Genomic DNA, 57,671 nt, shown 5'->3' with positions numbered 1-57,671 from the left:
CATACAAACCCTGTACGTCGGTATCCCCCCATAGAGGGGTTTCCCCTAACAAGGGCTCAAATACAGGGGTGTCGTGACGGTCTAAAAAGGTAACGGCTTGGCAACCGGTTTCCATTAATATGTCACCAATGGTGTCGGCAGTATCTTTTGTGGCGTTAATTTTTAGCTGGATCCAAGGCATTGTCCGCTCCTCTACTAGATTAGGCGGCAAGTTTACTGTGTTAGTTTGCGCTTAGCATCTAAAAATTTTAGTCGCTTGATGGTTAACTATCAATTTGCTGGGCTAAGGCCACGGTTGCGATAGTGTGAGCGTTTTTGAAGAAGCTGTAAGCCACGGAAGCAAGCAGCGCAAGCAATAATCACGGTAGGTAGAGTCATTATTATGCTGAGCAGTAACACCGCACTGGCTAGATACGCAAAAGGAATAAACTCGTAGATCGCTTCAGGTAGTACTTTGTGTTTGGTGACAAAAGACTTCTTGTGTTTGTCGTAGCGGCGATAGTTAGAGCGAAGTACCCAGATTAAAGCGCCTATAGCAAAAAGCAATGCACCGCCTACATGAGCAAGCCAAGGCTCTAACAACAGCATTGAGCCTGTTCCTGCGGTTAAATAACCGCTAGGTAGAAGTTCATATATTGCTCTTGGTAGCATAAGCTTCTTCCTTTAATCTGTATGCACTGCTTTACCATAGAGGTAAATCATAGCCTGGTCAATTTTATAACAACTAATTAACTTTTCACATGCGTGCTTTTCGTTTGACAGCGCTTGCTGGTTTCACGTGTTGCCAAGCTTGTTGGCGATAACGATGACGTAGGTACAAGAGTGAGGCGCCGCGATAAAGACATATTAACGCCACCGCAAAACCCAATATATTCTGTTGGTTAGAGAGTAAGGTTATCGCCACCGCGATAAAAAAGAATGGAATAAACTCGTATAAGGATTCAGGGATAGTAAAGCGTTTGGCTGGCGCGTGGGCTTGATCTTGGCGCCTAAAGTTAGAGCGCATCACCCAAACAATGGCGCCTAAGCAAAACAGCAAACCACCCCCTGCAATACCCAAGGTTGAGTTTGTCCATAAAACCGAGCTTGAACCCGCAGCAATATACATGCTGGGTAATAACTCATATATAGGCTTAACTATCATATTATCTAGGTAATCCAACTCTTCAATATTAACTAAATTATCGTTTCCCAAAGCATAACTTTGCTCTAACTAAAGTCTTATAAGTGTAATTCAAATGCTCAAAAATGCATCAGTAAAGCTATGCCGAAGCAAGGCCTACTGTAACGTAGTTGTTACATTTTTGGTGCAAAGAGAGTGTCTAAACGTACAAACAGGAGCGGCTTTAGCCGTTTTTGAGGCGTTAAAGGTGATGGTGATTAAAGCCGTTAATGTCAGGTAAGTGAGTGACTTTAAAGCCAAAAAAAAGCCTTAGTATCACGACTAAGGCTTTATATTTTTCAGACTAACTACAGACCTAATTTCTTCTCTAAATAGTGGATGTTAGCGCCACCAAATTGGAAGTTTTCGTCTTGCATAATTTTTTGCTGTAAAGGCACGTTGGTTTTAATGCCATCGATAACCAGTTCAGACAGGGCATTTTTCATGCGAGCGATAGCAATATCACGATTCTCACCATAGGTAATCAGCTTACCAATCATTGAGTCGTAGTATGGCGGTACTGAGTAGCCAGCATAGACGTGCGAATCCCAGCGAATCCCCATGCCACCTGGTGGGTGGAAGCGATTTATCCGACCTGGCGATGGAATGAAGGTGTCTGGGTCTTCGGCGTTGATTCTACATTCAATAGCATGACCAGTTAGCTTCACCTGATCTTGGCTAAATGATAGCGGTTGACCAGCAGCAATACGCAGTTGCTCTTTGATTAAGTCGATGCCTGTTACCATTTCGGTTACCGGGTGCTCAACTTGAATACGGGTGTTCATTTCAATGAAGTAGAACTCGCCGTTTTCATATAAAAATTCAAAGGTACCGGCACCGCGATAATTAATTTCGATACAGGCACGAGTACAACGCTCACCAATATTACGGCGCATGTCTTCGGTAATACCCGGTGCTGGTGCTTCTTCAACCACTTTTTGGTGGCGACGCTGCATAGAACAGTCACGTTCACCTAAGTGAATCGCGCCACCTTGGCCGTCGGATAATACTTGAACCTCAACATGGCGAGGGTTTTCTAAGTATTTCTCCATGTAGACCATGTCGTTACCAAAGAATGAACCGGCTTCAGAGCGGGTTAAGTCGATAGAGGTTTCTAGCTCGTCTTCGTTGTAAACGACGCGCATACCACGACCACCACCGCCGCCAGCAGCTTTGATGATTATCGGGTAACCGATACGTTTGGCTACCGCTGCATTTTGTTTCTTGTCGTTGCCTAGAGGCCCATCTGAACCTGGTACACAAGGTACGCCGGCTTTCTTCATGGCCTTAATGGCTTGAACTTTATCACCCATCATGCGAATGGTTTCAGCTTTAGGGCCAATAAAAATAAAGCCGCTTTTCTCTACAATTTCAGAGAACTCTGCGTTTTCAGATAAGAAACCATAACCCGGGTGAATTGCCACAGCATCGGTCACTTCAGCAGCAGCAATAATACGCGGAATATCTAAATAGCTTTCCGAGGCTGCAGGCTTACCAATACAAATGGATTCATCGGCTAACAATACGTGTTTTAAGTCACGATCGGCAGTAGAGTGCACTGCCACCGTTTTAATGCCTAATTCTTTACAGGCGCGCAATATCCGTAGGGCAATTTCACCACGGTTTGCAATAACTACTTTATCTAGCATAAAAATGCCTCTTTATTCGATGATGAATAGCGGTTCATCAAACTCAACGGCGTCACCGTCGTCAACCAATATGGCTTTTACTACGCCAGCTTTGTCGGCATCGATTTGGTTCATCATCTTCATGGCTTCAATAATACAAAGCGTATCACCTACATTAACTTGCTGGCCTTCTTTAACAAAAGGTTGCGCTTCAGGCGATGAAGAACGGTAGAAGGTGCCTACCATTGGTGATAATAGTTGGTGGCCAGTTGCTGCTGGAGCGGCTTCAACGGCTGCTGGAGCGCCGGCTACTGGCGCAGCTGCTGGTGCGGCAACAGGCGCAGGAGAATAAACCGTGGCAGCGCCAGTAAAGTTGCGGCTAATGCGGACTGACTCTTCACCTTCGGTGATTTCTAATTCAGCAACACCTGATTCTTCTACTAATTCGATTAATTTTTTAATCTTGCGAATATCCATAAGGGCTCTCTTTATCGTATTAGGTTAATTAAATAACTATTGCTGCAGCTTGGTAAGCGCCGCAGTTAAAGCAAATTGATATCCTTGACTTCCTAAACCACAAATAACTCCTTCGGCTTTATCAGCGAGAAACGAGTGGTGGCGGAAGGATTCACGTGCATGCACGTTAGATAGGTGAATTTCTATAAATGGAATGCTCACACCGAGCAGGGCATCACGAAGCGCCACACTGGTATGAGTAAAAGCCGCAGGATTGATAAGAATAAAATCAATCTCTCCCATGGCTTGGTGAATTCGATTAATCAGCTCGCCTTCTACATTTGATTGGAAGTCGTAGAGGGTGGCTCCCATCTCGGAGGCTTGGCCGCGCAGCTGTTCAATAATATCGTCTAAGCTTTGCTTACCATAAACTTCTGGCTCACGTTTGCCCAGTAAGTTTAGGTTTGGACCATTGAGTAACAAAATTGAGAATTTATTAGTCATCTTCGTTGAAAAACCAGCTTAAATTATAGAACTTGTTATCTTGAGAAGATTAGCACATTAATTCAGCATTAGTGTGCTAACTACTCGACATTTTCGATAATTATAGTGTTTTCGCAGAAAATGGCAGCATTTTTCTGGTCTAATCAGTTAGTTTCGGCAAGTGGCTCTATTGTTAGGTTACGTAGCCACTTTTTCTGATTCATCCGCCAAAAACACAATATAGCCTTAAATACTTCTTCGCTAAGCGCAATGCAAAAAGCGGTAATTAAACTTACATCAAACACAAAAATGGCGATAGACGTTAGCATTAAGCCTACGCCCCACTGGCAGAAAGTATCCGACATTAAGCAGAAGCTATTATCACCACCACTGCGCAAGATGCCGTTGATGAGTACCATGTTAAAAATACGCAACCACGTTGATGCTGCCAATATCAACACCAGTTGTTGGGCTAATGCTAAGGTCTCGGCCTGCAATGCACCAAATAAATTGAGTAAGGGGTAGCTCAGTAACCAAAGTGCTACACCTATCGCAATGGCGGCTATTGGGCTTACCAATAGCGCTAAACGCGCATCAACCCATGCTTGTTTAAACTGATTGGCGCCCAGTTTATTGCCTACCATGATAGAGCAAGCACTGGAGAAGCCCATAAAACACGAGATAGCGATCCCCTCAATAGGGCTAATTAAGCTCATTGCGGCTAAGGCGTTTGTCCCTAGCTGACCATATAAGGTAGCAAATACAAATACGCCACTCGACCAAATACTAAAGTTAATCACTAAAGGCACTGCAAGTTTAGCGTATTTAACTATCTCTGCTCGGCTAAACTGCCAAAAACCGATGAAACATACTCTGAGTAGTGGATGTGATTGCCACTTTAAGCAAGCCCATAAAATCACTAACTGCAATAAACGCGCAATCACCGTAGCAACACCTGCGCCCACAATGCCCATTGCCGGAATCGGCCCCATACCAAAAATCAGTATTTGGTTGAGTACGATGTTAGCCACCACCGCAAACACACTAATGTATAAAGGTAGTTTGGTATTGCCCGAGGCACGTAAGGCTGATTCAAATAAGATCACGGGCAAAGTGAATAGCACCATTAATGCGGTGGCACGAATATATTCGCTACCAATGGCGATAAGGTGGGCGTCATTACTGCCCCATTGCATAATGGTGGTTGGGCTAAACACCATAAAAGCCAAGGTGGCGAGGGTAAACAATAAACCGGCATAGAACGATATCGCCACGGTGCGGCCAATGGCGGTCCAGTTTTTAGTACCCCAGTGTTGGGCACTTAAAATAGCGCAGGCGGTCGAAAAGCCATTGAGGATCACTATCGCTACAAAAAAGGCTCTGCCGGCATAACCCACAGCGGCTACTTCAGCATCACCTATGGTAGCCACCATCAGCACGTCCACTAAACCTAATAGGCTTAGCAGTACTGCTTGCAATGATATTGGCCAAGCCAGTTTCCAGAACTGCTCTAGCCATGAGCGATTCAATGAAATAGGTAATGTGTGCATAACAACCTCAGAAAAATGTGACTTACATCTAGTTGTGACTATCCAAGTAAACTGGTTAGTCGGTATATATTGGAGCGATCCTATCTTATAGCTTGGTTATGGCACATAATTGAAGCTATCTAAAACATGTTCAAAACTATCATTTATGAGCGAGCGTTACTGGCAAGACAAGTTTGATATCGGCCCCGGCTGTGTAGAGCGCTTTTTAACCACCGAGCGATTCTCTGAATTAACTAAGTTACAAATCAGCTTGGCTGGCGTCTCTTATTTGCGTGGCGAGTATTTAGTGAGCCGGCGTGCCCCTGAGGAGCATCTATTAGTTATCTCAATGGCCGGCTTAGGAAACTTACATACACCGCAGGGACAGCAGCGTATCGGCCCTAATGAGTTACTGATTTTGCCTGGCGGGAGCCATTACGCGATTAGTTTGGCGAGCCACTTTTGGCGGCATAATTGGTTTTTGTTTTCGGCTGATATCAGCTGGTACCGCTTCCCAAAACAAGCGCAAGTGCTAAAAATTAACTCAAGCCATCATATCGATCAGTGCTTAAAGCTGCTGCTTGATGAAGAGGGGAAGCATAAAGCGGATCCGCTAATTGAATCGGCCTTAATACAGTTGTTAAAGCGTTATTTGTTACAAGTGTTAAGCCCGTTAAAGCATCTTGAGCCCAGCCCGCTACAAAATTTAGAGCAGCAGTTGCGGGCTTCGTTACATTACCCTTGGTCGGTGGCCGAAATGGCGCAGCGTTTGTCGGTATCGGAAGCGCATTGCTACCGCTTATTTCAGCAAGAGTTTAAAGCCAGCCCCAAACAGTATTTAACTCGCTTGCGCTTAGAACACGCAAGTTATTTATTGAGAGAGAGCCGTTGGTCGATAGAGGTGATTGCCAGCCAGTTGGGTTATCAAGATGGTTTTGCTTTTGCTCACCGATTTAAGAAGAGTTTTGGGGTGTCTCCGGGGCGTTATCGACGCCAAAACCAAAGCAATTTATTATCACCCTAAGTGCTCGGTGGCAGACACTCGCGGGTAAAGGTGGCGATGGCGAGTTCTGCGACTTGCTCTAGTTGTTGGCGGGTGGCCCCATTGGTGGAATGTACGTTTAAACCTTGTAAAATAGTGGCAAGGTAGTGAGCCAGGGCTTCGGGATTAGCCGCAGCTGACAAATCGTTTTCTTGCTGCGCACGTTCAAAGCGCTGTTGCAAAGCAAGGCTTGCTTGAGCGCGGCGTTCTTGTAACGCGTGTTTAATGGTGCTGGCGTTTTCACTACACGACAAAGCCCCTTGTACAATGACACAGCCCTGCGGTTGCTTAGGATCACACAGATTTTCTATTACCCCATTGAGCATGTATTTTACCACTTGATAGATAGTTGGCTGCTCTAGGGCCGGAAAAAAAAATGCCTGAGGGCGTTTTTCGTAGAGCTCAATCGCTTGTAAAAAAAGCTGCTCTTTATTACCAAACGCTGAGTACATACTCGGTTTATTGATACCCATTGCTTGGGTTAAATCGCTAAGCGACGCCCCCTCATAGCCTTTTTGCCAAAATACCTCTAGGGCCATCTCTAGTGCTTTATCAGCATCAAAACTACGTGGGCGACCGATAGGTGAACAGCATTTTGGAGACATAGGTAAACCTCATGGATGTATCTAGCGATCATAACTAAGTGGCTCTGGAGTGTCTACAACATTAAATACCGATAGGTACAAAAATAACTTGATCTTGATCATAATTCCGCACTAACATACCACCCAGTACAAAAAGAAACATCATATCACTATCAATTATTCATCACTTGAGGGATCAGAGATGACTTCAGTTTATGGCTTAGCAAAACTCATCGTAATTAGTGCTTTTAGTCTTTCATTAATCGCTTGTGGAAAGCCCGAAGCCGCCACGACTCAAGCTCCTCCACCACCTAGTGTCGATGTCGCCGAAGTCATCGTTGAGCGGATTACCGAAACCGATCTTTACACCGGGCGCTTACGAGCACCGCAAACCGTGATGGTGGTACCGCGTGTATCCGGTTATATCGACCAAGTTCTATTTGATGAAGGCAGTTTGGTGGAAAAAGGCCAAGTGTTATTTAAGATAGATAATCGAATTTTTGCCGCCGAAGTGGCGCGCTTAGAGGCAGAGCTTGTCAGTGCTAAAAGCAGTTTAGAACTGGCCAAAAAGGGCTATAAACGGGCTCAGTCTTTGAATCAACAAAATGCCATTTCAGATGAAATTTTAGATAATCGCTTTTCGGCGAGAGAGCAAGGTGTCGCCGCGGTGGCGTCAATTAGTGCCGCTTTATCGCGAGCCAGTCTTGATCTTGAGTTTAGCGAAGTGCGCGCCCCGATAAGTGGTCGAGTATCAAATGCCCTGATCACCGAAGGTAACTACGTAAACTTAGGTGCTAGCCAATTAACGCGTATTGTTTCTACTGACCACATGCATGCTTATTTCGATGTCGATGAGCAAAGCTTTTTAAAGTATCAAGAGCTTAGCAATGTATTACCCATGTCTGGTGATCAAGAAATGATCGCCGCCGTACAAATGGCCTTGGCCGACGAGTCTCAGTTTAAGCATTTAGGGCAAATTGATTTCATTGACAATGTAGTGGCTGGCGATACCGGCACTATTCGATTGCGGGCCAGTTTTAGTAATCAAACCGGTGAGCTATTACCGGGTATGTTTGCGCGTTTAAAAATCGCTGGCAGCAGCACTTATCAAGCGATACTGATTGACGATAAGGCAGTGGGAACTGACCTCAACAATAAGTTTGTTTTGGTATTGGATGACAACAATCAAGTGCAGTATCGACCGGTTGTGCTGGGCGAACAAATTAATGGTCTACGCATTGTATTGCAGGGCTTATCTGGCGAAGAAAGAATTGTGGTTAATGGTATTCAGCGAGTGCGCCCACAAATGCAGGTGACTCCGATAGCGACCAATATGGCGAGTGAGCAAGTGCTTGGCCGTTTGCGTCAATCCCAACAGTTGCTAGACCAACAGAATCAGCAGTTAAGCTTAAAGGCTAATGCGCTCGTTCAACAAGGATAAGTTTGCTTATGTTTTCTCAGTTTTTTATTAAGCGGCCAATTTTTGCTGCGGTCATATCGTTGTTGATGTTTATTGGCGGTGCGATAGCTGTATGGCAATTGCCCATTACAGAATACCCAGAAGTGGTGCCGCCTACGGTGGTAGTTACTGCTAACTATCCTGGTGCCAACCCTAAGGTGATTGCTGAAACAGTGGCTTCACCCTTAGAGCAAGAGATTAATGGTGTTGAAGATATGTTGTATATGTCTTCGCAAGCGACCTCTGATGGCCGCATGACTCTCACCGTTACCTTTGCCATTGGTACCGACGTAGACCAAGCGCAAACTCAAGTGCAAAGTCGAGTTGATCGCGCTACGCCCCGTTTGCCTTTGGCGGTGCAGCGTTTAGGCATTGTCACCGAGAAGTCGTCGCCTGATTTAACCATGGTGGTGCATTTAAGCTCTCCTGAAGATCGCTACGACTTACTCTATCTGTCGAACTACGCTGCGCTAAATGTGAAAGATGAATTGGCGCGCATCGAAGGGGTTGGTGCGGTGCGTTTATTTGGGGCGGGTGAATATAGCCTGCGGATATGGCTAGACCCAAACAAAGTGGCGTCTTTAGGGCTTAACCCCAACCAAATTATTAACTCAATTCGTGAGCAAAATCAGCAGGCGGCAGCCGGTAGCTTAGGCGCGCAACCTAGCGGTGAGTCTGACTTTCAGATTTTGATTAACGTTAAAGGCCGTCTAAGTACCATTAGCGAGTTTGAAGACATTATTATTAAAGTTGGCGAGCAAGGCGAAGTGAGCCGCTTAAAAGATGTTGGGCGAGTTGAATTAGGGGCGAATAGCTATGCCTTACGCTCGTTACTGGATAATAAAGACGCGATTGCGATTGGTGTATTTCAAGCGTCTGGCTCTAATGCGATTCAGATCTCTGAAGATGTTCGAGCGCGTATGGCTGAGCTTGCAAAAAGCTTCCCTGAAGGTTTGAGCTACGACACAGTCTACGATCCTACGGTGTTTGTACGCGGCTCAATTGAAGCGGTGGTTAAAACTTTATTTGAAGCGGTATTGCTGGTGGTATTGGTGGTGGTGCTGTTTTTACAAACGTGGCGCGCGTCGATTATTCCATTAGTGGCGGTGCCGGTGTCGCTGGTAGGCACCTTTGCTTTCATGCATTTATTAGGCTTTTCACTGAATGCCTTATCGTTATTTGGCTTGGTATTGGCAATTGGTATCGTCGTAGATGACGCCATTGTAGTGGTTGAAAATGTTGAGCGGAACATTGCCGAGGGCTTAAGCCCTGTCGCCGCAACCCAGCGGGCGATGAAAGAAGTGACCGGCCCGATTGTGGCCACCACCTTAGTATTGGCGGCGGTGTTTATTCCTACTGCCTTTATGTCGGGCTTAACTGGGCAGTTTTATAAGCAGTTTGCCTTAACCATCACCATTTCTACCTTTATCTCGGCGATTAACTCTTTAACCTTGAGTCCGGCTTTGGCGGCTCTGTTGCTGAAAGGGCATGACGAACCTAAAGACCGTTTAACCCGCATGATGGACAGCCTTTTTGGTAAGTTTATCTTTGCGCCGTTTAACCGTGTGTTTAATAAAGGCGCCAATGCCTATGGCCGCGTTATTAAGAAAACCATTCGCTTAGCGGCGGTTGTTGGGATTATTTATGTGGGTTTACTGGGCTTAACGGCTTATCAGTTTGAGACCACTCCGACGGGTTATGTACCGGGACAAGACAAGCAATACTTAGTCGCTTTTGCTCAATTACCTGATGCTGCATCGCTGGAGCGCACCGAAGCCGTTGTTAAGAAAATGTCAGAGATTGCGCTGGCTCAACCTGGGGTTGAGCATGCGGTCGCTTTCCCGGGCTTAAGCATTAACGGCTTCACTAACAGCCCTAACAGCGCCATTTTGTTTACGCCTTTAGCTGATTTTGACCAGCGACAAGATCCCAGTTTGTCAGCGAACGCCATTGCTGGGGCGCTAAATCAACAATTTGCCGGTATTCAAGAGGCCTTTATTGCTATCTTTCCGCCACCGCCGGTACAGGGCTTAGGGACGATTGGTGGCTTTAGATTACAGATCCAAGATAGAGCCAACTTGGGATACGAAGAGCTGGCTAAGGTCACTATGCAGGTGATGCAAAAATCTTGGGCTACGCCAGCGTTAGCTGGAGTGTTTTCTAGTTACCAGGTCAAGGTTCCGCAGTTGGAGTTAGATTTAGATAGAACCAAAGCTATGCAGCAGGGGGTATCGGTTGATGAAGTGTTTGCTACCTTGCAGGCTTATATGGGGTCTACCTATGTGAATGATTTCAATAAATTTGGCCGAACTTATCAAGTGAAGGTGCAAGCCGATGAGTCATTTAGGCAGTCGCCAGAGCAAATCAGTCAGCTTAAAGTACGTAATAATCGTGGCGCTATGATCCCGCTAGGTTCGTTTGTTGATGTCAGCAATACCGCTGGCCCCGATCGCGTGATGCATTACAACGGCTATACCACTGCAGAAATTAATGGTGGGCCAGCTCCAGGCTATAGCTCGGGTGAGGCACAAGCAGCCATAGAGAAAATTTTGGCAGAGACCCTGCCAATAGGGATGACTTACGAGTGGACCGAGTTAACCTATCAACAAAAACTATCGGGTGATACGGCCATGCTGGTTTACCCCTTGGTTATCATTTTGGTGTTTATGGTGTTGGCGGCGCAATATGAAAGCCTACGGTTGCCAATGGCGATAATCTTGATTATTCCTATGACCTTGTTATCGGCGATTAGTGGCGTACTGTTATGGGGAGGTGACAACAACATCTTTACCCAAATTGGCCTGATTGTTTTGGTCGGGTTGGCAACCAAAAATGCCATTCTAATTGTTGAATTTGCCAAAGAGCTACAAGACCAAGGTCGCAGTGTATTAGACGCCGTGCTAGAAGCGTCTCGCTTACGTTTACGGCCTATCTTGATGACCTCTATCGCCTTTATTATGGGGGTGGTACCGATGGTGTTTTCTACCGGAGAGGGGGCTGAAATGCGCCAAGCAATGGGGGTTGCGGTATTTGCTGGAATGATCGGCGTCACCGTGTTTGGTTTGTTGCTGACGCCCTTGTTTTACTACTTACTGGCGAAACGTACACCCAAACTGAGTGAACAACAGCAAGCTCTTGCGGTGGCCGACCCAGCATTAATGGCTAAGTAAGCCTAGTTGGGTGCCAGTTAAGCTGGCTGCTTAAAAAATAAAACTCCGCAGATCGTTATATGATCTGCGGAGTTTTTTAGATCTGGGCGTTTGATAACGAATAGTCTGCGCTAATGGGCTTCGCTATTTAGGTTGTGAGGCCATCATTTCGTTAAGCCCGCCGCCGTTCACTACATGCTGGTAACCCATTGCTTGTAATACCTGTAAAGCATAACCAGAGCGATTTCCAGAGCGGCAATACACCACTATTGCTTGGTTTTTGTCTTTGGTTATTGCCGCAATTTGATCGGCAATCACCGTATGGGGAATGTTATAGGCTTTATCGATATGCCCTTGGGAAAACTCTCCCTCGGACCGCACGTCAATGAGCAGTGCATCTTGTTGCTGTACATTCCGCCAAGCGGTATCCGCGCGTTCAGAGGCATGGCTGGCAGTGATAGTTAAGACACTACATAGCCAAAAACAGCTTAGTAATTTAGTTATCTTCATAGTGTTCCCTTTAATGAAGTTAAATACAGCATTGGTCTAGTTCACCGTAGTCTATCGGCAGATGCAAATAATTATTTTGATCTAAGTAGACTGTTACCACATGTTTAAAACAAAAAAGCCGCTAACAATAGCGGCTTTTCTTACTGATGCTTAATTAAGCGGCATTGGATTTTTCTTGAATTAACCTATCTACTACCGAGGGGTCGGCAAGGGTTGAAGTGTCGCCCAACGAGTCGGTTTCATTGGTGGCAATTTTACGCAGAATACGGCGCATAATTTTACCCGAGCGAGTTTTAGGTAAGGCTTCAGCCCAATGCAAGATATCGGGGGTGGCAATAGGCCCAATCTCTTTACGTACCCAAGCTTTTACTTCTTTATGTAGCTCGGCACTGGCTTCTTCGCCTGCCATTAGGGTGATGTATGCATAGATACCTTGGCCTTTAATCTCATGCGGCACACCTACCACAGCGGCTTCAGAAATCTTAGGGTGAGCCACTAATGCGCTTTCAATTTCAGCGGTTCCCATGCGGTGACCACTGACGTTTAATACGTCATCGACTCGGCCGGTGATCCAGAAATAACCATCTTCATCACGGCGGGCACCATCCCCCGTCACGTAAGTGCCCGGGAAGGTAGAAAAGTAAGTTTGCTCAAAGCGTTCATGGTCACCGTAAACGGTGCGCATTTGGCCTGGCCAACTGTCTTTAATAATTAAATTGCCTTCAGTGGCGCCTTCAAGCTCATTGCCTTCGTTATCCACTAAGGCGGGTTGCACGCCAAAGAAGGGTCGAGTTGCTGAACCCGGTTTAAGGGCGGTTGCCCCAGGCAGAGGCGTAATTAATATGCCGCCGGTTTCGGTTTGCCACCACGTGTCTACAATTGGGCAGCGTTCATCGCCAATAGTACGGTAATACCATTCCCACGCTTCGGGGTTAATCGGTTCGCCTACCGAGCCCATAATGCGCAGGCTGCTACGTTTAGTGCCCTCAATGGCAGCATCACCTTGTGCCATCAATGCACGTATTGCCGTTGGTGCAGTATATAAAATAGTGACTTGGTGTTTGTCGCACACTTCACTCATGCGGGCAGATGTGGGGTAGTTAGGTACACCTTCAAACAAAATAGTGGTTGCGCCGTTGGCTAAGGGGCCATATACCAAGTAGCTGTGACCAGTGATCCAGCCTACATCTGCCGTACACCAGTAGATATCACCAGGATGGTAATCAAACACGTATTTAAAGGTCATGGTGGCATACAGTAAATACCCACCAGTGGTATGCAATACGCCTTTGGGTTTGCCGGTTGAGCCTGAGGTGTACAAGATAAACAGTGGGTCTTCAGCATTCATTGCTTCTGGTGGACAGTCTGCCGGCTGATCGGCGGTAATGTCGTGCCACCACACATCGCGACCTTGGGTCCAGTTAACTTCGCCCCCAGTGCGTTTTAGCACCACTACACTTTTAACAAACTCACACTCAGGGTGTTCTAAAGCTTGGTCTACGTTGGCTTTTAGCGGCACTCCGCGGCCACCTCGTAGGCCTTCATCAGCGGTAATGACATACTTAGAATTAGAATCAATGATGCGCCCAGCTAGGGCCTCTGGCGAGAAACCACCAAATACAATTGAATGCACAGCCCCAATACGGGTACAAGCCAACATGGCTACTGCTGCTTCAGGCACCATTGGCATGTATAAACACACCACTTCGCCTTTTTTAACCCCTTGGGCTTTCAGTGCGTTTGAAAACTTACACACTTGCTCATACAACTCGTTATAGGTGAGTTTACTGTCTTCTGTTGGGCTGTCGCCTTCCCAGATAATGGCGACTTCGTCACCCCGTTCTTTTAAGTGGCGGTCTATGCAGTTGGCGCTCACATTGAGCAAGCCATCTTCAAACCATTTAATACTAACGTGGCCCGGATCGAAGGACGTATTTTTTACTGTTTCAAACGGCTTAATCCAGTCGAGTAACTCACTACCATGTTTACCCCAAAATTGATCAGGTTGCTCAACCGACTGCTGATACATTTCTAAGTACGTTGGGTCGTCTATTAAGCAGTTTTCTGCAATATTAGGTTTCACCGGGTACAGCTTGTGTTCACTCATGTTCCACTCCTTGCTTCCTCGTTAGAGGCGGGATATCGTCAATGACGTCTCGGATTTTGATATAAGACTCGCACTGACACAGGTTGTCGACAATTAGACTTTTGGTTAATTATTTGTGAATAATAGTAAAATGCTTTATTAATCAAAGTGGTGTTTGTTGTTGCACAACAAAACTGAGAGGCGGCTCACGGCCATTTAACGAATAAACGCGGAAGCGGCTCACTGGTCAGATCAGCAAGCCGATAAAACTAACTACTTAGGTACGACGCTTTGCAGATTAATTGGCGCTAAAAAAGGTCACTGTGTCAGCGGAAAATTGCTCTGAAGGAAGAGTGAAAGGCGCTCAATTGCGCCTTTAGCTTGGCGAGGCTATTTCGCCGAGTAATCGATATTCATGCCTTTGGCTGATAAGCTGAGCACTAAGTGTCCATCAACAATTGCCGCGTTATCTGGAGAAAAGGTCACCAGATTAGACTCAAAGCCCCAATCACCTTTACCCCAACGTTTGTCGTTAAATGTATTGAAATCGTCGCGCCAAGCGAGAGAAAAGTCGCCATTATCTTGGTACTCGTAATACTCCATCCAGTCGACCACTTGGTGAAGGGGGAGGCTGGCAGCGTCAAAACGTCCCACCCAGCCTACCGCTTCAGAAATCCAAATATTCATGCGGTAGCTTTGTGGAATATCGCGCATTGCCACCACTTGTTTTGAACGTTCTGCGGTGTCGTGGCGAATGGTTTCACCGTCTACTTGCCAAATGATGTCATCGGGAGTCCAAGTGATGGCGTATTCAACAAATTCTTCAAGCTGAGGGACGTTGTGATTTTTTTCGCTGTGCTTACGTTTGTTAAGTTTTCCGGTGATTAAGTTGGTTTGTAATTGCTGAGGTGTTTTACCGATGGCTTCAAAATCAATTTCGCTCCAAGGAATGCCGTTGCCTTGCCACGATTCATTGTCGTAGGTAAAAAATGACGATACGACGCCTGGCTCCGAGACGAGTTTCATTCTTACCACAAATTTGCCATAAAGCACTTTGTCGTTACTGTAGACTTCTGCGCCAAATAGCGGTGTTTTGCTGCTATTTAGGGCTCCGCTCTTGGCTAAGGTGTCTTGATTTTCTTGGTTGGCTGATAGCGAGGAACAGCAAAGGAGTAATAGTAACGCGGCTTTTTTCATTGGTATTTTCATTTATTCAATCCGATGGCCTAAAGCTATCTAATTACGGGCACTGCTACTAGCGCAGAATGGAGGCAGTTTCTAAACTTGTGATTGAAGGGGATGTTGTGGAATTTACTATGAAACTCATGCTTGTTGATCAGCAATCAATAGATTGAAAGGGGCGGTTATCGGCCATATTGATGGGCCCGGTTAAGGCTCGCTTAACTGCGGTGTTTTGGCGTGGCGCTAGTGGGGCGCGGGCCAAGGTTTAGCCGTAAGTAAATCATAGCGGCGGTAATCGCATCATCGATGGCTTGATGACGTCCTGAAAGGGGAATGTTTAAGCTGCTACAAATGTGTTCAAGGTCGAGATTGGGGCTAATACCCACATGTTCTACATGCACTTTATCTGCAAACATGCGCCCTACATCAATCAGTGGATTGACTAATTTGAAACCATACAAGCTTTGACAGTGGCGGTTAAGAATGCGCTGGTCGTAAGCAATGTTGTAACCCACGATAGGCCGAGCGCCGATAAATTTGAGTAACGCCGGCAAGGCTTCTTCAATACTGCAGCCTTGCATCAGATCACTATGCCTTAAACGGTGAATTTTTATCGAGTCGCCCGCCAGTTTGTCGGTGGCGCGAACTTTGGCATCAAAAGATTGGCTGGCTAATATAGTATTTTTGCTAATGATGACTGCGCCAATTGACACTATATCTGCAAGTTTGGTGTCTAGGCTGGTGGTTTCTAGATCTAGAGCGACACATTCATTACCTTGATACCTTTGGAACAAGTCGGCATAGGGGCTGTGTTTAAATTTTCGTTTATATAGGTAGCGTCGCAGCATGCTTAAGCCTAGTAATCACGAATATTAAAATGTAGCGCTAGCTGCTGTTTAAATTTTTTCACTACATGCAGCCCATGCCTCAGTAAGTCTCGCTGACTATGGTTTAGCTGGTCGACTCTTAGCACATGGTAATCTTGCTGCTCGTCGGCGGGAAATAGTTGCTGAATCCTTAATTTAAAGAAGAGTAGCAAGGCTTCGGTAAGATTGGCGGCTACATCGGCATCAAGTACCTTGAGTTGCGCTAATTGCTCAATTCTCTCAAGGGTATTGGTTGGGCTAATCGATTTTTCTAATGCGAGTGCTCGCACCCCATGAACGATCGGAAAAATACCGCCTTTTTTGATGTCTAAACCGGCTTGTTTTGACTTGATGTTGCCAAATAAGGTGAGCGGGGTATGAAACTTCAGTGCCGGTTGAGCGAAGAATGCCAAAGTGACACTGCGATTGGCCATCTGACTCATTAGGTCTTTGCGCAAGCGGCGAATTAAGCTTTTATTGCCCGCAATGGCATGCGCGTCGAGCACAATGGCTAAATTCATCATGGCCTCGCCGTGCCCGGTTTCTATCCAATCGGCAATGGTGGAACTCCATTGGCTTTGTGTTTGTACCCATTGTGGATTGTTGACCATGATGTTGCCTGGGCATTGCGGGTAACCTAGCTTAAGCAAGTACTCACTAAACTGCGCGAGTTGCTGTTGTTTTTCTGGCCAATCGTAGCCATCTTCGATGACTAAGCCGTTATCTTGGTCTGTTTTTACGATTTGCTCGCCACGCCCTTCACTGCCCATCACCATTAAACAAACGTGGCTATGGTGCTGGCTGTCGACGGACAAATCGAACACCCGGTTAATGATTTGCTCGTTCATGGTGGCAAGCAGTTTCATGATGAATAAAGTACGAATACCGTTGTTACAGAGGTTCTCTACCAGTTTATTGAGAGTAAGGGCGGCTTCTTCTAAATCTTCTATGCTGGATGCGCGGGCTATTCTTAGGGCCAATACATGTGAGTGGGTTGAGAATAAACTGAGAAGATGAGCCATCTCTAAGATACCAATGATTTTTTGGCTATCTTTCACGACCACACGCTCAATGCTATTGCGGGTCATCAGCAGCATGGCGTTAAACAGAAAATCCCCTTTGTTTACGCTAATCAAATTGAAGTTTGCTAACTGGCTGACCGGTGTATCTAAAGACTGGTGAACCAGTACCGCAGCGTGTAATAAATCGGTACCCGTTAACATGCCAAAACAGCCGTCGTGATTCACCAGTAATGATTCTAGCTTTTGTTCGCGCATGATCATGGTGGCTTGCTGCAGTGACGTTTCCCCTTCGATGACTACGGCCGGTTGTACATTGCGCTCATCAATGGTGGTAAGAATAAACTCGGCCAGATTTTTATTACCCTCACGTGATTCAATTAGTTGATGATGAGAGGCTAAATCGCGTTGAAAGTAGTCGCCAAAGTCACTGTTTTCACTGACCAGTTGGCGAAATATCTGACTGGGCAGGGCATAACAAAGGGTTTCTTCTAGGGCCACGTAGTCGTGTTTAGCATAGCCACCAAACTGCGAGCGAACGTCAAACCAATCTTCTACCGTGTAGTGAGCAAATACCTCGTCGTTATTGTCTGCTCGTTCTTCTACTTGGCCTTTAATGACGATAAATAATGAAGATGCTTGCGCGCCAGCGGTCACTATTTTTTGTTGGCTTTGAAAATAGTGTATATCTAGACTGGTTGATACCAGTTGTCGCTGGCTGGGTTCTAGTTGATCAAAAGGTGGGTGTTGGAAGTTAAAATCGGTACTCATGTTCCCGCCTTTAAGGTTGCTAAGTCTACGTATTTATCACAGATAAGCATGTCGTTTTTTGCTAACTTAACCTAGACGACTTTAGTCTAAACGAGAGTTGTAAGCCCTGTACACGCTGTACATTAGGCCCTACTGTGAATCAAAAGGAAGCTGATTCAATATGCAAATGGTGAGTGAAGGTTGGTTGGTGATTCCCCTTTCTTTGGCGTATTTAGGGGTGTTGTTTTTCATTGCCTATTATACCGATAAAATTTCTAGCGCTAGGTTGAGGTGGCAGCCGGCTTTTTATAGCTTTTCAATCGCGGTTTATTGTACCTCGTGGACTTTTTACGGCACGGTAGGCCAAGCCAATCAAAATCTACTGTCTTTTATTCCGGTTTACCTTGGCCCTTTATTGCTGTTTTTGTTTGGCTGGAAGTTACTGGCGCGGATAATTTTAATTGCCAAGCGCGAGCATATCACCACCATTGCAGACTTTATTGCCGCTCGGTACGGCAAGTCGCAAACCCTTGCCGTGGTTATTTCTCTGATCTGTATTGTGGGTGTTTTACCCTATATTGCATTGCAGCTTCGAGCCATTGTGATGGGTTTAGACCTGTTTGGCGGAGATGCTATGCGAGAAGCTGTGGGTAAGGGCAGTAGCTCACAAATCGCCTTGTTTGTGAGTATCGCGTTGGCGATTTTCACCATGCTGTTTGGTACTCGACATATAGATGCAACTGAACACCACCGAGGGGTGATTGTAGCCATTGCATTTGAATCCTTGGTCAAGTTGGTGGCTTTTGTGTGTGTTGGCTTGTTGGCGGTATCAATCTTGTGGGATTTACCCTTAGCTGCGCAGCAAAACGTGAGCCAGTCTTTAGCGCTTAAATGGCAGCAAATCAGTATCGCCGATGTGAGTGATTTGCTGGTGGCCAGCTTATTGGCGATTGCCGCCGTGATATGTTTGCCTAGGCAGTTTCATGTGACCGTGGTTGAGAACAATCAACTGAGTGATTTACATACCGCCCGTTGGCTATTTCCTAGCTACTTATTGTTGTTGGCTATTTTTGTTTTACCGATTGCCTTTGCGGGCGATTATTTGTTACCCGCAGGCACGCCAGCTGATAACTTTGTGATTAGTTTACCCTTGCAAGCGGGGCATGATTTTCTGGGCATGGTAGCCTTTTTGGGGGGCACCTCAGCCGCTAGTGGTATGGTTGTGGTTTCTACCATTGCCTTAGCAATTATGGTGAGTAACGATTTGGTGTTGCCGCTATTGTTAAAAAAAGGAGGGTTGAATCGACGCAACTTTGCCCAGTTTAGTGAGCTATTGCTGAACGTTCGCCGCACCACTATTTTGGTTATTCTGTTGCTCGCTTGGGGCACCTTTTTAATGCTCGGCGAGATAGCTAATCTGGCCGACATTGGATTTTTGTCTTTTGGCGCGATAGCGCAATTAGCTATTCCGCTGTTATTTGGCTTGTACTGGCGAGAGGGTAATCGCACGGGTGTGTATGCAGGCCTTATTGTTGGCATGACCCTTTGGCTACTTAATCTACTGAATATTACGGGCAGTTTACCCTTGTTGTGGCCTAACGTTGCGTTGATGCCTAATGTGGTTGAATGGCTCACCGCACCACAATGGCAAAATGCCCCGCTTATCTCTAATGACAACTGGGGCATAGTGCTCAGTTTATTGGGTAACTTATCGGCTTATATTCTGGTGTCGAAACTTTCTAGTCCAGCGGTGTCTGAGTGGTTACAAGCCAGTAATTTTGTTGGGCAAAATGGTAAAAGTGATGATGCCGGCGCGCTATACCAATCTAAGGTGAGTGTGGAAGAGTTGCACATGTTGGCATCGCGTTTTTTAGGCACGCAACGGATTAGCGAAAGTTTTCAGAAGTACGCGGCGTCGCGCAGTGTGCAGCTCAGTCCTAACCAACAAGCGCCAGTAGAGCTGATTGCTGAAACCGAACGAATGTTAGGCGGGGTATTTGGCTCATCGTCTGCGCGTTTGGTGCTGGGCTCTGCCTTGCAGGGCAAGCAGGTGCAGCTGGAAGAGTTTGCCTCCATCGCCGAAGAAGCCTCAGAGCTATTACAGTTTAATAAGCACTTGTTGCAAGGAGCCATTGAGCATATTGATCAAGGTATTGCAATTGTTGACCGTGAATTAACATTGGTATCGTGGAATCGACGCTATACCGAACTATTTGAGTTTCCTAACGGTATGATTGCGGTGGGGCGACCGATAGAAGAGGTGATTCGGCATAACGCCGTGAATGGCTTATGTGGTCCCGGCGACATTGAAGAACATGTTGAGCGTAGGGTTGAGCATTTACGCCGTGGTACCAGCCATACGTCTTCAAGGATCCGCCGTGATGGGCGAGTGATCCAAGTGCAGGGTAATCCGATGCCCAACGGCGGGTATGTGATGACGTTTAGTGACATTACTACCTTTCGCCAAGCCGAAGACATGTTGAAACAAGCCAATGAAATTTTAGAAGCGAGGGTTGCCCAGCGCACTCAACAGCTGTCTTCAATCAACCAGCAGCTAATGCAAGCTACTGATTCCGCCGAGCAAGCCAACCAATCTAAATCGCGCTTTTTGGCGGCGGTAAGTCATGATCTAATGCAACCCCTTAATGCGGCAAAGCTGTTTGTAGGCTCTTTGCTTGAGTCTAGCTTAGCGACCGATGCTAAGTTTTTAGCCGCCAGTATTGATAAATCCTTGTACTCTGCAGAAGAAATTATTAGCGATTTGTTGGATATTTCTCGCTTAGAGTCAGGCCGCGTGGAAGTGAGCAATGAGCAATTTGAGATAGGCCATTTGCTGGATCATATTCATGCTGAATTCATACCGTTAGCCCAGCAGCAAGGCGTTGAACTAAAATTGTATGCCAGTAAGCTGACGGTAAGTAGTGATAGCAAACTGCTGCGGCGTATATTGCAAAACTTCTTAACTAACGCCTTGCGCTATAACCCTGACGGCAAGGTGCTGCTGGGTGCTAGACGGAAAGGTAACTATTTACGTTTAGAAGTATGGGACAACGGTCCGGGCATTGATAAGAGTAAGCAACAACAAATTTTTGAAGAGTTTCAACAGCTTAATAAGTCGGGTAAAGCGCGTGAAGAAGGCTTGGGTTTAGGGTTGGCGATTGCACAGGGGTTTGCTGAATTATTAGAAATTCCCATTGGGGTTGAGTCTACCCCAGGCAAAGGTTCGGTTTTCTACATATCGGTACCGATAGTTGAGGCGCTAAATATCCATAAAGAACGGCCGCAAGAACACGACAATATTAACACCACCCAAGGCGCAAAAGTGTTATGCATTGACAATGAACCGGCCATCCTAGCCGGTATGGAAAGCTTGTTGGGGCGTTGGGGCTATGAAGTGGTGTGCTGTGAAGATGCAGAGCTGGCTGAAGAGTTAATCGACGGGGGCTGGACACCAGAGCTAATTTTAAGTGACTATCATTTAGATCACGATAAAACCGGTTTAGAAGCGTTACAGCGATTAATTCACCAGCGCAAACTCTCTTGCCATGGGATAGTGGTTAGTGCTGACCGGCATACCGATCTTATTGACCGTGTGCGCGCTCAAGGTTTTGCTTATTTGAGTAAACCTCTAAGACCGCTGCGGCTAAAGAAATTGTGTCAGCAGTTATTAAACAGTAAAACGGCGGCTAACTATTGGTTAAAACCTAATGGCTAATGGCGAGAAAGTAAGGCAATAAAAAGCCCAGCGCTTGGCTGGGCTATTCTTACTAAAAAGAATTGTCGTCGGGGCTCGGCTCTAACTCTAATTGCTGCAAGGCGATGACTGCTTGAGTACGATTTTTCACGTTTAGTTTGCGGAAGATGGCGGTAACATGCGCCTTAATGGTGGCTTCTGAAACATTTAGCTCATAGGCTATTTGTTTGTTTAATAAGCCTTCATTAAGCATCACTAATACTTTATATTGCTGCGGCGTTAGGCTGGCTAAGCGTTCTGCCAGTGGGTCTTCTTCTACATGGTTAGCAAACGATATTCCTTCGGGGAACCAATCATCCCCTTCAATAATATGTTGAATAGCTGCAACCAACTGCTGCAAAGGTGTTGATTTAGGGATAAAGCCAGTAGCGCCAAGCTGTTTGGCTTTTTGCACTACACTGGTTTCTTCGCTGGCTGAGATCACCACAATAGGTAGATCTGGATATTGACCATGCAAGTGGGTAAACGCTGAAAAACCATTGGCTCCTGGCATTTTCAAGTCAAGCAACAGTAAGTCAGGTTCGCGCTGCAAATCAAGAAGCTTGAGTAAATCATTTACGTTTTCGGCTTCGAGTAATTGAGCATCGGGAACGGCAGTTTGTACTGCCTGCTGAAGAGCACTACGAAACAAAGGGTGGTCATCAGCAATAATGATCTTGTAGGTATCTTCCATAATGAGGGTCATCTGCCTTTTTTTTGAACATAGCACCAAGCAGACACGGTTTCAATTTGCTTACCGCTTAACTGTGAAGGCCGAGCAAAGTTCCCATGCCAAGCAGCGTTGTACCGCTAAATCGGTTCACCCATTGCTGATAGCGTTGTAGCTTAATTTGAACCTTATGATGCGACAATATTCGTACTAAAACATACCAAAGAACGGCCGTTTCTAATAACAGCGCGGCGCCTAAAATCAGCTTATGACTGAGCAGGGTTTCGCTACCAATAAATTGGCTGAATACACTCACCACAAATACCAAGATTTTGGGATTAAGTAAGTTGCAGGCAATGCCACTTAAGAGTACTTTTTTGTTGCCTTTAGGGTGCGGGTTGGCGGCTAAATCGAGTAGCTCTGAACGAGTAAATAGGGTTTTTAAGCCAAGAAATACCAGGAAACCAGCGCCGCTCCAACGAAGTATTTCAAACAGCATTGGTGATTGCTTAATAAGGATTGACAGCCCTGCAATGGCTAAACCAATATGAATACTGAATCCCAGTAACACCCCTAGAACACACCAAGCGGCTTGGCGTTTACCACTACTGGCATGACGTAATACCATCACCATATCGGGGCCTGGGCTTAGCATGCCTAATAGGTTAATCAGTAGTAATGCACTTAAGGCTTCTAACACGGGAGGTCCTTGAAAAATGAGAACAATCGAAAACTGGCGCTAGTCTAATCACTAAAGCTAACTATATATATGGAATTTTAGTGTTTGTTGGTATTCCAGTTTGGAATTTAATAAGGGCGAGGAAAAGTACGACGCTGGATTCATTAGTTATTGGATTTGTGATCAGGGTAAATAAATCACAAGGCTACATTGATATGGGTTAAAAATAGCCTAAAAGGTGAGTGTTAGGCTTTTAGGCAGTGACTCACTTGGTCACTGGTGCTTTTTAAAGCGACATCTAGTGGTACTCAGCGATAAGGATAAAACATGCAAGCAGCCTCGGTATCGATGAACAAATATATATTGTGGTTTTCGGTGGTGTACCTGTGTAGCTCTGTGCTGTTTGGTTTGGTCGTGTGGCACATGGAATTAGCGTCAAATAGCTGCTTGGGGATATTAAGTTTGATGCTAGCCGCCCTCGTCGTAGTTCAAGTTTTTGTTAAAGACCAAGGGCGCACCTTAAGCCGCGCTGAAATATGGCTGCTGAGTATCTACTCGTGGTTGGTGTCGGTGGTTATTTCTTTGGTCACTGTTGCGGCGGTATTTATTCACTCATTTTATCAAATATACGGCTTACTTTATTGGCTAGATATACGTGCAGAAGCATTGGCATGGTTAACCGAGTTGTCAATTGATTTACACGCGCTATACGCCATTATTACCCTGGTTTTGCTGCTGTTTTTTGGCGTCACGCGTTTAGCCTATGGCTTGGCGAATCTAGCCTTTAACAAACGCAACCCGTTATTGGGCGCGAACAGAGTGGCTGATAATAAATAGCGTGTAATAATGGTTAAGGCCTATTGAGGGTAGGGGCAATGCTTGCAGCCGTTGCCGCAACAGCTGCCACGCTTTAAGTGGTACCAAGCACTAAACACCATTAAGCCATCAACCATAGTGTAATCAATGTGCGCTTGTAAGGCTGTCTCGGCTTGATGATAACGGGCTGCTTGTTCAAGCATTTGTCGGTGCGGCGTGTTTGCTATTAGCTCCTGCAGCTTTTCACCCAGTTTTTTAGATAAACAGCTCGAACAATAACAGGCGCGTTGCTGTATATTGGCGCTTACCGGTAATAGTGCCGGCATGCTCATGCACCAGCAATCGATGTCGGCGCTGCAGGCTAGCTCTGTGCCACAGCTGGGGCAGTTTGAGGATAGTTGTTGGTTTTCTCTATTCCTGGTTTTACTCATACATTGCCCCTGGTTTTATTTACTGTTTATAAAAAACTGTTTTGCTGGCTGGCTTAAGCTAGGCATTACCATTCACCCGTTCTAAAAAGCCAGCGAAACCCGCAACCAGGAAGGATTAAACAAAGCATTATCGTAGTCTCTTAGCCATCAATCACTTAAGCCATTGCTTTATGGATCTGTTGTCTAAACCAACTATGAGCAGGATCATGATGATTGCGATGGTGCCAAATTAATGAATACTCAAAATCGTTGGCATCAAAAGGCAAGGCAACCATGGCCAATGGTCTTTGCTTCACCAGTTGCTGAGCAATCTTGGCTGGCAGGGTCAATATAAAGCGGGTCTCGCATAAAATTTGAACGGTCGCAGGATAAGAAGAAGCACTAAATTGAATTTGTCTCTGTAGGCCTTGTTTGGCCAAGTAGCGGTCAATATGTGAGTTTTTGTCAGCGCCAGTAGTAATAATAGCGTGGGGATAACGGCAGTAATCACTCACAGTAGCTTGCGGTAACGCTAAATAAGGGTGTTGCTTATGCATTAAACAAACGAGGTGATCGGTGCCTAAGGTAGTGGCATGTAATTCGGTGCTATCTTGTGGTGGTAAGGTCATGCCTAAGTCTACTTCACCACTGTGCAGCAAGCGGTTGGTAGTATGGTCCCAGTTGCAAAGTTCAATGTTCAGTTGGGGGGCTTGCTGATAAATTCCGCCTAATACTTTTGGTAGTAAGTGCTCGCTAACGTAGTCTGAGGTGGCAATACAAAAAGTACGTTGGCACAGGCTGGGCTCAAAAGCTTGTTGGTGCAACAAGTTTTCTACGGCGTCGAGTAAAGGGGCGACTTGCGCCTTAAGCTCTAAGCCTTTTGGCGTGGCTTGCAGTTGACCTTTTACTCTTACCAAGAGTGGGTCGCCAAACACTTCACGCAACTTGGCTAGGTGTTTACTCATCGCCGATTGGCTCAAGTGCATTTTTTCGGCTGCGCGAGTCACACTTTGTTCTTGCAAGAGGTAATAAAGGGCACTAAGCAGATTTAAATTAATTTTACCGAGCTGCATTTAGCGTTCCATTGGCGAGTTTTAGCCTAGCTTACTTGGCCTTAGCTACACTGTATAGCGCGCAGTGAAGATCTGTTATTTCACTCATCGTTATGTTTTTTTCTAATTGAGTTTTTTCACGTTAATTTTGCTTTGGTGAGCGCAATCACTGTTTTGTTTGTTAACAAGATTTTAACCTTCACTATTTTATAGCTTGGCTCCCGAAAGTGAATTTTCATAACTTCTGATCTGGAAAACATAATGATTATTAACTAGCCACATCGTTATGATGTAAGCGCTTACATATGGAAGTGATAAACAAATTTAGAAGTGAGAAATAGATGTTATTACTGAAAAAATTATCAATAACCCAATTGATTTTGGCAACCTTTTCACTGTTATGTATTGTTGTTCTCGCGCTAGGTTTAGTGGCATGGAAGCAAATGCAGCAGGCCGAGACAACGATGGGGGAAGTTATCACACAAGCTTTTCCATTAATGGAGCAAACCAACAAGCTCGACCGCAGTTTAGCGGCGGTTGACCAGGTTCTTAACCAAGCTATTCAAGAGCGTGACGGGCAACGAGTTAATCAGCTTATTCAAGATTATCAGCTGCGGGTGGCAGACTACCATGAGGCCGAAGCAGGCTTAGTGAATTGGCTAACAGAACACGGCGTTGAAAGTGAAAGCTTTAGCCAGGTTCAAGAGCAAAACCAAGCCCTCTTTGAAGATGCCGAAAGCTTATTGGAACTTCACCAAGATGTCATTTCTAGTAGCGCCTCATTAGCTGAGCGTACCGCCACTTTCCAAGGAATATCACTGCGAATCAACTTGTTATTAGGTCAGCAGTTTGATGAAAATGACACCGGTGTATTAAAGCTGATGTTAGAGGCGGTAACTAACGATTTATCGGCTATGCAATTGGCTACGATTAACGTCCTTAATTCTTCTGATCCCAGAGAAGTGTCGAAACTGATATCGGAAAACCGCGAGACCAAAGTATACGTTGAAGAAGACTTTGGCGAGTTTGCTATTGCTAAAGAGTTAAAAACCGCCAGCGGCGAACATGAGTTAGTAACCCAAGTTCCGTGGTTATTGGATGAGTTAACAGCCTTTGGCGGCTTACTAGGCCAATACCAACAGTATTTGATTAAGCAGTTTAAACTGATGAAGTTGAAAGATTCTATTTCTCAGCAACTTGATGCGGTACAGGCTAACTTAAATCTGCTCAACGCAGAAAGCCAGCAAGCTACCGAGCAACAGATTGAAGATGCTTCAGCGAGTATCTCAACGTTAATTAGTAGCGGCGCGATCGTGATTCCTCTCACGGTATTGTTTTGCCTCGTTATGGGACTGGTTATTCAGCAGTTAATTAAAGCGCCACTTAAACAAATTATCCTTACTTTAAAACATCTAGCCGAAGGAGATTTAAGCCAGCGTTGTGCCTACGAGAGTGGTAATGAATTTGGTTTACTGAGCAGCCAACTTAATCAGGTAATCAATCAGCAACGTGATACGGTAACGATGATTAGAGATAAAAGTGAAGCGCTAGGGCAGGCTTCTACAGTTAACCGCGAGCATGGTAACGAAATGCTCAAACAACTTGATGAGCAGCGCAGCCAATGTATTACCGTGTCGGCGGCTATGACAGAGATGGAGCAAGCCATTCAAGATGTGGCTCGCCGTGCTGAATCTGCAGCCCAAGGTATGCGAGAAATTGGCGATAGTACTCAGCAAGGGGTTACCTTAACTGAAAATGCTTTGGAGAATAATCAAACATTAGCCAGTAACATTGCTAGCTCAACAGATCGGGTGAAGCATGTTGTAGAGAGTAGTAATGCTATATTTGGCATCTTAGAAGTGATTGAAGGTATTACTCAGCAAACTAACTTATTAGCGCTAAATGCCGCCATTGAAGCGGCGCGTGCCGGTGAGCAAGGCCGAGGTTTTGCGGTAGTGGCCGATGAAGTAAGACAGCTAGCTCAGCGTACCGCTTCTTCTACCACTGAGATTCAAACTATGATCGGTGGTTTACAAGAAGATACTGAACTGGCCGTTAAAGAGATTGAATTATGTAACAAGAGTATGGAGTTAAATGCCAGTAATGTGACGGCGATTAATAGCCAAATTCTTGAGATAAATACCCATATAGAACGCTTGTCACTGTTAAACGAAGAGATTAGCGTGGCTACCAGTCAACAGCAAACGACAGCAGTAGATGTGTCTTGCAGTATGGAAACAATTTCTAGTGCGGCGCAGCAAAACTTAACCGTGGTAACTGAACTTAATCGCTCGAGTGATGATTTGGAAGCGGTTGCCAAAGAGCAAGTGGGCTTGGTGCAAGGTTTCAAATTTAGCTAGTGAGATGGGTTAATAAAAAAACCACCGATAGGTGGTTTTTTTATGTCTGTTATAAGCCGTTTAGTATGAGGTGAGCATTAAAAGCTTCTGCATTCATAAAGCCAGTGACCCTAGCTTGGTGCAACTCCTCGCCTGCGGCGTTAAACAGTAACAAAGTCGGTAAGCCTAGCACTTGGTAATGGCTAAGCAGTTTGATGGCGGTAGCGTTGGTTTTAGTGACATCGGCTTGCAACAACACCATTTCAGCTAATTGTGCCGCTACCACGGGATCATGAAAAGTTTCTTTTTCAAAGGCCTTACAAGCAGTGCACCAGTCTGCGTAGAAATCAACTAATACAGGTTTGCCTTGAGCGGCTGCGGCATCGAGCTGCTGTTGCATTTCTGCAAGGTTAGCGACTTGAATAAACTCACCCTGTTTTAGGTTTGCAGGGGGGCTAATTAGCGGCTGAACGACCCAAAACAAGGTCAGCGCCATGATGGCGAGCAAGCAGAGTTGACGAACGGTTTGCCAAGCACTTAAGAGCGTTAGTCGGTTTTGGTGGTAGTAGTAAGCACTTGCACCTATTATTAGGAGAGCCCAAAGTGCGCGAACCAACAGCTCTGAGATAAAGCGCTCAAGCAATATAATGGCGACGGCTAATAACATCACCCCAAAGAAGCTTTTTACATGTTCCATCCACACGCCAGCTTTAGGTAACAAGCGGCCACTGCTCGCCCCAAGCATCAATAAGGGTAAGCCCATGCCCAAACTCAAGCTGTATAAGGTGATTGCGCCTAGTGCGATGTTACCGCTTTGGGCTACATAAATGAGTACGCCCGATAAGGGCGCTGCCGTACATGGTGAGGCTACCAAGCCTGAAATCATGCCCATAATGGCCGCTCCAGACATCGAACCAGTTTGTTGCTGGTTACTGATCCCGTTAAGTTTTTGTTGAATAGAGCTCGGCAGCTGCAGCGTAAATACCCCAAACATTGATAAGGCTAACATAACAAACAGGAGTGCTAGACTGGCCAAGATGACCGGATGTTGTAAGGCCGCTTGAAACTGTAAACCGGCGCTAGCAACGACTAGGCCCAGTGCAGTAAAAGTGAGAGCCATACCTTGAACGTAGGCCATCGACAAACTAAATGCGCGCTTGCTGCTGAGCTGTTTACCCGAGCCGGTGATGATGCCCGTGAGTATCGGGTACATAGGAAATACACAAGGGGTGAACGCTAAACCAATACCTAGCGCAAAAAACAACAATGTATTTAACCACATGTTGTTATTGGTAAGGCGATCAGCCAGCACCCATTGCTGGCTGATAGGCACTGAGTCGACATTTTTTTGTTGATTAGTGGCGGGGGCTTCGGCCGTATCTACAAGCTTATTGGCGTCGTCAGAGACCGTTAGGAATACTTGTTTGGTTTCGGGTGGGTAGCACAGGCCTGCCTTAGCGCATCCTTGGTAGCTGACTTCGATTTGGTTGGCGTTATCAAGCAGCGACAAGGGAATAGCGAATGTGATGTCCTCAGGGTAAATCGTCACTTCGCCAAAGTAGGGGTCATTATAAGGCTGCCCTGGCGGTAAGTAAGTGCTTAGCTCAATTGCTTGTTGATTGACCGTGATGATGAACTGCTGTTGGTATAAGTAATATTGGTCAGCGACTTGCCAGCTTAAATTTAGTTGCTGGTCTTGTTCTAGATAGTTAAAAACAAATGCGCTATCTACCGGCAAAAAATCAGCCACGTTGCTGCTAGGAGAAGTGTTTAAACCGGGCAGTTGATCTAATAGGTTTTCCGCCTGAGCACTTAGGCTTAAGCTTAAGGCAAATAGTAATGTAAAAATTGGTTTAGCCATGTGAGGTTTTCACTCGCTCCTTGTTTCAATTGACAGCGCAATAGCGTCAAGACATCTCTAGGGATATTACTGCTGCAAATAACACTGTAATGGATTTAACCACCGAAAAAGAGTGTTAATCTGCAATTACCGCTCTTCACTGGTGTCGATTTTGTCTTACCAGCGATAGATAGACCCGAGTTGTGGCAAAATGTTAACACAAGCTGCGCGTTTTTTTTAAGCGGCGGAGCAGCAAAGCGCTGAGCTGAGTCCATACTAAAGACGTTAGGTATTACACACTAGGGTTTGAAGAGATATAGAGGCTGATTATTTGTGCAGCAATTGGATTTAGACCTTTAAATTTGCTAGCAAAGCCCTCATATTTTAGTCTTAGTTGATGAAGCATTTATTACGCTTCGCCATTACCAGAGGATTTACGCCTTGTTTTTATATGTATTTTTATTATTTGCGGGCCTGTCATACGCTGAAATTTATGTGTTAATTCAGGTGGGTAGCCAAATGGGAGCGCTAAGCGCAATTGCTCTCACTATCTTAACCGCCTTGGTCGGAGCATCGTTAGTTCGTAGCCAAGGGTTACAAACAGCATTTCAAGCTCGTACCGCCATGGAGCGAGGCGAAACGCCAGCTCAGCAAATGATTGAAGGCTTAATGCTAATTGTTGCTGGTGCAATGTTAGTGATGCCAGGTTTTATCACAGACTTTTTTGGTTTAATGATCCTATTACCGCCACTACGCGCTTTGCTCGCCTCCCGCGTTTTAAAGTCACAAATGTTGAAAATGCAATCGGTGAAATTTCAAACGCCACCAGGTGCTGGAGCTGATGTTAAAGATGCTAACCCTCTTAAAGGAGGAAACGTAGAAGATAAGCCCGGTAACACCATTGAAGGTGAGTTTGAAAGAAAGGACGACTAAAACGAAAAAAGAAGGGCATGCGCCCTTCTTTTTTAGAAAGTTATCTTTCTTTTAGTGTTTGGTGGTAACCACTCGAGGGTTTAAGCCCTTACTCGTAGACAGAAAAGAATCAAACTCGTCGGAGCGAAGATGTTCTTCAGCTTCTTTAAAACTACCTTGAAATGGTAAGTAAACCGTTTTTTCTTTAGTAAGAAATCCGCTTAAACGCTCAAATGCAATATAGATCTGCTGCATGCTAAGATGCTCCCGCTGTTACGCTAAATAGAACCAATCTTCTGTTATCAGCTTGTTGCCGATTTGTTGGTATATTTATCTTGTTAGACCAGTAAGTGTGATCCTGCTCAAATCTTTATTTGGTTTCAAGTCTTTTTTGTAAAATTTGCTACTGAAAATGTTTTCATTTTGATATTGGGTAAGTTTTTGAGATAAAAAACTGAAAATTTTTTGCTCTGCCCCCTTGTATGCGCCTGTAATGACCCCCATCTTATTTGCAAGATTAAGTTTGTAACCGTCGGTTACAGACCTATAAATGAAACTAGATTGTTTTTTTAAGGAGAGATGGCAATGAATATCCGTCCGTTGCATGACCGCGTTATCATCAAACGTAAAGATCAAGAAAGTAAATCAGCTGGTGGCATCGTGCTTACAGGCTCTGCAGCAGAAAAATCAACCCGTGGCGAAGTTCTCGCTGTAGGTAAAGGTCGTATGCTTGAAAACGGTACGCTACAAGCGCTAGACGTTAAAGTGGGCGATACCGTTGTATTCAATGAAGGATACGGCACCAAAACTGAGAAAGTTGACGGTGAAGAAGTACTGATCATGTCTGAATCAGACATTCTGGCAATTGTAGAATAATCTCCCTTTTTCTTAATAAAGAAAAAGCTGAACACATTTTAGGAAAAAATCATGGCAGCTAAAGACGTATTATTTGGTAATGATTCTCGCGGCAAAATGTTAGCCGGCGTAAATGTTCTAGCAGACGCAGTAAAAGTAACGCTGGGCCCTAAAGGCCGCAATGTAGTGCTAGACAAATCTTTCGGCGCACCGACTATCACTAAAGATGGTGTATCTGTGGCGAAAGAAATTGAACTTGAAGACAAGTTTGAAAACATGGGCGCGCAAATGGTGAAAGAAGTTGCTTCTCAAGCCAACGAAGCCGCCGGTGACGGAACAACTACCGCAACTGTATTGGCTCAAGCCATTGTAAGCGAAGGCCTTAAGGCAGTAGCTGCAGGCATGAACCCAATGGATCTTAAGCGCGGTATCGACAAAGCGGTAATCGCAGCAGTAGAAGAACTTAAAGGTTTGTCTGCACCGTGTGCTGACACTACAGCCATTGCTCAAGTAGGTACTATTTCTGCTAACTCTGATGCCACCGTGGGTAACATCATTGCAGAAGCAATGGAAAAAGTAGGCAAAGAAGGCGTAATTACTGTTGAAGAAGGCCAAGCGCTAACTGATGAGTTAGACGTAGTTGAAGGTATGCAGTTTGATCGCGGTTACCTATCTCCTTACTTCATCAACAACCAAGAGAATGGCACGGTTGAATTAGACAACCCATTCATTTTATTGGCGGACAAAAAAATCTCTAACATCCGTGAACTACTTCCTTTGCTAGAAGCGCTAGCTAAAGCAGGTAAGCCTTTGCTAATTGTTGCTGAAGATGTTGAAGGCGAAGCCTTAGCAACATTGGTAGTAAACAACATGCGCGGTATTGTTAAAGTATCTGCAGTTAAAGCGCCTGGTTTTGGCGACCGTCGTAAAGCCATGTTACAAGACATTGCTATTCTAACGAACGGCACTGTTATCTCTGAAGAAGTTGGCCTAGAGCTAGAAAAAGCGACTTTAGAAGATTTGGGTACTGCTAAGCGTGTTGTTATTTCTAAAGACAACACCACCATCATTGATGGCGTGGGTGAAGAAGCTGCGATTCAAGGTCGCGTAACGCAAATTCGTCAACAAATCGAAGATACCTCTTCTGATTATGACAAAGAAAAACTTCAAGAGCGCGTAGCTAAACTAGCTGGCGGTGTAGCGGTGATTAAAGTTGGCGCTGCAACTGAAGTTGAAATGAAAGAGAAGAAAGACCGCGTAGAAGATGCACTAAACGCAACTCGCGCCGCGGTTGAAGAAGGCGTAGTGGCCGGTGGTGGTGTTGCACTAGTACGAGCAGCCGCTAAAGTGACTGAGCTACAAGGTGATAACGAAGACCAAAACGTAGGTATTCGCGTAGCCCTTCGCGCTATGGAAGCTCCGCTTCGCCAAATCGTAACTAACGCAGGCGAAGAAGCCTCTGTGGTTGCTAACAAGGTGAAAGAAGGTACTGGTAGCTTTGGTTACAATGCTGGCACTGGTGTATACGGTGACATGCTAGAGATGGGTATTCTTGACCCAACTAAAGTAACCCGTTCAGCGCTTCAGTTTGCTGGCTCGGTAGCTGGTTTGATGATCACGACTGAATGTATGATCACTGATAAGCCTGAAGATAAAGCTGCTGGTGGCGCCCCTGATATGGGCGGTATGGGCGGTATGGGTGGTATGGGTGGCATGGGCGGCATGATGTAAGCCTCCCCTAACCATTTCATAGAAACCCATAAGGTTTCAGAAGGTCCGTAAGGTATTGCTTTACGGACCTTTTTTTATGATCGTATTTTTCAGGATGTGTCATGTGATGTCATAAAGCGTCAAAATTGGTGGGGTATAACGTGGGGTACGGCCTGTAGCGAGCTTTACTTTTTTTTGATATATTTGAAGTTGTACCCCATTTTATACCCCAGGAGGACCATGGATTATGGCGCTTACAGCATTAGAGGTTAAGTCGATATCTTGCCCAGCGGGTAGAGATAGCATAAAGAAACATGACGCTAATGGATTGTTTCTATTAACTAAATCTAGTGGTTCTAAGCTTTGGAGATTACGCTACAAATACGCCAACAAGCATCAAGAAATGGCGTTAGGGAAATACCCCATTGTTTCTTTATCTGAAGCAAGGGATTTAGTTAAGAGGGCTCATTTATTGTTAGCCCAAGGCGTCAATCCGATGGATGAACGACGTGAAGCTAAAAAGAAGGCGAACTCACCAGAAAAAGCGTTTGAATGGGTTGCTATGCAGTGGTGGGAAAATCAAAAAGCAGGGTGGTCAGAAGATCATGCGAAAAGAATTAAGCGCTGGCTAACGAAAGATGCTACAGAAATTGGTCATTTAGCTCTTGATGATATTGATGCTGCTCATATAACAAATTTAATGCTCTCTATTGAAGCTGCGGGATCCCCAAAGAAAGCTCCGATGATTTTATCTATAATAAAGAGAGTCTTCGCTTATGGTTTATCTCATCGATTAACTAGCAATAATCCTACACAAGGTATATCGCTAAGGGACATTATCGCACCTTTACCAAAAGTTCAGCACCGCGCTGCTATCACCGGCAAAAAAGAGCTGGCCGCGTTAATAAGAGATATTGATCAAGACCGTTCTAGCGGGTACTGCACAATAGAGGCTCTCCGACTCATTCCAAGGTTGTTCTTAAGACCAAAAGAGATCCGATTTCTAAGATGGGAGAATGTTGATTTAGAAAATAGAATCATTCGAATTCCTGCCCAAGATATGAAGTGTGACAGAGAACATTTAGTTCCCCTTGCAAAGCAGGTGGTGAAACACTTTGAGAGTATAAAATCAGTCACTGGTTACTCAAAGTTTGTGTTCCCAAGCGAGTTGGATAGTAATAAACCTATTAGCAAAAATGTATTGGGAAATCGGCTTAGAACACTAGGTTACTCCCCTGATATTATGTCTGCTCATGGCTTTAGGAGCACAGCATCAACATTACTGCACGAGCAGGGGTGGAAACATGACGTTGTTGAAGTGCAACTTGCTCATCTAATCGGCTCGGCTACTGCCAGAGCGTATAACCGTGCATTGTATTTGAAGAAGAGAAAAAAAATGATGCAGAAATGGGCGGATTACTTAGATTCACTCAAATAACCCGATGTCTGGTAAATCCTAAGAACTCTCGGCACTTTCCGGGTTCTAAGAAACGGTTAACCGTAACTCGAAATTGCCCCAAAACGCGTTAGGCCTTCTTGCGAACAGCAAAATTTCCCACTGCTCTTTCCATACCAAAACTAATGGTTTTGAATCTGATTTTACGAGCCAAGTTTAATCGCCAACTAGAATGCATAAGCGCCTTGATGCTCTTTTAATAAGTCATCTATTTTGCAGCTTGAACCAAGCCCTCTAAGGGGCTTTTGACGCCCGTGGTATGACGACCGATAACATGCGTGTAAATCTCAGTCGTTGTTACATCCTGATGGCCAAGTAATTCTTGTATAGTTCTTAAATCCGTCCCTTGTTCTAATAAGTGGGTGGCAAAGCTGTGCCTAAAGGTATGGCAACTTGCAGGCTTATTTATACCGGCATTACGCACGGCTTTGGTGACTGCTTTTTGGAAAACACTATGATGAATATGATGGCGTTTGAGCTCACCTGTTCTAGCGTCGATACACAGGCGAGTCGACGGAAACAAAAACTGCCAAGAAAACGACCGTTGAGAATGTGGATACTTACGGCCTAACGCGTAAGGCATCGTCGTTCCAGCATAATTTAGACTCATATCGTGGGCAAAAACACTTTTGCTCTGGAGAATGTTATCGAGAAGCTTTGGGATCAAGTTAGGGGGTAACAAAGTCACGCGATCTTTATTTCCTTTGCCTTGTCGTACGGTGATTGTATTTTGATCAAAATCTAAGTCTTTAATCCGTAATCTCAAGCATTCACTGAGTCTTAGTCCCGACCCGTAAAGCAGTGAAGCCATGATCTGATAATCCGCGGGTAAATTCGAAATCACTTGGTTCACTTCACCTCGAGTAAAAACTACGGGAATTTTGACTCGTTTTTTCGCGCGTTTCGCCTGAATTCCAATCATTTCGATACGTAGAACTTTGTTATAGAGAAACATTAAGGCATTAAACGCGATGTTTTGAGTAGCCGGAGCGACCTGCCTATCGACCGCTAGGTGAGTTAGAAATCGTTCAATATCAGCAGCTCCGAGCTTTGCTGGGTGCTGCTTGTGATTAAAATACAAAAAACGCTTTATCCAATGCCAATAGGTTTGCTCGGTGCGAATACTGTAATGGTGCTGATAAATCGTATTTCTAAATCGCTGCTGGAGCCGCAATGGTGTGTTTGACATGTCGCGCACTTTTAAGCTGTATATATATACAGTGTTTGTGGTTTCGTTTGCGTCATTTGTCAAAGTAATCAATGATAGAAATGGATCGACGATTGATTGATTCCAAGTAAAAAACTAAGGTAGACAATGGGTTAATATCAAATCATAAATTGATGAGCGAACGTGATGAAGATCATGTTTTTTGTGATAGGACGCGCGCTCATTGAATGGGATAGACCGCACGTGCGGCCTACTTAGCGTTAGCCGTCAGGAATTAATCAGAGAGAGTTGTATAGCAATGAGTGTTATTGAAACAGTATTTTGGGGTGCTATCTCAGGTATCTTAACAACCACAGTTTTATGGCTCTTTAGTTTATTGGTAAAAAAGGCTTTTATTCCTTGGTATCAAGAGCTTATTTATAAAGGTGTGGATTTAAGAGGAACTTGGAAATACAGCATCCAATATGATAATGAAGTCACATATTCATGTCAGCTAGATCTTAAGCAGAGTGCTCACAGAGTCTATGGGCTTGGTTCTATGCGAGTTGAGAATAGCGATAATGATTATATCCAGAACCTTACTATTGAAGGTGAAACTTGGGAGGGCTTCTTAATCGTAAAAATGCGTAGTACATCGAACTCATCTTTATCGTTTGTATCTGGACTATTTAAAATCGAAGAACGTGGTGGGAAATTAACCGGCTCATGGGCTTATAGAGGGCGCCAAGAAACAGTCCGTCATGAACAGTTAAGTTTCGAGCGTGTAAACGGCTAACAAATGCTTTAAATCTGATTCGTAAACGCGTGCCCAACTGCTAACGCTCAAACATGGCACACATTCACTCACAGTTTAAGCGGGCGTTAAGTTTCAGGAGTATTAAATGACACCGCAGGAAATTTCTGAAGCTGTAAATATGGCAATCGAATCTAAAAGCCTTCTACCCATATGGACGTATATCTTATTAATTTTGCTTCCTTTGTTTGGGGCCTACCTAGGTGCATATGTAAAAAAGAAAGCTGAGGGAAAGGTTTTAGACGAAGACTTCAAGAAAACACTTGATCGTATTGAAAAACAAGTAAATTCAGTCAAGGCAATCGAAGAACGGATTTCCCATGTCTATTTAGAAGAACGGGAAATATCAAGAATAAAACGAGAGAAGATTGAGCTAATCTACGAATATGTAGATAAAGAGGTTTCACTACTTAGTACCAATTTGTCTACCGCTTTGGCATGTATGGATCGAGATACGATTTATCCAACTAATAAGACTCAGATGCTTATCTCATTGTACTTTAAAGAGGAAATGCAAAGAGAGCTAGACTTCTATCTAGAGCAACGAAAGCCGCTTCTTACTCATATCAGAAAACTAGAGCAGGCAAACTATGAGCGCAACAATCAACAGCGCTCAATGGCAGAAAACATGCAAACTTTTGAATATGGCAATCGGCTAGCTCAAAACTTAAATCAGGCACGCGTCAATATTGAGTTGGCGCTTGAAGAACAAATGAAAAACTTAACAAAAAGCTCAAGCAAGGACGCCGCAAGCGGCGCCGCTTAGCTTGGCGTTAGGACAACAGAGGTAATATGAACATTCGAGCTAGAAAAATTCTTGAATCAGCGGTCGATTATATGAAAGCTGCGAATGTGTTGAATACTTCATCTGTACAACACCCTACATTACTCTTACCTAGCCAAGTAAATGCTGCACTGTCACTTGAACTTTATTTCAAAAGCTTGTATCAGCTCATCTTTGCAGAAGACTTTAAAGTTAAAGGAAATCATTCCCATGACTTTTACAAAATTTACAAAGCGCTGCCCGATGAAATGCGTAATCGAATGAATGACAATTTTGATAGCTTAGTTAAGGCGCGTGATAATAGTGACATTAAAAAACTCAAGGCGGAGTCTAAAGTGAATGTATCACTGAAATTAGAACCAGTTATTCAAAACTGGAGTGGGGTCTTTACGAAAATGAGGTATGTTTATGAAGATCACAGAGGTAGTTATGTGATGATACTCTTTCCTGAAATCGCAAAAGTAGTTGGCATGGAAATCTATGCGATTGACCGCGAGATATTGTCCTAACAAACTGCTCAACAGGATTAACAAACGTTTGGCATTTTTGGTTCAATTAGCTTTAGTGTTTACGGTGGTAATTTTAGCTAAGTGGTTATGTTTGTTAACCTATTAGCAGAGCGTTAGCTTCTTGTTTGAGTATCGGAGTTTATGAAAAGTTATAGATGGACTTGTAATTCATGCCACGCACCTAATGAGCCAACAGATTCACATTGTATGAAATGTGGTTGCTCTGCTACTGCTAGCGCGGAAGAAATCGAGGAGCATCAAAAGCCGGAAAAGTATCGTCGAAACAAGAGCGTTCACAATAGTAAAAAGTCATTGATGCCTTTGATGTTCTCACCTTATTTCTTGGCAATTTATATTTATAACGGGCACTTTGAATCAATGCTGTTCTTTTTGCTATTTGTAATGCTTTGTGTGTTCAGCAACATCAAGCTGCTAATGTTCATTGCAAAAGATAAGCCCGCTGTACTTACGCTAACTACGCTTTCAACATTGCTACTTACCGTAATTATTATTAGGTTGTATCTCATTCCCGACAGTGAAAGTGGTGTTGGTTGGGGTTTAATGGCGTACTTTGGTGTTGCAACCGCTGCGTTGATCTACATAGCTAAGAACAAGCACCTTAACCTGCTCTTAGAAAGATTTTACGCAAAAAGCTAACAAGCGCATCAAGTCGCCAAGCAAGCTTGGCTGGGACACCAAAACTACGCGGCGATTAGTTTTGGTGCTTCGCCCAAGTTTAAACCAATCGCCGCTACGTTTTGTTGCCCCTTATGCGGGCGTTGATATGATCCCCACTGTCAACACGCACGAGTCTATTCCTACCGATTAACACCGGCATAGAAAACCTGAATGAGGGACCCTTGGCAAGTAAGTGTCGGCGGTTGACCTTGCTGATATTCGCGAGTTGGTTATCGCATTACTTGTTTGCGCCTTTGGAGCCTTGCCTCAGTCTAGGTACGCGAGTTCACATCGCTTAACGCCCTCGAGGGTTGCTCTCACCGCTGCCGCCGGTCTTACTCATTCAAGTTGTTTTAACCTGTTAGCTTGTTTCTATTTCTACCCTATATGTTGGCTTTGTGGGTCAAAGCGTTGGGCAATATCCCTGATGTAACCTAGTAGCTCTCTGGCAACAGCCGTAACCACTTTGTTGTGTTCTTTGCCACGGTGTTTGAGTTGGGCAAAGCGTCGGCATAAGCGTTGTTGGGCTTGCCACGAACGCTGCTGTAAATTCAGTGATTGGTGTTGTTGGCGTATTTGTAACTCTCGCGAGACTTTGGGCGCAAAGCGATATGCCCAGGCGGCTTCGATTAGTATTCGCCTTGCATGGGTATTGCCACACTTAGTAATACCGCCTTGTTTTTGCCTGTTACCACTGGAGTATTCCGATGGGGGTTAAGCCCACAAAATTCATTAGTGAACGCGGGTTAGCAAAGCGGCGCATGTCACCCAGCTCTGCTACTAAGGTAATGGCCGATAAGAAGCGTATGCCACGCAATACCGTTAGGTATTGAACTAGCGGATACCAAGACCAGTCTTGAGCAATCACTTGTAGCTCTTGCTCAAGGTGTTGCAGCTGCTCATAACGCTCGGTAACAATGTTGATGTAGTGCTGAAAGGTGAGTTTTTTAGCAGGCTCTAAGAAATGAATATCAGCTAAGTGCCGCTTGTAGGCCTCATTCCATACTTGGCGACCCGTACAAGGGTGGCCATTGCGTAATAAGAACAATTTTAAACGCTGACGCGCTTGGCGACAATCGAGCATGGCGTCTTCACGACAACGGATTAAATCTCTGACCGCTTCATTATCAGCATTGGGGACATGAATAGAATGAACTAATCCCGCTCGCGCCATTCTCGCTAAAGCGATGGCATCGCGCCTGTCGGTTTTTACTTTATCACTGGGCGCTTTAGGGATAAGGGCGGGAGCCACTACCCAACATTCAATACCGTGTTTCACTAAATGACGATAAAGCCAAAACCCACACGGCCCTGCTTCATAAACTAAACAAAGATGAGTAGCCAAGTCTTTGTATTTTTTGATAAGTTTGTTGATAGAACGAATGTTGGTGGGAATGGTGCCGTGGAACACAGGCTCATCTCTCGAATTATCAACACAATAAGCGACATCTGTGGTTTCTTTGTGAACATCTAGTCCAATAAAAAACGTGCTAGATTTAGACATGTCGATCTCCTGTTCTGTTAAGACTTTGCATCTAACAGTGTGGCTCTAGTTTGACTAACCCACGATAAACGCAGGAGGTCGGCACTTTCACCAGGGGATCATTATGTCTAGGCAAATTTGGAGAGTGTTAACCGTGAATGATTTTGGTAAAACGGCAACTGGTCTATCTAAAAACCCGCTAGGGATTATCGCTTTAGCGTTTGTATTTGTTTATGGAATAGCTGGAATATTTACATCTCAAACTAATCTTAATAACAGTTTACTTATAGTTCTTGTCATATTTTTAGTTCTATTTCCATGCTTGGTGTTATTTGTGTTCTATTTGTTGGTAACTAAGCACCACACTAAATTATATGCACCTTCTGATTATACTGATGAAAACAATTTCATTAAAACGCTAGAAAGCAAAGTAAGCCACTTGGAAGACATCACCGCTAAAATTAATGATCTCATTAATAATCAACCTTTGTATCGTTATACAAAATTAAAAGAAGCAGGTAAGTTACTAGTCTTAGCATCTTATACTGCACCATCGTTCGACTTTTTTGCGTTTGCGGAGTCACGCAAAATAGAAAAACAAGAAATCATGGAGCAGTCTAAAGCTATTTGTGATTACGGGTGGTGCACTATAGATGGGAATCTGCTGAAAATCACAGATAAAGGTTTGAGTGAAATAGGCACATTTCAAGATATTTGCTACGGTCGAATGAGTTAATTGCCTAACAAGGCACTAAGCGGACTACCGATAGAACCGCCCGTTTACGGATGGTATTGGCCTGAAAGTGTCGTTGCCAACCCACTTGCTGTGCCACTAAACCTAACCACCACAAAATAATGTCAGCCAGTAAAGCTATCAGCAGCAGTACGTCATAGCGGCGTGGACATCGTGAGCGACTGTGGCGTAAGCCAAAACCGTATTGTGGGCTTTTTAAGTCTCGGAAGGTTTCTTCTATTTGCATCCGTTTGGCATATAACTTCGTCACTTGTATCGCATTAAAGAGTTCGGGCGGTAAATTGGTGGCGAGTACCCAAGGTTCTTTGGCTGAGCGGTGATACAGCTTCTTGGCCGAGTGATTGTTACCTGAGCGACGAGAGCGTTTATCTTTACGGTGCTTATCCTTGGATTTAAATACATATAAGTGACAGGGCATGGGCTTCTTGCGGGCGATTTGCACCGCACCTATGTAATGCGCTTTACAGCTTGCCGAATCATACAAGGTTTTAGTCAGCGCCCATTGGTCACTGAGCTGATAACAGACCTCGCCACGTAGCCTACCCAACCAATACCAGCCATAAGAGGCTACTTCTCTAAACCAGGTATTGCGATACCCCGCATCCGTAACTATCAACGGTGTACAGCCCTGAGGCAACACGCTGGCGAGTTCAAATAAGAACTGATTATGACTACGTGGTGCATTGTAATCTTTGAACTCGAAGGTGCGTTCATACAAGGTAATAGAGCGCCCTTTAATAGAGATTGATGCTCGTAAGGTCATCATGCGTAATTGCTCACGCACATCAGCCCAATCTACTAGCACCACTGGCATGGGATTCGCCCCGCAAATCTGCCGAGCATGCCATTGGTATATCGCTAAACGTTCACTATTTAAATGATGATTAGCGAGCAAGCGGTCCATGCGTTTAATGCAGTGTTTAGGTGAGACCCTGCTGGTAATATTGCGCCCGAGTTCAGTGAGAGACAATTTGTCGCCATCCAAGAGTGATGTAGTGGCAACCATCAGAGAGTTAAGGCGTTTTTTGTGAATATTAGGGCATAGCTCAATAAGCATTTGGTGTAGAATTTGAATTTCGCGCATCCCGACTGCCTCCGTGCAGGGTTAGATAGGATTTGTTTTTGGCGAAATTAATTAGATCAAACAACGGGGTGCGCGTCTACTATATTGAATTTCCAAGGAATTATTAGGGGATTCGCTAGAGTGCGGCGTTAGTGTATTGGTGAAGTATGGTTAATAATAAGCTAAGTCAATATCAGGTAGATTCATTAAACTCACTTCTTCAAATGTCGAAGAAAGAGTTTACTCATCTAATTAAAAACATGGAGTATCAACTAAATGGGCTTGGGCAACTGCCAATAGATGAAAGCGGATCGATTCAATTGACTCAAAATCCGGCAAATTACCCTCTAGAGATGCGTGAACTTTTTGACGATATAGTTAAGTCTACCCAAAGACTTCGCGATTTAGTCGCAAGGCATGACGCAAAATCGGATCGAGCTTTGCAAATAGGCGCCAACGACTTGGGTTTAAAGCCATGTAAAATTGATTCTCAAGGTTTTAAGCATTTTGACTGTATATCAGCTGTGGACTTCCTAGACGCGTTAAATGATAAAACGGAGTTAGAGTCTGAGTATCATGCTCGCTTTGTCAAAGCAAAATCTCAAAATATTGTAGAAAAAATATTCAACGCATGGACTTTTGCATGCTTAGAAAAATCTAGTGATGACATCAAGCTTTCTAACTCTGATGTTTTTATTAATGTAGTGGCAATTGTTACTAGTTGGGATGTTGAGTTATCAAGGAAAAACGTTGGGAACTTCCTTAAACGTAGGAGGGAAAGTTGTTGAATTTTAAGTTGTGTAACTTTCCTTAGCTCTGAACTCAAATGACGCTAACATTTACCCATCAACTCAGGGGGTCAAAATGTATATAGAGTCTGTTCAATTGCTGTTGTCTACATCAACAACTAATTTAGTATTAATCTTAGCAATTTTGTTCTTGGTTACTGTCAATAGGCTCATGTGATCATACACTTAACAAAGCAATCAAGTCGGATCACAATTTGCTCTGCTACGCGCCGCAAATTTCCGGTGATGCGAGGCGTTAACTCCGATCTAACCGTACTGAATCTAATCCGAACCACCGATATTTGAGCTAATAACGTAACACGCTTTTGTCCAAAAGAAAGTTAACAACCAATCCTATGTGCTGTTAACTTTCTATGGAACGTTTTTGTAGTGATGAAAGTAACGGCTAGACGCGTCCTAGATCTTTCCGCCACTGCTCAACTTCCTCCTTTTTCCAGGCAATTCGTCGTGCGGATAAACGTACTGGTTTCGGAAACTTGTTTGCACGGTATAGACGGTAGATTGTTGAATAACTCAAACCTGTTTCTTCAACTACCTGTATTTTGTTTAGCAATGAACCATAGGGAGTTATAGTCATGTAGCTCTCCATTTTTTGTGTACTCCCTACTTATCAGTTTAATGTTTTTAGCAAATCTGCAATTATTTATATACCGTTTAGGAATATAAAACCTATTTTTTATATCTATTCGTGCGGTGATTTTCGCGCTTGTCTCTAACTTTGTTTGTCGGTTTATTTGATCCGCTACATGTGTCTTCCTAGGCTTGCATCACCAATATCAGCAGGTGTGTATTTTAGGTATACCCAAGTGACCACATTTGTCAGATGTCTACTTTCGTATTCAATAGGGTGGATATAACGTTTTGAATACAAACGTTTCATTCACTCTAGAGTTAATTGAATACAGGAGAGGGTATGTTAGGCCAGAATATTGGATATACACGAGTAAGCACTGCAGAGCAGTCAACCTTAAGGCAGTTGCATGGGTTACAGCTGGATATTGTTTTTGAGGACAATATTTCTGGCTCTGTTAAACAGCGGCCTGGTTTAGATAGTTTGCTGGCGCACATTCGAACTGGGGACGTTGTTCACGTTCATGACATTTCACGTTTAGCTAGAAATACTGGGCATTTGCTCTCCCTCGTCGAGCTATTCCTATCTAAAGGGGTATCACTACATTTCCACAGGGAAAATTTAGTCTTTACCGCTGATAGTTCCAGCCCTATGAACCAACTTCTACTCACCCTATTAGGCGCTATTTATCAATTTGAACGCGCCATGATTCGAGAACGGCAAGCCGAGGGTATAGCTCTCGCCAAAATGCGCGGCGTGTATAAAGGAAGGAAGAGCACGATCGACAAGGATAAAATTAAGCAGTGTCGCGATATGGGGTTAAGCTATCGCGATATAGCTAGGGAGCTGGATATCAGTTTATCTAGTGTGCAGCGAGCCTTGAAAAAGCCATAGCATCATGGTGTTCCTCTAACCCACTCTGAAATTTATGAGCCTCAGCGCAAAGGGCTGTAAAGGCTGAATTTCTCTTCAAAGAAAATATTTTTGAGTAAACGTGATAATTGAACCAAAAAGTTTAGCTATATAAGGTTGGTCTTTTTTTCCTCGGCAGCAAATTTGTCAGACATTCAGCTCTTGGTTTAATGGCTGGGCACTAAATCAACCGAGGAAATATGATGTTTTCAAATTTAGAAGTTGCTTTACTTGCCGCATGGCTTGAAGGCAACGACCCTGTTGCGCAAGATATTGCGTCAATGCTTGATCCATATGTTATCTACAAATTACCTAAGAAGTATTTAGAATCAATTACACCTTTTCCAGATATCGATGTGTTCAATTATATCGTTGAAATTATTAGTGAAAAGGTGAGGTTGGAGCTGGCTCGCCATCCTAAATTGAATCGAAATATTTCTTCAAATTAATGAGCGTAACAATAAGGGCTGCTGGGCGGCCCTTGTGTTTTCTCAGCCGAATTATTCAGGAGAACTCTCTATCTACAGGAGGCGTTTTTGAGTAATTCCAGAAAAAATCAAAAAAACTAGAGATTCAGTAAAAAAGGTTAAGCTATATCTGTTGCCATTCAAAAAAATAATTAGGTAACAGTATGAGTATTAATCACAAATTAACCGCCAACGTAACACTACTAAAAGACGAGCCAGTAAAACTTCTCTGTGAAGATAACAGCATTAACGACATCATTTACTCCATCGGATTAGCCCTACCACTTGAAGCAACTGACCTTGCACAACGCTTTGTGCATGTAAACGTCATTAAATCTAAACACTTGAGCCGGACACTCTGGCCTCTCGAGTCACCAGTCAGTATTTGTTTTGCTAAATACAATGACTTCTCAATAGTGGCTCATGAGATTGAGCGAGATAAGGACTATATTACAGAACAATTACGCCTAAAAGCTTTGCTTCAGTCACTGCTAGCACTACCGATAGCAGTGAAAAATCGCTCAAAAACAATTATCACGATGTATATTTTTCTTCTCCGTACAATAGGGAGTGAGCAATTAGCAATTATTTTTGATGAACCGTTTTCTATCTCTTTACTTGGGAAAATCTCAACCATTCCTGATGCAACCCTACGTCGACTAGTGAAGCATCAGCGCTTTAATCATGTCTTGCTCGAATCTTTACAACCCTTTGCTAAATCACTTAAAGCTATTACTAGTAAAGGAAAGTCTTTATCGCAGAATTTTATAGATGAACCGATTGATGACGAGCCTGAAGAGCAGGGCAGGATAAGCGGCTCAAGAGAATTGATTATAGGAGACGATGAGCATGAGTAACGCGCAACATCATATTCATCCAGATTCAATAGCTTCTGCTTTTAGGGGCACTTTTCTACAGCTAGAAAGTGCCCTGGATACTGAATTACTGGGCATTTTTGCCGTGTCGCTTTGCACTGGCCTTACGCTTCACCAACTAAGGACGTCTTCGCTTTCGATAGAGGGAGGAGAGGAAGGTAACGCTTTTGAGCTGCTCGTTACTTTCCCGCTGCCCAAACTGAAAATTGCACCTGAGCTGGTGGAATTCGTAGATGCTAGCTCAGCGCTTCGATTTTATTTGCCGAGCGTGGTTGTGCTTCAGCTAACCGCTGATTTAGAGACGCCATGGAGGGCAAATGATGTTGTTAAAGAGGCGAATAAACTGCTCAAATCTGTTGGCGTTCATCGCTCTGCAACTCCGGCTCGTTTGGCTAAAAAAGTCAGGGAGTTGATTTACAGGAAAAATGAAGGGGTTCTAGTTAAGGCATCGCTGACTCAGGCGCATTACTGTCACGAATCCAATGGTTCTTTTTTCAAACAACATTATTTGGCGTTAAGCCATTTATTAAATGAGTATCAAATTAACTTTAATCATCCTGTGGAATTAACGTCAGGATCTCAATTAGACTCATTTGCAGGCAGCAATGGCATAATGCAACTAGAAGAGGTGTCTAGTGTATTAAAGGATTTATGGCGAGAAGCCGCTGATGCATCGGATACATTTGCGCACTGCGCAAGTCTGCAAAACCGATACTTACTGCATAATGCGCTAGCGCGTCGCGCCATGTTGGTGTTTTGCTTAGCTACGTGTACTCGACATTTGAGACGAAAAGCGCCGACCATCAATGATTTTGATATTCAGAACGCGCGTGTCGCTATACTCAACAAATCCTCTGAAATTCCATATCGAATGTTGCCAATTGGCTCGCTGTTAGGCAGTGTTCTTGATGAATATTGTCAGTATTTAAATCTGTATTCGAATGATGATTTTATCGCTTCAGTGTTAAACGGCGAGAGAACGTTGTTTTTCACTTATGAACAAAGTCATACGCAGACATTACTGACGATGAAGGAGCTCAATGCTTTCTTATTTAATGGTAAAAAGGTCAATCAAAACTGGCCGCGCAAAACCGTTGTCAATTGGCTGTTTAGGCGGTTTAGTGAACCTGATGTGGCTGCGTATGTCGAACATGATAGAGAGCACCCCTGCCCGGTAGTGCTACACGCTATTGCTCATTCAGTTAACGTGTTGCTGAATACACTGATTAAATGACGACGCCGTATGAGTTATTTCATCGAGAGTTAATAGAGTCGCCACTTACCGAGAGGAGGCTGGCGGCTTTGCTCGGATTTAGTGTGATGATTAATGGCGGGGTATTTTGTCAGCGCCATTGGCAGGCGGTTATGGACGCGCTGCTAAACCGGCAAGGTGTTAGGTATTGTTCGCCGTTGCTGTGGGTTGAATACACGCTAGACCCTAGGCTTAACGGCGGAGTTGCAAATAGCCGAAACCCAGATAATACAACGCAAGCGTTACAATGTCGGTGGCATATTGACTCGACGAGTGCGCTGCTCTTAGCCCACTACTACGATGCATTTGATGAGCCATCACGTTGTTCTTGGCAGGATTGTTGTTTAACGCTAGAGCTTAAATACGATAGCTTCACCGCGCTGGCTCAGGAGGTTTTGAGCTCCTGGCAAGGCTCTACGAATACGCATTTTACACACAACATTATCAATACGCTAACCCGAAACCTAATGAGTGTAGGGCTGAGTCATGAGCAATTTGAAGCCTACATTACAGGAGATTTTTCTACGCCGCCCAGGGTGCCGGTGAGGCAGACTGTTGAAAATGTATCACCGGTTAGCGGCTCGCTTAAATTCCTGGGAAAAGGTGAGCGACGCAAGGCGGCTATCGTGCTTTTAGATAGTATAGAGCAAGGGGTGCCACTAGTCGTTGAAATGATTTTCAGTTGGTGTGTTACAAAACTCAACCGAAAAAAAATAAACGTAGAAACAGCGAGTCGATATATTAACGATGCAACGCGATTTATCGGATTGGTGTTTGAAGCGCTCGACATTAAATCTGACGAGGAAATAGCGAGTTTATCTTCGGTTCAGCTACTAAAAACGCTCAGCAAAATAAAAGGCAGTCAAAAAGCTAAGCAAAACACAGAGGCTTTTATTATGGACTGCTTTGGCAGTGAAGGGGTGAAAACCAGCGTTGTTATGCATGTAAGAGCCAGCCTGGTCCAACGCAAGACCAAGCAGGTTATGGCGAGAGCGGTTGATGGTGACATGGTTAAGGCTGTTATGCTGTGGCTCATACAGAACAATGGCCTAAGGGTTGGGGAGGTCGCCAAGATGCAGCTCGCTGATGTGCAAGTGAATAGCGACTATACGCAGACAGTAGATGTGCGACACTCGCCCAAATCTAAAGCCGGTTTGCGGACGTTTATCACTAATAACCCCTGGTTGGCGCTGTTACATGTATGCAATCAACTGATTGCGGGAGATAACCAAAAAAGCAGTTTATGGGGGCAGGGGTATAATGCCGATAAAGGCTCGCCATCAAGATTATCAGCTGAGTTTTCATCGCTCATTCAACATCTGACTAATGGCCATAACTATGGGGCATATAGCTACCGGCATACACTACCCAGCGAGCAAACAATGGCAATTTATTGCCCAGAACTAGCGGCAGTATTGGGCATGGATATCCCTGAGTTGCCCGATACGCAAAGTGTGTCTCCCGATGCGCTTCTAAAAAGCTGCTCCGTTGCGTTGGGGCACAAGCATGTTGCTACCACTATTAAGAACTACATCAATATTTTCGAATTTGTCCATTGGGATGCAATAGAAAAACAGCAGAAGGTTATTCCCAAAGCTGTGGCAAAAAGGCTACTCAACAAAGCAAGGCTAAAGCCATTAGATGGTTTTTATATCCAAAGCCGCCAAGAGGTTCCAAGCCATTCCTGGAACAGCCCAAATGCCTTGAGGCCTTATGCAGTGGCGATATTAAAGTCTCATATTAAAGTATTAACGAAGAAGTCGGGGCGACCAGTCACTCATCAGCTTAGTGTATTTCCCAAGCACGGCATGAAGTTAATAAGCTTTTGCCAGGCCTTAATGGTTGATAGAAGGTCTTTGAATATCTTGTCTTCAGAAACTTCAACAGCGCTTGAGATAGTAGAGAGCCTGAAGAAGAAAAACGCTAAAATATTTAGTAGCATTTCTCAGCAGGCTCTCACTAAAAAAGATAAGCGCTGGCTGGGTGAGTTGGTTTTGCAATTAGCTCAATGCAGACCATCAATGATTACGAGCCTGTGCTCGTTAGGAGCGCTTCTTTTACGTTGCTATTCCATTGAGGCTAAATACAGCTGGGTAACACCACAAAAGCATCAAGCTATTCAAATTGCTAATGCGTTAGACCTATGGCTCAAAAAAGATGGTGTACGCGTCGTTATTCAAGACGGCCGACGCCAAAAAAAATGTAAAACCTTAACTGCATTTCTTGAGTATATTGATAACCACTCACCGAGCCGAAAAACGCAATATTGCCTTGCGTTTACAAAACCAAAAGACGCACAAATGCGAGCTGCTGTGTTTATGTTGTTACTGCAGTACCTAGCACACTGAGCACCAAGGTGTGGCCAGATGGCACTTGTTAGTAATATCAAAAAATGCTCAGCTAAAGACTTAGCTCGCACTCGTTAGTTGTGCTCTTTCCCAACATCTAAAAAACAATAATGCGCCAAAAGCTGAGTTTATCGTATGTATTACGGCTGTTACTTGAGCGCCATATGACGCTCTAGTTGTAACTGCACGGTGAGCATAAATTTTTTAGGGCTAGCCTTACAGATAGCTATTTAATGAAGCCCGTAAACTAGCATTCTAAAAAAACATATAAATCAGCGCCTTATTGTTTATCTGTTATTGAAAAAACGATAAAAGAGCCTTATACGGCCGTCAGTTGAACGCCATATGACGCTCTAGTTGTAACTGCACGGTGAGCATAAATTTTTTAGGGCTAGCCTTGCAGTGGTCTATTTAATGAAGCTCGTAAACTAAATGTTTGAAAGTAATTTTAAATCAACATCTTAATTGTGCGTGAAGATTGAAAAGTAATAGAAGAACCTTATTCCATGTATCGCTGGGTGACACCATCAAATCATTAAGCAATTCAAATCGCCAGAGTGTTAAAACAATGGCTCAAAAATGTTGGTTCACGGCAATCGCTAAATATGTTCAATTAGACATTAGCTAAGAATGTTGTCCGTATAAGTAGGCGGATTGAAAAATTTACTGCCTAGAATCTTCGAGCTAGCTCCGCCAATAGCATAAATATCTGAGAGTCTGCTCACAATATGGTGTTTAAATTTACTTTTTTACTAGCATGTTGAGCCCACCAAGTAGGCTATTTCATTACTGAATAAGAGCTTTAGACGTGTGATAGCTCTATTTTTTTAAGCTGGTGGATTGCCAGTGTTTCATATGAGAACGTTATTGCTATTTTTGTTGTTTCCAATTGAAACATACCCAGAAAAATGACACCCATTTTCATCCTTATATTATCTCTTTAAACAAATCGAACTTTACATAAGTTCAGTATTAAAACAAAAAGGGAGCATAAAAGATGGATGTTTTTGTAGCAGAGTTATTCGGAACCTTATTATTGGTTTTACTAGGTTGTGGGGTCGTTGCCAATGTGGTTTTATCACAAAGTAAAGCTCAGAATTCAGGTTGGATAGTCATTGCCATGGGATGGGGATTTGGCGTCGGTATTGCGGTCTATGCTGCAGGCTGGGTCAGTGGCGCACACCTAAACCCCGCGGTTACTTTAGGCTTCTGGGCTATCGGTGCTGTAACAGCGGAAACCGCTGTTATTTATATCATTGCTCAATGCTGTGGCGCATTCCTGGGAGCTATAGTTCTATGGTTAGCATTTAAGCAACACTATGATGAAACAGAAGATGCAGGCATGATTTTGGCCTCCTTTTCTACTGGCGCAGCTATTAGAAACACCAAGTGGAACATTATATCAGAAGCTATTAGTACGGCTGTTTTAATGATTGGTATCTTAGCAATTTTTACTGCTAATAACGGGATTGGATCTGGCTTTGGGCCTTATGCTGTAGCCATCCTAGTTTGCACCATTGGCCTATGTTTAGGCGGAAACACAGGTTATGCAGTTAATCCAGCTCGTGACTTAATGCCAAGAATTGCACACGCGCTATTACCCATAAAGAATAAAGGTGATTCTGACTGGGGGTATGCATTGGTTCCTGTCGTTGGTCCCATAATTGGAGCTGTAGGTGGTGCTTTGTTATGGAATAACATTTTAGTTCCTATTTTCACGGCTAACCTATAGAGAATAATATTAAAGGATGTTCAGAATGAAAAAGATGATAAATAAAGTAGAAGAAGTAGTTAAACAGCAGCTACAAGGTTTTTCTATCGCTCATAAAGATTTAGAAGTTAGTTTGGACCCGATGTTTATTGTCCGAAAAAACAAAGCTCATAGTAAAGTCGCTATCATTTCTGGAGGAGGGAGTGGCCACGAACCAATGCATGGTGGTTTTGTCGGGCAAGGTATGTTGGATGGAGCTTGCCCTGGTGAAATGTTTACATCCCCAACTCCAGATCAGATGTTCGAGTGTGGTTTGAAAGCTCATTCGGGTAAAGGAGTGCTGTTTTTAGTAAAAAATTATACAGGTGATGTACTAAATTTTGAGACCTCATTAGAGTTATTAAGCGCGGAAGGAATCGAGGTACAAACCGCATTGATCGACGATGATGTAGCGGTAAAAGATAGTTTATACACCGCAGGACGGCGGGGGGTAGCAACGACGGTGTTAGCAGAAAAAATATTGGGAGCAGCAGCAGAGTCAGCCTATACACTTGAACAGCTTTCGGTATTAGCTAAAAAAATTGCTAATCAAGGCCGCTCGTTCGGTGTTGGCTTAAAGGCTTGTACCGTTCCTGCAGCGGGAAAACCTAGTTTCACTCTCGAAGATAATGAAGTTGAGTTTGGTGTGGGAATTCATGGTGAGCCAGGGATCGAGCGTCGACCATTTGATACTTGCGACGCCCTCACAGAGGACATGATGTCAGAAATTTTGGACAATACGCCTTATGTTAGAGAAGTTCGTTTATGGGATAACACTACCCATGATTGGAAATCTGAAACTTGGACTACAGAGCCTCTTCTTCAAGGCGATAAAGCAATTGTACTTATTAACAATCTCGGAGCAACTCCTGAATCAGAACTCTATATTGTGTTCCGAAAGGTGGCTGAAATTTTGGAAGAAAAAGGCATTAGCGTCGAAAGAAGTCTTATAGGTAGCTACTGCACTTCTTTGGATATGCAGGGGGTTTCCATTACTGTTCTTAATGCCGATGAAGAAATGTTGGGATTATTTGACAGACCGGTTAAAACACCTTCACTACGCTGGGATTGCTGATAAATAGTTTAAAGGAATTTGTAATGACTGTAACAAAGAAACAAATAGTGTCTTGGCTAGAAAGGTCGATTGAAGTCTTTAGCGCACAGCAAGACTTGCTCACATCTTTAGATCGTGAAATAGGCGACGCAGATCACGGCTTGAACATGAATAGAGGTTTTAAAAAAGTTAATGAAAAGTTGCCAAGTATCTCGGACAAAGATATCGGTACTATTTTAAAAACAACCGGAATCACTTTGTTATCAAGCATTGGGGGGGCGAGTGGGCCGCTATACGGTACATTTTTTATTCGTTGCGCTTCACTTGTTATGGCCAAAGAAGAGCTTAGTCTAAGAGACCTTACTGAAATGCTCCAAGGTGGCATTGATGGGATTAAGGATCGTGGAAAAGCTGAAATCGGTGACAAAACAATGATAGACACCTTTAGTGGAATTCTTAGTTCTTTAAAACTCAATCAAGGAAAAAGGGTAGTTGAGGCCATAAACCTTGCTGCAGAAGCGGGGGAGGTTGCTACGAAATCTACGATTCCTATGATTGCGAAGAAAGGTAGAGCTAGCTATTTGGGGGAACGATCTATTGGTCATCAAGACCCTGGAGCTACTTCAGCTTCTTTATTGTTCAATTGTCTGCGTGATGCGGTTAAATAACATTTTGGGAACTGGCCAACTTTGTTGGCCAGTGAAGGATAAATATGATTAGTATTGTTGTTGTATCCCATAGCTTAAAGCTTGCCGTAGGTATTTTGGAACTGGCTGCTCAGATGACTCACGGGAAAATAAAACTTGTATGTGCGGCAGGAGTTGATGACCCTGAAAACCCTATTGGTACAGATTCAGTTGCGATTTTAGAGGCTATTGAATCAGTTTATTCTGAAGACGGGGTGCTTGTTTTTGTAGATATTGGAAGCGCAATCTTAAGCACAGATATGGCTTTAGAGTTGTTAGATGCGGAGAAAGTTAAAAATGTTCATGTCACTGCGGCTCCTATTGTAGAGGGTACTATATCTGCAAGTGTCGCGGCGGCCGCAGGATTAAGTTTAAATGAGGTCATTGACGAGTCTCACTTGGCGTTGCCTAGCAAGCAAAAACAGGTGGCAGAGAAAAATAGAGAAGAGTCAGTTGTGCTTGATTTCAAAACAACAGAAATCATACCAAATCGTAATACTGTTTCTGTTACTACAGAGGTTAAAAACCCTCATGGTATTCACGCTAGACCAGCATCAGCTATTGTATCTGCAGTAGCGAGCTTTGATGCAGTAATAACCTTGAAGAATGGAAACAATGAGGTAAACGCCAAGAGCATTAATAGTATTGCATTACTCGGTGCTAAAAAAGGAGACAGGGTGGTTTGCTCTGCTTCTGGCAATGAGGCCGCAGCAGCCATAAAAGCATTTGAGCTATTAGCTTCTAACAATTTTAATGAAGATATTGGTCAGTCGAAGGAGCCTCTAATTAACGATGATGGGAATGGGTATTTGAATAGAGGTTGGGGTGGCGAGAGCAAAAATATAGATGGGTGTATAAAAGGAGTACCGGCATCTAAAGGAATAGCGATAGCCCCCATTTCTTTATTCCAAACTACTATGCCTAAACCATCTCATCGAAAAAGCCTGGGTATTGAATTTGAAAGAACTACTTTTCTGAAAGCCAAAGAAAAGGCGATTGAAGGATTAAAGCTCTTAGCGGCCAAAACTGTAAAAGAAGGTGCAACAAATCAAGCTGAAATTTTTAATGCCCATATTCAGATGCTAGATGACCCTTTTTTGGATAATCAAATAAGTGATTTGTTAAACAGCGATATAGATATTGAAACAGCTTGGGAAATCGTGGTCACTCGGACAGCGAAAGCCTACGCTGATTCCAGCAGTGATTATATGCAAGAGCGCGCTAATGACATTCTTGACATAGGTAAACGGATTATGCTTTTGCTACTTGATATTGATGAAGTCAAAATTGAGTACTCCACCCCCATAATATTAGTGGCCGATGATCTAACTCCATCTGATACAGCGCAATTAGATCCATCTTTCGTAAAAGGTCTAATCTTGGCGAAAGGCGGCCACACTTCACACTCTGCAATACTTGCTCGCTCCTTAGGTATTCCGGCTATTGTTGGAGTGAACGGAACAAAATCTTTGGTAAATGGAGATATCGTTATTATGGACGGTATTACCGGCTCAATAATGCTCAATCCTGCTAAAGAAGATATAGATGGCTATCGAATCCAAATTGAAGCGGATGAGAGTGAAAAACGACAAGCCATACAATTAGCTAAGCAAGCCGCTAGTACGATTGATGAACAGTCTATTGATATATATGCCAATGTGGCAACTTTAAAAGATGTTGATGATGCTCTATCTGGCGGTGCCGAAGGTATCGGGCTATTGAGAAGTGAATTTCTATTTATGGATAGAAGTGAAATGCCCAGTGAAGAAAGTCAGTTCGAGTTCTACTCAGAAGTCGCTTCCGCATTCAATGGCCAGCCGGTAATCATACGTACATTGGATATTGGCGGTGATAAGCCTTTGAGCTATTTGCAACAAACTGAGGAAGATAACCCATTTTTAGGCTCTAGAGGCATTAGGCTGTGCCTGAATAACAAGATGGTTTTTGAAACTCAACTTAAAGCACTGCTTCGCGCTACAGCAAAAAATAGCAATATTGAAATAATGTTTCCCATGATTGCGACCTTTGAAGAGCTTAAAGAGGCTAAATCGCTACTCAATGATTGCCATCGTGATCTGGTAGCTAAAGAGGTTGCTAGCAAAATTCCCAAGGTGGGAATTATGATCGAGCTACCTTCAGCGGTTGTTATTGCAGATCAACTGGCAAAAGAAGCCGATTTCTTCAGTATTGGTACAAATGACCTTACACAATATGTGATGGCTGCAGACCGCGGGAATGAAGCTGTTTCGTATTTAGTTTCTGGAGCACAGCCTGCCGTCTTAAAAATGATATCTATGACAGCAGAGGCAGCAAGAAAAGCTAGTATCCGTGTCGGCATATGCGGTGAGCTTGCTGGAGATGATCGGTTTACAGAAACATTTGTGGGCTTAGGTATTGACGAGCTTAGTATGAGCCCTATTAGAATTGCTGAAGTAAAACAAACGATAAGAAAGTTAAGTAAAAAAGATGCAACAAATAAAGCTCAACAGATTTTAGAGTTAAATAGCTTATCAGAAGTTATAAAAGTGTTGTGATAGATATGATTATGGAAAGGTAGTGGTAAAGATCATCACTACCTCCTTTGGGATTATTTTATGAAAAATCTTAATTTTATAAATAAGTTTTACATTTTAAGCCTAGGGTTTGTTGTCTTAAGTTGCTTTTTGTATATTGGCGGATTTAGGCCTGTACTGTCTATTCAGCAAGTCATGAGTATATTTAGTGTTGCTCTAGTGGCCATCTTAGCTATTGTTTTATATAAAACTACTTCTATCGTAAGTGCTTTGTTATCTAAGATTGATAATGAGCTCGATAATAATGATGGGGGAAAGGTTGGTCAGAGGAATTTATTTATGATGCTTCCTGATCTTCATACCAAAACGATGTTGCTTATCGATGTTTTTGGTAATTATGTTAATGAAAAGGAGGCTGAGATAAATACTCACTTGGTGTGTGTTGAGGAATTGAAAAAATCTATTGAAACACTAACGGAAAGCTACTTATGTATCGAGGCGAGAGAGAGGGCTTCGCTTAAGGTGGTGGAGGATTTTGAGTCGTTACTTTGTGTTCTAAAAACTAAAGATAACCTATTAAGGGAAGATGTTTTACTTAGTTACAATAAGATTTGTCAATTGAATAAAGAACTACAAGATATAACATCGAAAGTCCATTTATTATCTATATCGGTAGGTGAGGCAAATGATGTGATATCTAAGGTCGAAGGAGAAGTTATTAATATTTCAACTACTCTGGAGGTTATAGATGGAGTTGCTAAGCGTGTCAACCTTTTGGCCTTAAATGCTGCAATTGAGGCTGCCAGAGCGGGTGAGCGAGGCAAGGGGTTTGCTGTTGTTGCCGATGAGGTTCGTCACCTTGCACAAAAGACCCAAGATAGTACTACTGAGATTCATAGGGTATTAGCACAACTACAGGCTGGCTCAGAAGAAGCTGTGAATGTAATATTTTCTAGTCAAGAGCGAAGTGGTGAAGTAGCCTATTTGACTAATTATTCCTGCGAAACATTGAATGAAATCGAGCTGTCTATCGGCAATATTCTACATGAAAATTAATTCTTAATTCTCAACTTTTAATTATTATAATATATATAATATTTCTCTCTGCTCGGTTTCGTCTTGGCTTGCTTTTGTTTTCATATTATTTCCTTCGGCGGGCTAGCCTTCGTAGGTTTAAATAAAAAATGTATAAAGTTAATTTTAGGGGGTAGATAGGGTGTGCACGGCTCTAAATGCTTTGGAGGCTTTTTAGTCTTTTACATAATTAATTCTCAATTCCTTTCTATTCCCCCTCTCCTCCTAGTTAACCATAATTTGTTAGTGATTGTTTTTAAATTTCTGTTTTTTATGAAAGCTTGGGGTGAGTCACATTTAGGGTTTGTTTCAAAAGGATTATTTATTTTAGCGTTCTGTTTCTCGATGGAACATCTTGATGTTGTAGTAGGGATTTGTATGCTCGATGTCACGTTTAAAGTAGCTTTTAATGTTTGATTTGTATGTTTGTTTTTGTTTTTGTTTGTTTTTGTTGTTGGGCTTTTAATGTGATCTTGATTGTATAATCCTATGCTTTTTTATCTAAAATAAACTCTTGTTCACTTATGTTTTGTGTTGAGTGGTAAACGGTGATTGCTGTCTATGGCAAGGTTGTTGTTATATTTAAGCAGTTTCATGATTAATTATAGATAAAGTTGAGTGTGTTATGCTGAAGTCAATTAGATTTGTATATACAGCCTATTTTTCATTTTTTATATTGTTAATAGCATTAGTAACCTCTGTTGGTATTTCTGTTCTGGTTTCCCCTAAACTCAATGAGAATGCAATAAATATAGTAGAATCCAAATTGGATTTATTAGAGTCTGAGTTTTTGGGTGAACTAAATAAAGTTAACTCCCAACAGCTAGCCATCGCTCAGCTTACTTCAGAGCTTCCTGGTAGTGGAATAGACATACTTCTTCCCTCGCTTATTGATCAATATGGCGATTCCAAAATAGAAGGAGGTGGAATATGGCCGATTCCTTATATTCGTTATACTGATGTTGAAAAATCCAGTACATTTTTTACTCGTAATAATAATGGGAGTCTTGAATATAATGCCAGTTGGAATACACCTGAGTCTGATAGATATTACGAGTCTGTTTGGTTTATTGCCGGGAAGGATGCCCCTAAAGGACAATGTGCTTGGGTTCCCGCCTACAAAGACTTCGCCAGTGTAGCACCTCGAACATCTTGCTCAATGGGGATTTATCTACCCGGTGGTGATTTTTATGGCGTTGGTACAATTAATGTTTCTCTAGGTTTTTTTGATGCCAGAGCAAAAGAAATGGCGAAGGAGCTAAATAGCCAAATTCTAATTGTTGAAAAAGACGGGAAGATTGTTAACAACCTTGATAGTGTCAATAAAGAATTAGTACTTGAAAATCTATCTTCAATTACTTCTATATCTCCTTTTGCAAAATCATTAAAAAGCATACTCGAAGCCGAGTTAAACCTTGAAGGTGAAAGCTATGGATTTAAGGATACATCTGGTATTCAGATGTCTATTTTTGTAAAGGAGATTAAGGGGACTCCTTGGATACTAGCAATAGCAATGCCTAATGAACTTATTCATCAGCAAACTCAAACTGTTATTCGTTCATTAGCCACCATTCAATTACCGTTAGCTCTATTTGTGATTTTGTTTGCATTTTTCACTTTTACAAAACTGTCGTCAAGGTTAGTTCTTCTAAAATCAAAAATAGACTTATTATCAAAAGGTAATGCGGATCTAACGGCTAGAGTAGTTGTGAATGGTAAAGACGAAGCTGCGCTAATTGGGCAATCGGTTA

The 57,671-nt window shown here is 43.6% G+C and carries 50 protein-coding genes and 1 pseudogene (2 of these 51 cut by a window edge); 27 read left to right on the top strand and 24 right to left on the bottom strand.

The genetic code is table 11. From position 1 onward, the window contains the following. The 7 genes from prmA to M0C34_RS18085 form a co-directional block, all read right to left on the bottom strand. Positions 1-181: the 5' portion of a 50S ribosomal protein L11 methyltransferase gene (gene prmA, locus M0C34_RS18115; protein ID WP_248713063.1), read on the bottom strand. The gene continues 698 nt to the left of window position 1, outside the view; 181 of the gene's 879 nt are visible here — the first part of the coding sequence; its start codon is at positions 179-181; its stop codon lies off the left edge, out of view. Between the two features lie 89 nt (positions 182-270). Further along, positions 271-651, bottom strand: coding sequence for a hypothetical protein (locus tag M0C34_RS18110; RefSeq protein WP_248713062.1), 381 nt, complete (start codon positions 649-651; stop codon positions 271-273). Between the two features lie 85 nt (positions 652-736). Continuing rightward, positions 737-1,195: a hypothetical protein gene (locus tag M0C34_RS18105; RefSeq protein WP_248713061.1), complete on the bottom strand. Its 459-nt coding sequence runs from the start codon at positions 1,193-1,195 to the stop codon at positions 737-739. Positions 1,196-1,470: 275 nt separating this feature from the next. Then, positions 1,471-2,811: an acetyl-CoA carboxylase biotin carboxylase subunit gene (gene accC / locus M0C34_RS18100; RefSeq protein ID WP_248713060.1), complete on the bottom strand. Its 1,341-nt coding sequence runs from the start codon at positions 2,809-2,811 to the stop codon at positions 1,471-1,473. Between the two features lie 12 nt (positions 2,812-2,823). Next, positions 2,824-3,267: an acetyl-CoA carboxylase biotin carboxyl carrier protein gene (gene accB, locus M0C34_RS18095; protein ID WP_248713059.1), complete on the bottom strand. Its 444-nt coding sequence runs from the start codon at positions 3,265-3,267 to the stop codon at positions 2,824-2,826. Between the two features lie 36 nt (positions 3,268-3,303). Continuing rightward, complete coding sequence (gene aroQ, locus M0C34_RS18090; protein WP_248713058.1) at positions 3,304-3,750, bottom strand: type II 3-dehydroquinate dehydratase; 447 nt, start codon at positions 3,748-3,750, stop codon at positions 3,304-3,306. Between the two features lie 143 nt (positions 3,751-3,893). Continuing rightward, entirely contained in the window at positions 3,894-5,279 is a 1,386-nt protein-coding gene (locus M0C34_RS18085; protein ID WP_248713057.1) for an MATE family efflux transporter, read from the bottom strand. A 145-nt stretch (positions 5,280-5,424) separates the two neighbouring features. Between M0C34_RS18085 and M0C34_RS18080 the strand changes: the two genes are divergently transcribed. Further along, positions 5,425-6,282, top strand: coding sequence for a helix-turn-helix domain-containing protein (locus M0C34_RS18080; RefSeq protein WP_248713056.1), 858 nt, complete (start codon positions 5,425-5,427; stop codon positions 6,280-6,282). Here M0C34_RS18080 and M0C34_RS18075 read toward each other — a convergent pair. Next, complete coding sequence (locus M0C34_RS18075; RefSeq protein ID WP_248713055.1) at positions 6,279-6,905, bottom strand: TetR/AcrR family transcriptional regulator; 627 nt, start codon at positions 6,903-6,905, stop codon at positions 6,279-6,281. The genes M0C34_RS18080 and M0C34_RS18075 overlap by 4 nt on opposite strands. A gap of 181 nt (positions 6,906-7,086) precedes the next feature. On the opposite strand from M0C34_RS18075, the gene M0C34_RS18070 reads away from it, so the two are divergent. Both M0C34_RS18070 and M0C34_RS18065 read left to right on the top strand, forming a co-directional pair. Then, complete coding sequence (locus M0C34_RS18070; protein ID WP_248713054.1) at positions 7,087-8,325, top strand: efflux RND transporter periplasmic adaptor subunit; 1,239 nt, start codon at positions 7,087-7,089, stop codon at positions 8,323-8,325. A gap of 8 nt (positions 8,326-8,333) precedes the next feature. After that, positions 8,334-11,513, top strand: coding sequence for an efflux RND transporter permease subunit (locus tag M0C34_RS18065; RefSeq protein ID WP_248713053.1), 3,180 nt, complete (start codon positions 8,334-8,336; stop codon positions 11,511-11,513). 123 nt (positions 11,514-11,636) lie between these two features. Here M0C34_RS18065 and M0C34_RS18060 read toward each other — a convergent pair whose 3' ends face one another. The 5 genes from M0C34_RS18060 to M0C34_RS18040 all read right to left on the bottom strand — a co-directional run bounded on the left by M0C34_RS18060 (position 11,637) and on the right by M0C34_RS18040 (position 17,926). After that, entirely contained in the window at positions 11,637-12,002 is a 366-nt protein-coding gene (locus M0C34_RS18060; RefSeq protein WP_248713052.1) for a rhodanese-like domain-containing protein, read from the bottom strand. Between the two features lie 154 nt (positions 12,003-12,156). Next, complete coding sequence (acs, locus tag M0C34_RS18055; protein ID WP_248713051.1) at positions 12,157-14,109, bottom strand: acetate--CoA ligase; 1,953 nt, start codon at positions 14,107-14,109, stop codon at positions 12,157-12,159. A 369-nt stretch (positions 14,110-14,478) separates the two neighbouring features. Beyond that, a complete protein-coding gene (locus M0C34_RS18050) occupies positions 14,479-15,297 on the bottom strand; it encodes a family 16 glycosylhydrolase (RefSeq protein WP_248713050.1) in 819 nt (272 codons plus the stop codon). A gap of 191 nt (positions 15,298-15,488) precedes the next feature. Further along, positions 15,489-16,118 carry a 3'-5' exonuclease gene (locus M0C34_RS18045; protein WP_248713049.1) on the bottom strand — a complete coding sequence of 210 codons (630 nt, stop codon included), beginning with the start codon at positions 16,116-16,118 and terminating at the stop codon, positions 15,489-15,491. Positions 16,119-16,126: 8 nt separating this feature from the next. After that, positions 16,127-17,926: a DUF294 nucleotidyltransferase-like domain-containing protein gene (locus M0C34_RS18040; RefSeq protein ID WP_248713048.1), complete on the bottom strand. Its 1,800-nt coding sequence runs from the start codon at positions 17,924-17,926 to the stop codon at positions 16,127-16,129. A 160-nt stretch (positions 17,927-18,086) separates the two neighbouring features. On the opposite strand from M0C34_RS18040, the gene M0C34_RS18035 reads away from it, so the two are divergent. Beyond that, a complete protein-coding gene (locus M0C34_RS18035; protein ID WP_248713047.1) occupies positions 18,087-21,620 on the top strand; it encodes a PAS domain-containing hybrid sensor histidine kinase/response regulator in 3,534 nt (1,177 codons plus the stop codon). 52 nt (positions 21,621-21,672) lie between these two features. Here the strand turns inward: M0C34_RS18035 and M0C34_RS18030 are convergent, their stop codons facing one another. Both M0C34_RS18030 and M0C34_RS18025 read right to left on the bottom strand, forming a co-directional pair. Beyond that, positions 21,673-22,335 carry a response regulator gene (locus M0C34_RS18030; RefSeq protein ID WP_371923140.1) on the bottom strand — a complete coding sequence of 221 codons (663 nt, stop codon included), beginning with the start codon at positions 22,333-22,335 and terminating at the stop codon, positions 21,673-21,675. Between the two features lie 64 nt (positions 22,336-22,399). Next, on the bottom strand, positions 22,400-23,008 hold the full coding sequence (locus M0C34_RS18025; protein ID WP_248713045.1) for a LysE family translocator: 609 nt from the start codon (positions 23,006-23,008) through the stop codon (positions 22,400-22,402). 306 nt (positions 23,009-23,314) lie between these two features. On the opposite strand from M0C34_RS18025, the gene M0C34_RS18020 reads away from it, so the two are divergent. Then, the gene (locus tag M0C34_RS18020) at positions 23,315-23,824 is read left to right on the top strand and encodes an ABZJ_00895 family protein (protein ID WP_248713044.1); all 510 of its coding nucleotides are present in this window, start codon (positions 23,315-23,317) and stop codon (positions 23,822-23,824) included. A 20-nt stretch (positions 23,825-23,844) separates the two neighbouring features. Here the strand turns inward: M0C34_RS18020 and M0C34_RS18015 are convergent, their stop codons facing one another. Together M0C34_RS18015 and M0C34_RS18010 are read right to left on the bottom strand one after the other, a co-directional pair. Then, the gene (locus tag M0C34_RS18015; protein ID WP_248713043.1) at positions 23,845-24,234 is read right to left on the bottom strand and encodes a C1orf53 family protein; all 390 of its coding nucleotides are present in this window, start codon (positions 24,232-24,234) and stop codon (positions 23,845-23,847) included. Positions 24,235-24,389: 155 nt separating this feature from the next. Beyond that, positions 24,390-25,286 (bottom strand): LysR family transcriptional regulator, encoded by an 897-nt coding sequence (locus M0C34_RS18010; RefSeq protein WP_248713042.1) that lies wholly within the window; start codon positions 25,284-25,286, stop codon positions 24,390-24,392. Positions 25,287-25,606: 320 nt separating this feature from the next. On the opposite strand from M0C34_RS18010, the gene M0C34_RS18005 reads away from it, so the two are divergent. Continuing rightward, positions 25,607-27,625 (top strand): methyl-accepting chemotaxis protein, encoded by a 2,019-nt coding sequence (locus M0C34_RS18005; protein WP_248713041.1) that lies wholly within the window; start codon positions 25,607-25,609, stop codon positions 27,623-27,625. A gap of 49 nt (positions 27,626-27,674) precedes the next feature. Here the strand turns inward: M0C34_RS18005 and M0C34_RS18000 are convergent, their stop codons facing one another. Beyond that, positions 27,675-29,465, bottom strand: a complete 1,791-nt coding sequence (locus tag M0C34_RS18000) for a protein-disulfide reductase DsbD (protein ID WP_248713040.1) — start codon at positions 29,463-29,465, stop codon at positions 27,675-27,677. 420 nt (positions 29,466-29,885) lie between these two features. Here M0C34_RS18000 and M0C34_RS17995 point away from each other — a divergent pair, with 420 nt between their 5' ends. Continuing rightward, positions 29,886-30,377, top strand: coding sequence for an FxsA family protein (locus M0C34_RS17995; RefSeq protein WP_248713039.1), 492 nt, complete (start codon positions 29,886-29,888; stop codon positions 30,375-30,377). Positions 30,378-30,428: 51 nt separating this feature from the next. On the opposite strand, the gene M0C34_RS17990 is transcribed toward M0C34_RS17995, so the two are convergent. Then, positions 30,429-30,611 carry a hypothetical protein gene (locus M0C34_RS17990; protein WP_248713038.1) on the bottom strand — a complete coding sequence of 61 codons (183 nt, stop codon included), beginning with the start codon at positions 30,609-30,611 and terminating at the stop codon, positions 30,429-30,431. 330 nt (positions 30,612-30,941) lie between these two features. Here M0C34_RS17990 and M0C34_RS17985 point away from each other — a divergent pair, with 330 nt between their 5' ends. From M0C34_RS17985 to M0C34_RS17975, 3 genes are all read left to right on the top strand, one after another. Continuing rightward, positions 30,942-31,232, top strand: coding sequence for a co-chaperone GroES (locus M0C34_RS17985; RefSeq protein ID WP_248713037.1), 291 nt, complete (start codon positions 30,942-30,944; stop codon positions 31,230-31,232). Between the two features lie 51 nt (positions 31,233-31,283). Further along, on the top strand, positions 31,284-32,942 hold the full coding sequence (gene groL, locus M0C34_RS17980; RefSeq protein WP_248713036.1) for a chaperonin GroEL: 1,659 nt from the start codon (positions 31,284-31,286) through the stop codon (positions 32,940-32,942). 226 nt (positions 32,943-33,168) lie between these two features. Beyond that, entirely contained in the window at positions 33,169-34,359 is a 1,191-nt protein-coding gene (locus M0C34_RS17975) for a tyrosine-type recombinase/integrase (RefSeq protein WP_248713035.1), read from the top strand. A 226-nt stretch (positions 34,360-34,585) separates the two neighbouring features. Here M0C34_RS17975 and M0C34_RS17970 read toward each other — a convergent pair whose 3' ends face one another. Further along, positions 34,586-35,566: an integron integrase gene (locus M0C34_RS17970; RefSeq protein WP_248713034.1), complete on the bottom strand. Its 981-nt coding sequence runs from the start codon at positions 35,564-35,566 to the stop codon at positions 34,586-34,588. Positions 35,567-35,843: 277 nt separating this feature from the next. Between M0C34_RS17970 and M0C34_RS17965 the strand changes: the two genes are divergently transcribed. The 4 genes from M0C34_RS17965 to M0C34_RS17950 all read left to right on the top strand — a co-directional run bounded on the left by M0C34_RS17965 (position 35,844) and on the right by M0C34_RS17950 (position 38,288). Continuing rightward, complete coding sequence (locus tag M0C34_RS17965; protein WP_248713033.1) at positions 35,844-36,320, top strand: hypothetical protein; 477 nt, start codon at positions 35,844-35,846, stop codon at positions 36,318-36,320. Positions 36,321-36,426: 106 nt separating this feature from the next. Further along, positions 36,427-37,104: a hypothetical protein gene (locus tag M0C34_RS17960; RefSeq protein ID WP_248713032.1), complete on the top strand. Its 678-nt coding sequence runs from the start codon at positions 36,427-36,429 to the stop codon at positions 37,102-37,104. Between the two features lie 26 nt (positions 37,105-37,130). Then, positions 37,131-37,631, top strand: a complete 501-nt coding sequence (locus tag M0C34_RS17955) for a hypothetical protein (protein WP_248713031.1) — start codon at positions 37,131-37,133, stop codon at positions 37,629-37,631. Between the two features lie 141 nt (positions 37,632-37,772). Beyond that, positions 37,773-38,288, top strand: coding sequence for a zinc finger Ran-binding domain-containing protein (locus M0C34_RS17950; protein WP_248713030.1), 516 nt, complete (start codon positions 37,773-37,775; stop codon positions 38,286-38,288). Positions 38,289-38,687: 399 nt separating this feature from the next. On the opposite strand, the gene M0C34_RS21330 is transcribed toward M0C34_RS17950, so the two are convergent. Both M0C34_RS21330 and M0C34_RS17945 read right to left on the bottom strand, forming a co-directional pair. Then, complete coding sequence (locus M0C34_RS21330; RefSeq protein WP_371923139.1) at positions 38,688-38,978, bottom strand: hypothetical protein; 291 nt, start codon at positions 38,976-38,978, stop codon at positions 38,688-38,690. A gap of 19 nt (positions 38,979-38,997) precedes the next feature. Then, positions 38,998-39,813 (bottom strand): IS110 family RNA-guided transposase, encoded by an 816-nt coding sequence (locus tag M0C34_RS17945; protein WP_248713029.1) that lies wholly within the window; start codon positions 39,811-39,813, stop codon positions 38,998-39,000. Between the two features lie 103 nt (positions 39,814-39,916). On the opposite strand from M0C34_RS17945, the gene M0C34_RS17940 reads away from it, so the two are divergent. Beyond that, positions 39,917-40,528 carry a hypothetical protein gene (locus tag M0C34_RS17940; protein ID WP_248713028.1) on the top strand — a complete coding sequence of 204 codons (612 nt, stop codon included), beginning with the start codon at positions 39,917-39,919 and terminating at the stop codon, positions 40,526-40,528. Between the two features lie 16 nt (positions 40,529-40,544). Here M0C34_RS17940 and M0C34_RS17935 read toward each other — a convergent pair. Then, positions 40,545-41,630 (bottom strand): annotated as a pseudogene (locus M0C34_RS17935) (IS4 family transposase); the annotation flags it as partial. A gap of 146 nt (positions 41,631-41,776) precedes the next feature. Here M0C34_RS17935 and M0C34_RS17930 point away from each other — a divergent pair. Then, on the top strand, positions 41,777-42,397 hold the full coding sequence (locus M0C34_RS17930) for a hypothetical protein (RefSeq protein ID WP_248713027.1): 621 nt from the start codon (positions 41,777-41,779) through the stop codon (positions 42,395-42,397). A 406-nt stretch (positions 42,398-42,803) separates the two neighbouring features. On the opposite strand, the gene M0C34_RS21325 is transcribed toward M0C34_RS17930, so the two are convergent. Further along, complete coding sequence (locus tag M0C34_RS21325; protein ID WP_371923090.1) at positions 42,804-42,995, bottom strand: helix-turn-helix transcriptional regulator; 192 nt, start codon at positions 42,993-42,995, stop codon at positions 42,804-42,806. A 336-nt stretch (positions 42,996-43,331) separates the two neighbouring features. On the opposite strand from M0C34_RS21325, the gene M0C34_RS17925 reads away from it, so the two are divergent. The 11 genes from M0C34_RS17925 to M0C34_RS17875 form a co-directional block, all read left to right on the top strand. Next, entirely contained in the window at positions 43,332-43,883 is a 552-nt protein-coding gene (locus M0C34_RS17925) for a recombinase family protein (RefSeq protein ID WP_248713026.1), read from the top strand. Positions 43,884-44,101: 218 nt separating this feature from the next. Continuing rightward, entirely contained in the window at positions 44,102-44,350 is a 249-nt protein-coding gene (locus tag M0C34_RS17920) for a hypothetical protein (RefSeq protein ID WP_248713025.1), read from the top strand. Positions 44,351-44,532: 182 nt separating this feature from the next. Continuing rightward, entirely contained in the window at positions 44,533-45,225 is a 693-nt protein-coding gene (locus M0C34_RS17915) for a hypothetical protein (protein ID WP_248713024.1), read from the top strand. Continuing rightward, on the top strand, positions 45,218-46,477 hold the full coding sequence (locus M0C34_RS17910) for a hypothetical protein (protein WP_248713023.1): 1,260 nt from the start codon (positions 45,218-45,220) through the stop codon (positions 46,475-46,477). The genes M0C34_RS17915 and M0C34_RS17910 overlap by 8 nt, the downstream gene beginning before the upstream one ends. Positions 46,478-46,545: 68 nt before the next feature. Continuing rightward, the gene (locus M0C34_RS17905) at positions 46,546-48,843 is read left to right on the top strand and encodes a site-specific integrase (RefSeq protein ID WP_248713022.1); all 2,298 of its coding nucleotides are present in this window, start codon (positions 46,546-46,548) and stop codon (positions 48,841-48,843) included. A 997-nt stretch (positions 48,844-49,840) separates the two neighbouring features. Next, positions 49,841-50,575: an MIP/aquaporin family protein gene (locus M0C34_RS17900; protein ID WP_248713021.1), complete on the top strand. Its 735-nt coding sequence runs from the start codon at positions 49,841-49,843 to the stop codon at positions 50,573-50,575. A 25-nt stretch (positions 50,576-50,600) separates the two neighbouring features. Then, positions 50,601-51,668, top strand: coding sequence for a dihydroxyacetone kinase subunit DhaK (gene dhaK, locus M0C34_RS17895; RefSeq protein ID WP_248713020.1), 1,068 nt, complete (start codon positions 50,601-50,603; stop codon positions 51,666-51,668). A 23-nt stretch (positions 51,669-51,691) separates the two neighbouring features. Next, positions 51,692-52,315: a dihydroxyacetone kinase subunit DhaL gene (gene dhaL / locus M0C34_RS17890; protein ID WP_248713019.1), complete on the top strand. Its 624-nt coding sequence runs from the start codon at positions 51,692-51,694 to the stop codon at positions 52,313-52,315. 44 nt (positions 52,316-52,359) lie between these two features. After that, a complete protein-coding gene (ptsP, locus tag M0C34_RS17885) occupies positions 52,360-54,867 on the top strand; it encodes a phosphoenolpyruvate--protein phosphotransferase (protein ID WP_248713018.1) in 2,508 nt (835 codons plus the stop codon). Positions 54,868-54,927: 60 nt separating this feature from the next. Next, complete coding sequence (locus M0C34_RS21250) at positions 54,928-55,902, top strand: methyl-accepting chemotaxis protein (protein ID WP_305883140.1); 975 nt, start codon at positions 54,928-54,930, stop codon at positions 55,900-55,902. 643 nt (positions 55,903-56,545) lie between these two features. Then, on the top strand, positions 56,546-57,671 hold the 5' portion of the coding sequence (locus M0C34_RS17875) for a methyl-accepting chemotaxis protein (protein ID WP_248713017.1). It continues 869 nt past the right edge of the window; the window shows 1,126 of its 1,995 coding nt (coding positions 1-1,126); the start codon lies at positions 56,546-56,548; its stop codon lies beyond the right edge, outside the window.

Source organism: Agarivorans sp. TSD2052 (assembly GCF_023238625.1).
GTDB lineage: Bacteria > Pseudomonadota > Gammaproteobacteria > Enterobacterales > Celerinatantimonadaceae > Agarivorans.
Note: the sequence above shows the minus strand (reverse complement) of the source record. Positions and strands in the feature narration are given on the sequence as shown.

What these genes read in the sequence shown, in the direction of transcription:
- M0C34_RS18110 (WP_248713062.1), bottom strand. Translation starts at nt 651, where the DNA reads ATGCTACCAAGAGCAATATATGAACTTCTACCTAGCGGTTATTTAACC.
- accC (WP_248713060.1), bottom strand. Translation starts at nt 2,811, where the DNA reads ATGCTAGATAAAGTAGTTATTGCAAACCGTGGTGAAATTGCCCTACGG.
- accB (WP_248713059.1), bottom strand. Translation starts at nt 3,267, where the DNA reads ATGGATATTCGCAAGATTAAAAAATTAATCGAATTAGTAGAAGAATCA.
- aroQ (WP_248713058.1), bottom strand. Translation starts at nt 3,750, where the DNA reads ATGACTAATAAATTCTCAATTTTGTTACTCAATGGTCCAAACCTAAAC.
- M0C34_RS18085 (WP_248713057.1), bottom strand. Translation starts at nt 5,279, where the DNA reads ATGCACACATTACCTATTTCATTGAATCGCTCATGGCTAGAGCAGTTC.
- M0C34_RS18080 (WP_248713056.1), top strand. Translation starts at nt 5,425, where the DNA reads ATGAGCGAGCGTTACTGGCAAGACAAGTTTGATATCGGCCCCGGCTGT.
- M0C34_RS18075 (WP_248713055.1), bottom strand. Translation starts at nt 6,905, where the DNA reads ATGTCTCCAAAATGCTGTTCACCTATCGGTCGCCCACGTAGTTTTGAT.
- M0C34_RS18070 (WP_248713054.1), top strand. Translation starts at nt 7,087, where the DNA reads ATGACTTCAGTTTATGGCTTAGCAAAACTCATCGTAATTAGTGCTTTT.
- M0C34_RS18065 (WP_248713053.1), top strand. Translation starts at nt 8,334, where the DNA reads ATGTTTTCTCAGTTTTTTATTAAGCGGCCAATTTTTGCTGCGGTCATA.
- M0C34_RS18060 (WP_248713052.1), bottom strand. Translation starts at nt 12,002, where the DNA reads ATGAAGATAACTAAATTACTAAGCTGTTTTTGGCTATGTAGTGTCTTA.
- acs (WP_248713051.1), bottom strand. Translation starts at nt 14,109, where the DNA reads ATGAGTGAACACAAGCTGTACCCGGTGAAACCTAATATTGCAGAAAAC.
- M0C34_RS18050 (WP_248713050.1), bottom strand. Translation starts at nt 15,297, where the DNA reads ATGAAAATACCAATGAAAAAAGCCGCGTTACTATTACTCCTTTGCTGT.
- M0C34_RS18045 (WP_248713049.1), bottom strand. Translation starts at nt 16,118, where the DNA reads ATGCTGCGACGCTACCTATATAAACGAAAATTTAAACACAGCCCCTAT.
- M0C34_RS18040 (WP_248713048.1), bottom strand. Translation starts at nt 17,926, where the DNA reads ATGAGTACCGATTTTAACTTCCAACACCCACCTTTTGATCAACTAGAA.
- M0C34_RS18035 (WP_248713047.1), top strand. Translation starts at nt 18,087, where the DNA reads ATGCAAATGGTGAGTGAAGGTTGGTTGGTGATTCCCCTTTCTTTGGCG.
- M0C34_RS18020 (WP_248713044.1), top strand. Translation starts at nt 23,315, where the DNA reads ATGCAAGCAGCCTCGGTATCGATGAACAAATATATATTGTGGTTTTCG.
- M0C34_RS18015 (WP_248713043.1), bottom strand. Translation starts at nt 24,234, where the DNA reads ATGAGTAAAACCAGGAATAGAGAAAACCAACAACTATCCTCAAACTGC.
- M0C34_RS18010 (WP_248713042.1), bottom strand. Translation starts at nt 25,286, where the DNA reads ATGCAGCTCGGTAAAATTAATTTAAATCTGCTTAGTGCCCTTTATTAC.
- M0C34_RS18005 (WP_248713041.1), top strand. Translation starts at nt 25,607, where the DNA reads ATGTTATTACTGAAAAAATTATCAATAACCCAATTGATTTTGGCAACC.
- M0C34_RS18000 (WP_248713040.1), bottom strand. Translation starts at nt 29,465, where the DNA reads ATGGCTAAACCAATTTTTACATTACTATTTGCCTTAAGCTTAAGCCTA.
- M0C34_RS17990 (WP_248713038.1), bottom strand. Translation starts at nt 30,611, where the DNA reads ATGCAGCAGATCTATATTGCATTTGAGCGTTTAAGCGGATTTCTTACT.
- M0C34_RS17985 (WP_248713037.1), top strand. Translation starts at nt 30,942, where the DNA reads ATGAATATCCGTCCGTTGCATGACCGCGTTATCATCAAACGTAAAGAT.
- groL (WP_248713036.1), top strand. Translation starts at nt 31,284, where the DNA reads ATGGCAGCTAAAGACGTATTATTTGGTAATGATTCTCGCGGCAAAATG.
- M0C34_RS17975 (WP_248713035.1), top strand. Translation starts at nt 33,169, where the DNA reads ATGGCGCTTACAGCATTAGAGGTTAAGTCGATATCTTGCCCAGCGGGT.
- M0C34_RS17970 (WP_248713034.1), bottom strand. Translation starts at nt 35,566, where the DNA reads ATGTCAAACACACCATTGCGGCTCCAGCAGCGATTTAGAAATACGATT.
- M0C34_RS17965 (WP_248713033.1), top strand. Translation starts at nt 35,844, where the DNA reads ATGAGTGTTATTGAAACAGTATTTTGGGGTGCTATCTCAGGTATCTTA.
- M0C34_RS17960 (WP_248713032.1), top strand. Translation starts at nt 36,427, where the DNA reads ATGACACCGCAGGAAATTTCTGAAGCTGTAAATATGGCAATCGAATCT.
- M0C34_RS17955 (WP_248713031.1), top strand. Translation starts at nt 37,131, where the DNA reads ATGAACATTCGAGCTAGAAAAATTCTTGAATCAGCGGTCGATTATATG.
- M0C34_RS17950 (WP_248713030.1), top strand. Translation starts at nt 37,773, where the DNA reads ATGAAAAGTTATAGATGGACTTGTAATTCATGCCACGCACCTAATGAG.
- M0C34_RS17945 (WP_248713029.1), bottom strand. Translation starts at nt 39,813, where the DNA reads ATGTCTAAATCTAGCACGTTTTTTATTGGACTAGATGTTCACAAAGAA.
- M0C34_RS17940 (WP_248713028.1), top strand. Translation starts at nt 39,917, where the DNA reads ATGTCTAGGCAAATTTGGAGAGTGTTAACCGTGAATGATTTTGGTAAA.
- M0C34_RS17930 (WP_248713027.1), top strand. Translation starts at nt 41,777, where the DNA reads ATGGTTAATAATAAGCTAAGTCAATATCAGGTAGATTCATTAAACTCA.
- M0C34_RS21325 (WP_371923090.1), bottom strand. Translation starts at nt 42,995, where the DNA reads ATGACTATAACTCCCTATGGTTCATTGCTAAACAAAATACAGGTAGTT.
- M0C34_RS17925 (WP_248713026.1), top strand. Translation starts at nt 43,332, where the DNA reads ATGTTAGGCCAGAATATTGGATATACACGAGTAAGCACTGCAGAGCAG.
- M0C34_RS17920 (WP_248713025.1), top strand. Translation starts at nt 44,102, where the DNA reads ATGATGTTTTCAAATTTAGAAGTTGCTTTACTTGCCGCATGGCTTGAA.
- M0C34_RS17915 (WP_248713024.1), top strand. Translation starts at nt 44,533, where the DNA reads ATGAGTATTAATCACAAATTAACCGCCAACGTAACACTACTAAAAGAC.
- M0C34_RS17910 (WP_248713023.1), top strand. Translation starts at nt 45,218, where the DNA reads ATGAGTAACGCGCAACATCATATTCATCCAGATTCAATAGCTTCTGCT.
- M0C34_RS17900 (WP_248713021.1), top strand. Translation starts at nt 49,841, where the DNA reads ATGGATGTTTTTGTAGCAGAGTTATTCGGAACCTTATTATTGGTTTTA.
- dhaK (WP_248713020.1), top strand. Translation starts at nt 50,601, where the DNA reads ATGAAAAAGATGATAAATAAAGTAGAAGAAGTAGTTAAACAGCAGCTA.
- dhaL (WP_248713019.1), top strand. Translation starts at nt 51,692, where the DNA reads ATGACTGTAACAAAGAAACAAATAGTGTCTTGGCTAGAAAGGTCGATT.
- ptsP (WP_248713018.1), top strand. Translation starts at nt 52,360, where the DNA reads ATGATTAGTATTGTTGTTGTATCCCATAGCTTAAAGCTTGCCGTAGGT.
- M0C34_RS21250 (WP_305883140.1), top strand. Translation starts at nt 54,928, where the DNA reads ATGAAAAATCTTAATTTTATAAATAAGTTTTACATTTTAAGCCTAGGG.